We start from the raw sequence: 55,956 nt of genomic DNA, 5'->3' as shown, positions 1-55,956 counted from the left end.
TGACGGGGTTCGAGGGGGACCGGGTGCTGCTGGCGGACGGCACCGCGATCACGCCTCAGGTGGTGATCGTCGCGACCGGCTACCGGCGCGGGCTGGAGCCGCTGGTGGGGCACCTGGGGCTGCTGGACGGTGCCGGCCGGCCGCTGGTGCACGGCAGGCACACCCATCCCGCGGCGCCGGGGCTGTACTTCACCGGCTTCACCAATCCCATCAGCGGGATGATCCGCGAACTGGCCAGGGACGCGCCGCGGATCGCTGCCGCGATAGCGCGTGGCCGGCGTTCCTGAGGCTGAGCGGGCCGGGTCTGACAAGCGGGCGGGGCCGTTCCGGCCACCGCGTGCCTGCCGGACCTGGCCGGATTCGTACGGCGGTGGTGCCCGGTGGCTCAGAGGCCGGCCGGGCAGTCCAGTTCGCACCACACTCGCTTGCCGGTCGGCTCGTGGTGCCAGCCCCACCGGTCGGCCAGCAGTTCGACCAGCTCCAGGCCGCGCCCGCAGGTGTCCTCCTGTTCGGCGCTGCGCGGCCGGGGCGCCAGGGCGCTGCGGTCGGCCACTTCCAGGCGTACCGGATGACAGCAGGACTGCCCTTCCGGCCCTTCCGGCCCTTCCGGCCCGTCGCGCCCGTCGCGCCCGTCGCGCCTGTCGCGCAGGGCCAGCCGCAGCACGGCGGGGCGCCCGGTGTGCACCACGGCGTTGGTCACCAGCTCGGAGACCAGCAGCGTGAGCGTGTCGATCTGATCCCCGGCCACGCCGGAGCCGGCCAGCCGCTCACGCAGCCAGTGCCGTGCGCGCCGTACCTCCGACGGCTCGGGGCCGACCTCCAGCTGGGTCCGTAGCACCTGATCCTGTACCTGCACCGTTCACACCATTCCGAACCGCCGGACAAACTCGGTGCAGCACAGCATGGTTGAGGGCGAGTCGGGCAACAAGCACTTCCCGCTTATTCCGACGCAAAGGAGTACGGGGTGCTTCTTCTGTACGAGATCCCCGCGTTTTTATCGCACACAGGGCCGCACACAGCCGCGCAGAACGCACCGGCAGCACACCGGCAACGCGCTCAGGCGGGCAGCGGCTCGGCCGTCGCGGACGCCAGATCGGGGTAGCAGTCGAAGAGCCGGCGCACCCCGAGGGCGGCCAGCACCCGGTTGACATGGGAGCCGTCCTCCGCGCCCCGGTCCGGCAGGATCAGCCGCAGCCGCCCGGCGCAGGACCGCATCAGCCGGCGCGCGGCGATCAGCACCCCGACCCCGGAGGAGTCGCAGAAGAGCACCTGCGACAGATCGAGCACCACGCTGCGGCGCCCGTCGGCGACCGCGTCATGGACGTGCTGGCGCACCACGGGCGAGGTGACCAGGTCGAGCTCGCCCGCGACCCGCAGCACCGCCCACTCGCCCCACAGCTCCGCATCCACCCTCAACGTCACGCCCGCGGCCTCTTCCCTCGGTCCTTCGGTCTTCGGTCGTCTCTTCTGCGCCCTTGCCCATTTTCCGGCGTCTCACGCGTCACACCCCTGCGCCCGCCGTCCACCCCAGGTCATCCAGCCATCCGACCCGGACCGGATCCGGCGCGAACACCCCCGTCCTGGAAAGAGCGGGCGCATACTGCCGTTCAGGGGCGCGCGGAAACAGTCCCTCGCACTACATTTGACGTACGCACGGGGTCGGAGGTTGTGCCGAGTGTGAGAACGCTTGGGGGCAGGGATGGCACATGAGACACCGCCGGAGTGGGATCGCGACATGCGCCGGCGGCTGGAGCGGGGCGAGGCCGCTGCCCTGTCCGAACTCTATGACCGCTTCGCCTCATTGGCGTACGGCATCGCGCAGCGGGTGCTGACCGACGAGGAGGACACCGGGCGGGTGACCCGTGAGGTGTTCGCCCGGATCTGGGCGGCGCCGGAGAGCTTCGACCCGGAGCAGGGGCCGATGCGGTCCTGGATCGCCGCCGAGGCGCACCGGCTGGCGGTGGCGCGGCTGCGCCGCCTGGAGGGTGCGGGGGCCGGGTCCGCCGAGCGGATTCGGATCGCGTCGACGGCCGCGCGGGCCGACTACATCGTGACGGCCATGCCGGCGCCGCTGCGCGAGGCGCTGGAGCTGGCCAGGGGCGGGCACGCCGACTACCGCGAGGTGGCGCGGCAGCTGGGGATCGCGGAGGCTGAGGCGCGGCGCAGGCTGCGGCTGGGGTTGCAGTTGCTGTCCTCCGCCGCTACCTATGCGGAGGGCGACGCGGGCGACGCGGGCAACGCGGGCGGGACGGGCCAGGCCGCCCCCGCGGGCGAGGCCGGCGGCGTGCGACGGGAGCTTCGCGGATGACGGCGGCGTGGCCCGGCGGCCGGCAGCCGGGGGAGCAGGAACCGGACGGCAGTGGTGGGAGTGGTGGGACGGGTGCCGGGTCCGCCGGTCCGGCCGGGGTGCCCCGGGTGCCCGCGCCGCGCGGCGGACAGCAGGGCAGCCATGGCAGCCCCGGAACCCCCGGCACCCCCGTACGCCGGGACTCCGCGCCACGGCGGCACGCCGGCCCGCCGCCGCGTACCCCTGTGACAGCACAAGCAGCACCGGGTCCGGAGGGAGAGGGGCGGCTGACGCATCAGGAACTCACCTCGCTGCTGGGCGTATGGGCGCTGGACGCCTGTTCCCCGCAGGAGACGGCATGGGTGGAGGCGCATCTGAGCGACTGCGCCGGCTGCGCCGGGGAGGCGCTGCGGCTGCGGGACGCGGTGACGCTGCTGGAGCCGCCGCGCGGTCTCGATCTCGATCCGCAGCTGCGGGCCCGGGTGCTGGAGAGCGCGCTCGCCCGGCGTCCGGCGGTGCGGCCGGTGCCCGCCTGGGCCGGCCCGTACGACGCCGAGGCGGCCCGGCTCGACACGCTGCTGCACGACATCAGCGCGGATGAGTGGGACATCCCGGTACGGGTGCACTGGTTCGCGGGGGATGAGCCGGCGGTGCGGTCGTTGACGATCGCGCGGGTGCTGGATCATCTGGTGGCCATGGACGGGCTGCTGGCCCGGGCGGTGGGGCTGCCCGATCCGCTGGGCGTGGACGCGGCGGCCGATCCGCTGGAGCGGACCGAGGCCCGCTGGCGGCAGGTGACGGCGGCCGGGGGTACGGCGGGGCCGGCCCGGGTGGTGGCGGCGCGGGCCTGGGCGCGGTGGCGGGAGCAGAGCCGGGAGCTGGTGCGGACGGCGGCGCGCCGTGGCGGCCGTACCGGGGAGGAGACGCTGCCGGTGCCGGACTGCGATCCGGGGCTTTTCCCGGGGCTCGGCGCGGCGGTGGAGCCACGGGTCGCGCTGTCGGACGCGTATTTGAACCGGGCGTTCGCGTGCTGGACGCATGCCGAGGACATCGCGCGGGCGGTGGAGTATCCGTACGAGTCGCCGCTGGGTTCGCATCTGCGGCTGCTGGTGGATCTCACGGCTCGCCGGCTGCCCGGTTCGATCGCGGGACGGCGGCGGGCCGGGCTGGCCACCACGCGGGCGCGGCTGACGACGGCGGGGATGCCGGGCCGTACCGTCCATCTGGAGATCGAGGGGGCGGGCGGCGGGGACTACTACATTCCGCTGGATTCGCCGACGGCCGCGGTGACGCGGGTGGCGGCGCGGGACGCGGTGGCGGAGATCGCGCTGGACGACGTGGAGTTCTGCCAGCTGGCGGCGGGGCGGCTGTCGCCGGCCGAGGCGGCGGCGGGCGGGGAGGGCGACCAGGCGGCGATCAGGGATGTGCTGAGCGCGCTGACCGCCCTCTCGCGGCTGTAGCTGCGGTGGTCCGGTGGTGCGGTGGTGCGGCGGCGTGGTGGCCGTCAGTCGAAGATCACCGTGCGGCTGCCGTTGAGGAGGACGCGGCGTTCGCTGTGCCACTGGACGGCGCGGGCCAGGGCCTGGCACTCGACGTCGCGGCCGATGGCCACCAACTGCTGCGGGGTGACGCCGTGGCCGACGCGGGCGACCTCCTGCTCGATGATGGGGCCCTCGTCCAGCTCGGCGGTGACGTAGTGGGCGGTGGCGCCGATGAGTTTCACGCCCCGGGCGTGCGCCTGGTGGTAGGGCTTGGCGCCCTTGAAGCTCGGCAGGAAGGAGTGATGGATGTTGATGATCCGCCCGGACAGCCGCTTGCACAGATCGTCCGAGATGACCTGCATGTAGCGGGCGAGGACCACCAGCTCGACGCCCTCCTCCTCGACGATCCGCAGCACCGCCGCCTCGGCCTCCGCCTTGGTGTCGGGGGTGACCGGGATGTGGTGGAACGGGACGCCGTAGGAGGCGGACAGCTCGGCGAAGTCGGTGTGGTTGGAGATCACGGCGGCGATCTCCACCGGGAGGGCGCCGATGCGGGCGCGGAAGAGCAGATCGTTCAGGCAGTGGCCGAACTTGCTGACCATCAGCACGATGCGCAGCTTCTGGTCGGCGCGGTGCAGCTGCCAGTCCATCTGGAACGAGTCGCCGATGGCGGCGAAGGAGGCGCGCAGCTTCTGCGGGGTGGAGGCGTTGCCCTCGGCGGTGAAGTGCACCCGCATGAAGAAGAGGCCGGTGTCGCGGTCGCCGAACTGCTGGCTGTCCTCGATGTTGCAGCCCGTCATGAAGAGGTAGCTGGAGACGGCGTGCACGATGCCCGGTTTGTCCGGGCAGGAGAGGGTCAGCACGTACTCATCGGGGGCAGCGGCGTTGGCGGCAGCGGGGGCGGCGGCGTTCATGCTGCCCAAGCGTGGCACATTCCGGAGGCTGGGCCGGACGGTGCTCAGACCGTGGTCACCGTCGCGGCCAGCTCGTCCAGGGAGGTCGGCGGGACGTCCGGGTTGTCGCCGTCGGCCGTGGCCAGCCGTACGTGCGCCTCGCGGGCCGCCCGTACCGCCTCCGGCCAGCCGTGGTGCTGGAGGTAGGCGGCCACCGGGGCGTCCGCGCCGACCTGGTGCATGATGCGCAGCACGCGCAGCACCGCCACATCGACGAGCGCGGCCTCCTGGGTGTCCCGGAAGACCGTGCCGATGTACTTCTCCGCCGACCAGTTGTCCAGCCAGGTGTCCTCGACCAGCCGGTAGACGGCGTCGGTGACGTCGCCGTAGCCGGGCAGGCCGGGGAGCCAGCGCTCCTGGTGGAACACCGGGTCCGAGAGCATATGCAGCGCCGAGCGCACATTGGCGCGCCAACGCCACCAGGGCATGTCGTTGAGCGGCATGCCGCCCATGGTGAAGGAACGACGGGTGCGGCGGGAAGGGGTTTCCATATCTGACACAGGAGTGATCGTATGTTTATGTGCGGGGGTGGGGCGTCGCGTCAGGCGGTGTCAGGCCGCATCAGGCCGCGTCCGGTCACGCGGCCACCGTCGGCTGGGGAATCCCGCGCCGCGTCATCCGGCGCCGGATGATGTCGCCGATCCCCGGCCGGTGCCCGGGCACCTCCGCGAACAGCAGAAGCAGCGACGGCGCCAGCTCACCGATCACCGGCGAGTCCTTCACCAGGCACCACTCGTGGTACGCCCGGTCCAGGCAGGCACGTATCTCGGCCGGATCCTCCCGCTGACCGCCGGCCAGCCGGTGCTGCGCGGCGGTCAGCCACAGCCGGCAGGCCCGCGCGTGCTCCCCGGCCAGCCGGGCCAGCACGGCCTGCACCTCCATCCAGTGCGTGGCCTGCGGCGACCCGACACCGTGCACCCGCAGGGCACTGGTCTCCAGGGCGCGGGCGATCCCGGCGGCCTCCCCGTGCAGGCCCGCGTGCGCGGTCCGCCAGATCAGCCCGTGCACCTCGTCGACCGCCGTCTCGTCCAAGGTGATGACCGGCCGGCTGATGAGCGCGGCGCTCGCGCTGTCCTGGGGCGACCGCAGGCCCTCCAGCTGCTTGGCCCGCCGCGCGTCGTCGACCACGACCACCGAGACCCCGGCCATGATCAGCGCCAGCCCGAGCCAGGCCAGCCCGGCCGGCACCTGCCCCAGCGCCAGCCACCCCAGGAACGCCGCGACCGGCGCCTCCAGCAGCAGCACCACACTCACCGTCGTCGCCGGCACCCGGCCCAGCGCGAAGTTCATCGACAGCAGGCCGAGCAACTGGGGAAAGACCAGCAACCCCAGCAGCGCCAGCACACTCACCGTGTCGAACCCGGTCGCCGACACCCCCGTCACCAGGCAGAGCAGCACCAGCTGCACCGAACAGACCAAAGAGCACAGCGTGGAGTGCACGGCGGTGCTCGCATGCTTGCGGGCCTTCTCGCTGAACGCCGTGTAGCCGGCCTGCGCCACGGCGGCGACCAGCGCCAGCAGATCGCCCAGCAGCGCCTTGCCGCTCCCGGAGGCGTCCCCACCGGTGGCCACGGCCGCGCCCGCGATGGCGATCGCCAGCCCCAGCCACACCACCCGGGTGAGCCGCGCCCCCTGAGCGGTGGAGATCAGCGCCTGCCAGACCGGCTGCGTGGACACCAGAGCGGTGGCCAGCGCCACCGAGGTGAGGGTGGCCGCGGACATGAACGCCGCGAAGTGCAGCGACAGGCAGGTACCGGCGGCCAGCCCGTACAGCAGCGTCTTGCGGCCCTGCCGGGACAGCAGCCGCTTGACCTCCGCGCGGCGCCGGTGCGCGACGACGGGGCCCAGGGTGGCGAAACCGAGGATGTTCCGGCCGGCGGCCATCGCCAGCGCGGGGGCCGTGGCGATGGCGGTGAGGGGCGCCGTGGCGGCAACGGCCACGACCATGACGGCCAGGGCGGCGACGGATACGGCATTCAGACGTGGGGGCACGAGTCTCGGGGACTTTCTGTGATCCGTGGTGGAACCTGTGCCCAAGTGATGCGCCGGGTAAGGGTTTTCGTTACAGGTCCCGGTGCCCTTTCCGGCCCGCGCCCCCGGCGGCCGACGCCGCCCCCGCTCGCCCGCCAGCCAGCCCGATGGCCCGTCGCCCGCCCGGTCGCCCGCCTGCCCGCTCGCCCGCCCGCTACAGCTGGCTGGCCTCCCGGGCGGGAAGCCCGTACTGGCCCGCCACCGGGTTCCACAGGCCCGCCGCGCGCTCCTTCGCGGAGGTGGCCTTGCCGCTGGACTGCTCCGCCTGGGAGGCGTTGTCGGTGTGCCGGGGGTTGCCGCCCCGGCACATGCGGCGGTTGTCCTTGAGTTCCTCGGCCCAGGCCGCGTAGGAGTAGTCGGCGTCGGCCGACGCCTGCCACGCCTCGCGCAGCGCGTCGGAGAGCGACTGGTGGTCGGGCAGCTGGTCCAGGGTCAGCCGGTCGAGCTGGCTGACCAGGCCGTTGCGCTGCTCGCCCGCCGCGCGCAGATCCTCGGCGGCCTCGCCGAGCTTGTCGCAGGACTTGATGTGGTCGACGGCGGCGATGACCGACTCGCGGCTGTCGCTGCTGGTGGCCAGGAGCGCCGACAGTTCCTCGGCCTGGCCCTTGGCGGGGTCCCCCGCGCCCCAGGGGGCGATGCTGCCGTCGCCGCCCTCCTCACCCTCCGCGTTCTCCTCGGCCCCGTCCTGCTGCTGCTCCGGTTCCTGCTGCTGCCGCTGCTGCTCCGTGCCGCCGCCGGGTGCGTCGTCGTCGGATCCGCCGTCGCCTCCGAGCAGCGCGCCGGCGGCCAGCCCGACGATCGCGCAGCCGATGACGACGATCGCGATGAGCAGGGCGGGAGAGTTACGCGCGGCAGGCCCGGGTCCGGCAGCCCGGCGCGCGGCGGCCCGTCCCGGGTGGCCGGGCCCGGCCGGGGTGGCCGGGCCCGCACGGTGACCGTGCGGTGCGGCCGGGGGCCGGGCGGCGGGGCCGGGCGGGTCGGTGATCGGCGGCATCATCTGGGTGGCCCCGAGGCCGGAGGCGGCCGGAGGGGCGGCGGCGTGCGCGCCGGGGGGCCGGCCGTGCCGCCCGCCCCCGGCGGGCTTGGCCACCGTGCGGAGCTGGGTGGTGGACTCCACGTCCTTGACCGGCGGTATGAGCTGGGTGGCGCCCTCCGGGTCCGCCGCGCCCGGCGGCAGCTGCCGCAGCCTGGCCGTGGACGGGTCCTCCCGCGCCGGCTGTACGGGCTGCACCGGCGGGATCAGCTGGGTGGCGGCGGCGTGCGCGTCATCGGCCACCGGTGGGATGAGCTGGGTGGCCGCCTCATGGTGCTGCGCGGGTGGCGGGGTGCCGTGGGTGATCTGCGGCACGAGCTGCGTCGCCGGGTGGTAGTCGTCGGTGATCGGCGGGATCAGCGCGGTGGCCGCCTCGTCGGGGCGGCTCGGCGGGGTGCTGGGCATCGGCGGGGTGGGCTGCTGCGGCAAGGCGGCGGCGTGCCGTCCGCCCCCGGGCGGGGGGCTGGTGGGCTGCGCGGGCTGGAACGACTGGGTGGGCTGGGTGGGCTGGGCGGTCACGGGGTTGCGCTGCTCGGGGCCCCACGGCTGTCCCCAGGGCTGCCCCACGGTCGGCGCCGTCACGGTCTCCGCACCCGGGTCGTCCCACGGCCCGCGGTGCGAGGGCAGCACCACGCCCTCGCGGGCTTCATCGTCCCGACCGTTGCGGCTGGTCACCTAGGAACTCCTGTTCGCTGAACGCCGATCGCCCGGTCACGCTACCGGTTCCGCGAGGCCGCCCACCACGATCCCGCCCCCGCAGCGGTCTGTTTGAGAAACCCGGGGGGTGACGTACCCCACGGAACCGCGCGGCGGGCGGCGGAGAGGTCGCGTACGGCGTCGTGTTCTGCTCATGAAGTGAAATCCGTGCGCGGCTGAAAAGCGTTGTTTATTCGGCAACGGCGACGGAGCGCTTACGCCGACGGGGAAGGTAATACGGCTATCGAGGCCATCGTGGCGCGCGATCTCCTACGGAACGTAGTGGCCAAAATTGCCATTGTTCCGGTCAGAAAATTCAAAATATTGTCACACCCGGAGATCGACCAGTCTCCAGGTTCCGTTTCCGGCAGAACCTTCACGTAGTGATGGGGAGTTGACCATGTCCCAGGAAATCGTGCTCGAACACCACAACGACACCTTCGAACTGAGCGCCCTCGACCTCGACGTCCAGATCTCCGACGCGGGCTCCGTCGCCCAGGGCGCGGCCTTCGGCTCCACCAAGAAGTCCGCCGCCCCGACCTCCCCCGACACCTGGGGTGTGCAGTCCCGCTGCTGGAAGTGCTGCCTCTGATCCCGGCCCACCCGGGCGCACGACCCGCTTGAACGCGGTTGAACCCGGCTGAACCCGGGGGGCGTGGCGGCCGGCCGCCACGCCCCCCGGCCCCGATGAACCACATCCGGAGCGAGGGCACGGAGCAACGGTGCGGAACGGCACAGACAGCGAGAACCACCTCTTCGATCCGGCCACCCCCCTGCTGGTGCGGATGGCCGCCGTCCCCCGCGGCACCCGGCCGCGCCCGGAGCCCGGCGTGGCGCCCGACTCGGCGGACGGCATCCGGCAGGCCGCCGCCGACCCCCGGCTGCGCGAGGCGATCCGGATCGCCGGCGACAGCCTCGCCGACCGCCTCGACCAACTCGACGCCGGCACCGAGCCGAACGCCAAGCGCCTCGCCCGCGCCGCGCGCTCCGTCACCCGGTACGCGCTGCGCTGGGGCGACCGGCCCACCCCCTTCGGACTGTTCGCCGGCGTCACCACCGCCGAACTCGCGCCCACCAGCACGGTCGCCGTGCGCGGACCGGGTGCCAAGGCGCTCCGGCTCGACGGCGAGTGGCTGAGCGAGCGGGTCCTCGACTGGCTGGAATCGCCCGACGTCCGGCGCCGCGTCCAGGTCGTCGCCAACGACCTCGGCCGGGTACGCGACGGACGGCTGGTCCTCCCCCGGGCCGGCCGCGAACTCTCGGTCCGCGCCACCGCGCCCGTCCACTGGGCCCACACCACCCTCGCCCGGCCCACCCCCTACCACTGGCTGCTCGCCGAGGCCACCCAGCGGTTCCCCGCCGCCCCCGCCGAACGGATCGACGCCCTGTTCGGCCAGCTCATCCGGCACGGCTTCCTGCTCACCTCGATCACCCCCCAGCTCATCGACGAGGACCTCCTCGACCGGATCGCCACCGCCATCACCCCACTGCCCGACGCCGCCGCCGGCCTCCGCGAGCTGCGCGCCGGGCTCGCCGCGTACCGTACGGCGGCACCCGGCGAAGGCGCCGCCGCCTGGCGCCGGCTGCGCCAACTCACCGACCCCGAGGGCGCACTGGGCCGGCCGGCCGTCCAGGTCGACCTCGCCGTCGACGCCGACCTCACCCTGCCGCACGGCGTGGCCGAGGAGGCCCGGCGCTACGCCGAGGCCATGTGGACCATCTCCCGCGAGTGGGACACCCACGCCCATATGCGCGACTACCACCTCCGGTTCGTCGAGCGCTACGGCACCGACGCCGCCGTCCCGCTGGCCGAACTCATCGACCCGCACCGGGGCATCGGCCTGCCCGACTTCCCCGGCACTTCCACCCCGGCCGGCCCGCCCGACCCGGCGGCCCGCCGCGACCGGCGGATCCTGACCGCCGAACTGGTCCAGGCCGCGCTGCTCACCGAAGCCCGCGAACTCGCCCTCACCGACGCGGACATCACCGCACTCGCCACCCCCGGGGAGGCCGAGCCACCGCGCTCCCTCGAACTGTGCTTCCAGCTCGTCGCCGACAGCGGCGCCGCCCTCGACCACGGCGACTTCCGGCTCATCGGCACCCCCAACTCCGGCTCGTGGACGGCCGGCGCCATCGCCGGACGCTTCACCCACCTCACCGGCACCGCCGACCGCCTCGCCCGACTGGCCGCCGCCGGCGGGCCACCCGACGCCATCCCCGCCCAGGTCGAGTTCCGGCCGCACACCAGCCGGGCGCTCCACCTGATCCAGGTGCCCCCGCTGCTGCCGCACCGGATTCCGGTGGGGGTCTTCGCCGACCAGGGCGACCCCGGCACCCTCGACTGGCGCCGGCTGCTGGTCACCGCCACCCCGGACGGCCTGCGCCTGCTGCGCCCCGACGACGGGCGGCAGGTGATCCCGGTGGTGCCGCACATGCTCGCCCTGGACCGGGAGGCGCCACCCGTGGTGCGGCTGATGGCCGACATCGTCCACGGCCACTCCCGTACCTGGACCGGCTGGGACTGGGAAGGGCTTGAGGCCCTTCCCGTGCTGCCCCGGGTGACATACGGCCGGGTCACCGTCTCGCCCATGCGCTGGACCCCGGACCGCCGCATGCGCGACGCCGCCCGGCGGCCCGCCGAGTGGGACGCGGCGGTACGGGCCTGGCGGGACCGCTACCGGGTGCCGGACCGGGTCCAGGTGGTGCGCTGGGACCGCTCGTACGGCATCGACCTGGCCGACCCCTGGCACCGCTCGCTGCTGCGCGACGAACTCGCCGCCTCAGACGGCAGGCTGATCCTCACCGAGGACCCGACGGCCGACGGGCGGGGGCTGGGCTGGGCCGAGGGCCACAGCACCGAGATCGTCATCCCCCTGACCCGCCACACACCGGTGACGGCACCGGAGGCAACAGCGGCAACGGCACGACAGACGCCACCGGCGCCCCTCTCCCGGCCGGTGCGCCATCTGCCGGGCGAACACTGGCTGTTCGCCAAGCTCTACGCCGAACCCGCCACCCACGACGCCCTGCTGCGCACCGCCCTGCCCGCGCTGCTGTGGGACCTCACCGGCGACCTCGACCACTGGCACTTCCTGCGCTACGCCGACCCGGAGCCCCATCTGCGGCTGCGGCTGCACGGCGCCCCCGACACGCTGCGCGGCACGGTACTGCCGGAACTCACCCGGCACATAAGCCGGATGCTGGACGACGGCACCATCCGCACCATGGTCCTCGACATCTACCAGCCCGAGGTGGACCGCTACGGCGGCCCCGAACTGCTGCCGTACGCCGAGCGGATGTTCCACCTCGACAGCCGGTCGGCGCTCGCCCAACTCGACGGCCGCGGCCTGCCCGACGAGGTGCGGGCCGCCCACAACCACGCCGTCCTGCTGGAGTCGCTGGGCGAGTGGGACTGGTGCGGCTGGGTGGACCGGGTCTTCCCCAAGGGGCCCGACCACACCACCTTCCAGCAGCACAGGGCCGTCGCCCTTGACCTCATCCGGCCCGGCGGCACGACCGAAACCCTGGAGCGGCACACCCCGGCCGCCGCCCAACTGTGGGCCGGCGCCACCGACCCGCGTGCCCTGGGGGAACTGGTGCTGCCCAGGGCGGACCGGGACCGGATCCTGCTCTCGCTGCTGCACATGCAGCACAACCGGCTGCTGGGCATCGACCGGGACCGGGAGAACCGCGGTTACGCCATCCTGCGGGGCACCGCCCGCGCCCACCTCGGCCGGCTCCGTACCCGGAACGAGGTGCCCGCATGACCGGCAGGACCGCCCCACTCCACCGCGACCGCGCGCTCGCCGTCGCCGCCGAACTCCGCGACCGGCTCGCCGACCCGGACACCACGGCCGCCGACACCGGCATCCCGGGGGCCACGGCGGCGCCCGGTGGCGACCAACTCCCGCTGTGGGTCGATCTGTCGCTCTCCAGCGGCTATCCCGGCCTCGCCCTGCTCTTCAGCGGCTCCGAGGCCGGCGGCCGGTCCAACGCGGCCCGCGCCCACGGCTACCTCGCCCGGGGCATGGCCGCCGCGGCCGGTGCCGAACACGAGGCCACCGGCGTCTACCACGGGCCCGGCGCCCTCGCCTTCGCCACCCTGATCGCCCACCGCGCCACCGGCGGCTACCGCTCCGCGCTCACGCGGCTCGACGCCTACCAGCGCGACCTCGTCCGCACCCGGTACCCGGCCCTGGCGCACACCACCGACGCGCCGGTGCACACCAACGGCGAGTTCGAGACCGTACGCGGCATGACCGGCGTCGGCCGCCATCTGCTGGCCGCCCGCAGCCGGGACGACGATCCCGAACTCGCCGCCGTACTGCGCTATCTGGTGGCGATGAGCCACGGCACCGTCGACCACCGGGGCCATGCCGTACCGCGCTGGTGGACGGTGGCCGCGCCACTGCTGGGACAGGAGGCCGAACTCCCCGACGGGCACCTCAACCTGGGCCTCTCGCACGGCATCGCGGGCCCGCTCGCGCTGCTCGCCCTCGCCTGGCGGGCGGGCGTCACCGTGCCGGGGCAGCGGGCGGCGATCGAGCACATCATGGCCCTGCTCACGGACTGGGCCGTCCCGGACGGCGAGGACGGCGCCGGCCTGCACTGGCCGGGCTTCCTCACCCTGGACCAGTGGGCCCAAGGCCCGGGCGCCCGAACCCCGTTGCCCGGCCGGCCGTCCTGGTGCTACGGCTCCCCCGGCATCAGCCGCGCCGTCCAGCTCGCCGCGCTCGCCCTGGACCGGGCCGACTGGCACCGGCTCGCGCACCGCTCACTGCTGCCGCTGCTCGCCACGCCGCCCGCGACCTGGGGCAACGACGACGCGAGCGTGTGCCACGGCTGGGCGGGGCTGCTGCACATCGTCGGCCTGCTCAAGGCGGACCTCGACGACGACCGGCTGACCCGCCTCCACGACGAGCTGGCTGCCCTCACCCTCGCGCACTTCCGCCCCGAGACCCGCTTCGGCTACCGCTTCACCCTCACCGACGCCCCCCACGGGGCCGACCGCCCCGCCTTCCTGGAAGGCACCGCCGGCGTGGCCCTGTCCCTGGACACCTACGCGACGGGCGGCGGCCCCGCCGCCCTGGGCTGGGACATGTCCCTCCTGGTGACGTAGGTCCACCCGAACGAGGCCAGGCCAAGCGGGGCGCGGGCCGCGGGCCGCGCGAAGCGGGCGCGGGTAGCCGGACGCGGGTCGCGCGGAACCGCGCGGAACCGGGCACGGCCAGGCACAGGCACGCGAAGCCAGGCGCGGGTCGCACGAAGCCAAGCGCCCCACCGCCCTGGCTGAGACATGTCCCCCCGGCGACGCAGATCCACCCGCGAAACCGGGCCAAGTCAGGTGCGGGGCACGCGAAGCCAGGCACCCCGCAGCCCTGGGCCGGGGCATGTCCCACCCGGCGACATAGGTCCACCCGAACAAGGCCACGCGAAGCCGGACGCGCGGAACCGGACGCGGCCGGGCGAAGCCAGGCACGGACACGCGAAGGCAGGCGAGTCGGTGCGCGGCCAGGCGCGGGTCGCACGAAGCCGAGCGCCCCACCGCCCTGGCTGAGACATGTCGCTCCCGGCGACGTAGATCCCCCCGAACAAGGCCACGCGAAGCCGGACGCGGCGCGCGGAGCGGGGGCCGGCGCGGGGGCCGGGTGCTTCGTCCCGTGCCGTGACGTGCCGCCAGCCGCGAGGCCCGCCTGCCGCCAAAGCCCGCCCGAATCCCCCGGGTGGGCGGGCGGTTAGCCGGCCAGGTCCCAGCGGAGGGTGAAGTCCCGTACCTTCGGGTCGTGTTGGTACGGGTCCAGCCGCGTGCGGAAGTCTTCGAAGTAGGTGGCTCCCCGGCCCGAGCGCAGGGTCGACAGGGTGCTCACCGCCTGGTCCGCCGTCGCGCAGGCCGCCTCAAGCTCGCCCTCCTGCAAGTGGCCGGTGGCCAGCAGCACCAGCCCGATCGCCCGCCTGCGGGCCCTGCTCTCCGGGTGCGCGGCAAGCGCCGCCGTGGCCCGCTCCCGCAGCCTGGCGCCCTGCCCCAGGTCGCGATGGCAGTGGGCCAGTTCGTCCGCCAGATAGGCCGCGTCGAAGTGCCGGATCCACTGCGGTTCGGTCTCCGGTTCGGCGTCATCCGCGCGCTCCAGCGCGGCCTGCGCCGCGCTCGCCGCCCGCTCGCTGCCGATCGCGTCGCCCAACTGCGCGTACCCGCGCGCCTCCGCCGCCAGGAACATGGCCTCGGCGCGCGCCCCGCACCGCCCCCGGGTGCCCTCCTGCGCCGCCCGTGCCAGCTGGATCACCTCGCGCGGATTGCCCAGTTCGGCCGCCAGATGGCTCATCCCGGCCGCCAGCACGTACCCCCCGAAGCCCCGGTCCCCGGCCGCCTGGGACAGCCGCAGCGCCTGGATGTAGTACCGCTGGGCCAGCCCCGGCAGCCCGCTGTCCACCGCCATGTAGCCGGCCAGCTCCGTCAACCGGGCGGCGGCGGCGAAGAGTTCGCGGCCCACCGACTCCCGGTACGAGCCGGCCAGCAGCCCGGACACCACGCTGTTCAGATAGTGCACCACCACCGGGCGCACATGCCCGGCGCCCCACCGCCGGTCCAGCTCCACCAGGGCGGCCGTGGTGGCGGCCACCGCCGCCACGTCCGAACTGCCCACCCGTGGCCCGTTCGCCCGTGCCACCTCCGGGTCGGCCGGGGTGATCAGCCAGTCCCGGCTGGGCTCCACCAGCGCGGAGGGCGCGACATGCGCGCCCCCCGCCCCGTACGCGCCCCCCGGTCCCCCCGGGCCGCCGGAGCCGCCCGCGCCGACGCTCTCCCGGCGCGCCACGTCCGAGCGCCACAGCTCGGCCGCCTGCTCCACGCCCTCCGCCAGCCCGGTGGCGAAGTGCAGCCCGACCGCCGAGGCGAGTTGCCGGGCCGTCCCCATGCCGATCTCATCGACCGTCACCGTCCGCCCCAGCTTGCGCCCGATCGCCTCCGCGATGATGTCGGGTGCCCGGCCGCGCGGCTGCTGGCCCCTGATCCAGCGCGCCACCGACGTTTTGTCGTAGCGGAAATCGAGGCCGCGCTCGGCGGCGCACACGTTCACCCGGCGTGCCAACCCCGCGTTGGAGCACCCCGCTTCGCGGATCAGCGACAGCAGACGCTCATTCGGCTGCCGTGAATGGGGCAACCCTGGGGTCAGTCCGGGGGACACTGTTCTGGCAGTCATGACGTGGCTCCCTCACTGGCCTGCACCCTGCACCAGGGAAGATCAATGCCCGGCCCCCGCCGGGTCCATCCCGTACGCCCCCACTGATGCTCCGATGCGCCCCACATGCGGACGGCATCGACCACCCAGGGTTGCTGCCCGGTCACGGGGAGCCCGTTACCCCCCGTGGAGAAGGTAAGTTGTGATCAACGTGGAAGAAAAGATCAGCGTTACTTCAGCAGTTGGCGTTCCGCAGCAGCGTGGCGGCTCGATGCTCGATCACGCCGTCCAGTACGCGGACGAGCGGCACTGGGACGTCCTGCCGGGCACCTGGCTCGACTACACCGACGGGGTCACGCGCTGCTCGTGCGCCGTCCCCGCCTGTGATGCGCCGGGGGCGCACGCCACGCGCCCCAACTGGGTGGGCCATGCCACCGGCAGCGCCACCTCCGCCCGCCGCATGTGGGCGAAGGAGCCGCGCGCGTCCGTCCTGCTGCCCACCGGCCGCACCTTCGACATCGTCGAGGTGTCCGAGACGGCCGGCTGCCTGGCGCTGGCCCGCATGGAGCGGATGGGCACCGGCCTCGGGCCGGTGGCGAGCACCCCGCTGGGCCGGATGTACTTCTTCGTGCTGGCCGGCAACACCGCCAAGGTGCCCACCCTGGTGCGGCAGCACGGCTGGTCCCCGGAGGCGATCGACCTGATCCCGCACGGGGAGGGCAGCTACGTACCGGCGCCGCCGACCCGGATCGGCGCGCGCGGCTCGGTGCAGTGGGTACGCCGGCCCACCGAGGCCAACCGCTGGCTGCCGGACGTGGATGAACTGATGCCGCAGCTCGCCTACGCCTGCGGACAGGAGAGCAGGTCACGCCGGTAACGCCGGGGAGGGGCGGGTTCGTCCCGCCCCTTAGGGTGGGGTTCATGACAGACACGGGGAATGGGGAGGCCGCGGTCCGGGTCCGGGGGCTGTGGAAAAGCTTCGGGGAGCAGGTCGCGGTCTCCGGGATAGACCTGGACCTGCCCGCGGGGCGGTTCATCGGCCTGGTCGGCCCGAACGGGGCGGGCAAGACCACCACACTGTCCATGATCACCGGCCTGCTGCGGCCGGACGCGGGCACCGTGGAGATCGTGGGCCGCGATGTGTGGCGGGACCCGGTGGACGTGAAGTCCAGGATCGGAGTCCTGCCCGAGGGGCTGCGGCTGTTCGAGCGGCTGACGGGGCGCGAGCTGCTCGGCTATCTGGGCCGGCTGCGGGGCATCCCGGCCACCGAGGTGGAGCGGCGCGCCGACCAGCTCCTGAACGTCCTGGACCTGGCCGGCGCGCAGCACAAGCTGATCGTCGACTACTCCACGGGCATGCGGAAGAAGATCGGCCTTGCGGCGGCGCTGCTGCACAACCCGGAAGTGCTGTTCCTGGACGAGCCGTTCGAGGGCGTGGACCCGGTCTCGGCGCAGATCATCCGGGGCGTGCTGGAGCGGTACACCGCCTCGGGCGCCACGGTGATCTTCTCCAGCCATGTGATGGAGCTGGTGGAGTCGCTGTGCGACTGGGTCGCGGTGCTGGCCACCGGCCGGATCCGGGCGCACGGCCCGCTGACGGAGGTACGGGGCGAGGCCGAGTCGTTGCAGAGCGCGTTCCTCGAACTGGTGGGGGTACGGGCCGGGGACGGCGCGGACGACCGGCTCGACTGGCTGGGCGGGGACCGTAACCGATGAGTACGGCAACCGAGCGGCCGGCCGCTTCCGCCTCCGGTGCCGCCGGGACGGAGCCGCGCGGCACGTACGGCAACACCGCCGTGATCACCGCGACCTTCGTCCGGCTCAAGCTGTCCCTCATCCGCAACGGGCTGCGGCAGACCACGGGGCGCAAGGCGGGGTTCATCTCCTCCGCGATCACCGCCGCGGTCTTCGGCGGGTTCGGGCTGGCCGGGCTGCTGGCGCTGAGCGGCACCACCCATATCGCGGCGCTGAGCACCGTCCTGGTCGCGATCATCGCGCTGGCCTGGGCCTTTGTGCCGATGTTCCTGGGCGCGAGCGACGAGACCCTTGACCCGGGCCGGCTGGTGATGCTGCCGCTGCGACCGCGCTCGCTGCTGACGGCGCAGGTGGTGGCCTCGGTGGTGGGGGTCGGCCCGATCTTCACCGTCATGCTGGTGGCGGGCGCCGCGCTGGCCACGGCGCGCGGCGCGGTCGGTTACGCGGTGGCGGTGGCCGCGATCGTACTGATCCTGCTGACCTGCACCGTCGCGTCGCGGGCGGTCGCCACCGCCAACGCCCGGCTGCTGACCAGCCGCAGGGGCCGCGATCTGGCGATCCTGTCCGGTGTGGTGATCGCCCTGGGCATCCAGGGCGTCAATCTGCTGGTCCAGAAGCTGGCCGGGGACGGCGGCAGCGGGCCGCTGCACACCATGGCCGATGTGCTGCGCCTGCTGCCGCCGGCCAGCGCGATCGAGGCGGTACGGGCGGCCTCGGCCGGCTCGTACGGCGTGGCGGTGGCGGGGCTGGCCGGCACCGTGGCGGCCCTTGGGCTGCTGCTGTGGTGGTGGCTGCGGACGCTGACCGCCCTGATGACCTCGCCGGACGGCTCCACGATCATGGAAGCCGGTGAGGGTGGCGAGGAGCGGAAGGGCGGTGGCGCGGCGATGGCCGGGCTGGCCCGGCTGCTGCCGGCCGACCGCAGCGGGGCGGTGGCGCAGCGGTCGCTGCGCTACGCCTGGCGGGATCCGAAGGCCAAGATGAGCTGGGCGGTGGCGCTCGGCATGGGGGTGACGTTCCCGTTCATCTGGGCGGCCCAGGGCGGTGCCACGGTCTATCACGCGTGCTGGGGCGCGGCGCTGCTCGGGATGCAGATGTACAACCAGTTCGGGATGGACTACAGCGGTTTCTGGCTGGTGGCGCAGACCATCCACTCCAAGCGGGACGCCTATCTGGAGCTGCGCGGGCGGCTGCTGGCGATCGCGCTGATCGGGGTGCCGTTCACGCTGGTGGTGGTGCTGGTGTCGGCGGCGGTGCTGGACGACTGGGCCCGGATGCCGGACGCGCTGGGGCTTTCGCTGGCGCTGCTCGGCACGTTGCTTGGCGGTGGCGCGGTGTCCTCGGTGCGCTTCCCGTACTCGATCCCGGTGGACAACGCGATGCGCAATGTGGCCGCCGGGCAGTTGTCGATGGTCTGGTACGGGGTGATCGGCGGGGTGCTGGCGAGCGCGGTGCTGTGCGGGCCGCTGATCGGGCTGACGATCTGGCTGAACGTCTCGTCCGCGATGGCCGGGTGGACGTGGGTCGTGCTGCCGCTGGGCGCGGGGCACGGGGTGCTGATGGCCTGGGCCGGCCTGCGCTGGGCGGCACCGCGGGCGGCGGACCGGCTGCCGGAGATCCTGACGGCGGTCAGCAAGGCGTGAGGCGGGAGGGCGGCGGGCGCGGCGGCATCCGTCGTGCGTCGGGGGCCGCCGCCGGCCGGCTCAGAATGGCTCAGAAGGTGCCGCCCCCGGTGCGGTTGCGCATGCTGTCGGGATCGAGGATGCGGCGGGCCGACGGCTCCTTGATCTCGACGGGGGTGTTGAAGTCGCTCATCGAGAACCCCGTGGACTTGCCGTTCTCCGTTTCGCCCGCGTACATCAGGTAGGGCTCGCCCACGGTGGCGATCAGCATGGTGGCCTTCGTGGTCCGGCCGGGAGTGGGCGCTTCTTCCAGGGTGATCACGGGAACCCCCAGGTGGGTGGTCCGCTCACCCTTGACGACCTCGTCAGGTTTGATGTTCTCCGCTCCCGTGGCGTCGCTGATCATGTCCGCGAATTCACAGATCTCGGACATCTTGCCGAATTCCGGATCGTCGACGGTGCCGTGAAGGTACATGCCCTCGACCTGGGCCGCCTGTGCGCCGGTGGCGCCGGCGTACTGCCAGAAATCCGCGTCCGGCCCGTACCACACCTCCTCGCCACGCCTGAGGAGTTCGAGAGACCCTTGACCCTCCAAGGCAACGGTGCCCGCGCAGTTCCCCGCGATGTCCATCAGTAGGTCGATCTCCATCAGACCACGAGCCTCGTCGATGGTGCCGGACAGTCGCATCGATTCCACTCCTTCCATCGCGTACGCCGTGCGGACGAAGATCTCATCGGCCGGCAGGTCGGCAACGCCGTTGCCGAGGACCGAGGGCCAGTCCTGGTCGGAGCCGGAGCCACACCCCGTGAGCACCAGCGCCCCAGCCATCGCCGCCGCAACCGGCAGGACCGCCTTGCGCTTACCGCTTCTCATCCGCCAACCCCCAATTGTGTTCACATAATTTGCTTGTGTACACGGATGGGACGCAGCGGTCAGACGTACAGTTCCCCGAAGAGGTCGAAGAGTACGTCCTCCGGCCCGTACACGAGATGCTCCGGCGGTGCCTGGACGTCCACCGGGACATTGAAATCGCTGTACGACGCCTCGACGAGGCCCTCACTGTCCGAGTCGAAGAGCACATGGCGCAGATAGGGCTCGCCCTCGGTCGCCACCAGGGCGGTCATCGACGCGTCGGCGCCCTGGGCCTCGATGGTAATGACCTCGACCCCCTCATGGGTGGTCAGTTCTCCCCTCTCCAGCCGCGCGCCGCCCAGGTCCCCGAGGTCCGCCATGTCCTCGATGGTGAAGAGGTCGTTTTCCTGACAGACCGTCAGAATTTCCTCGGCGCCGGGTTCATCCGCCGTCACATGCCAGTACTTGCCCTCGATCTGCCGGATCAGCAGCCGGCTGTCCGGGTCGTCGCCGATCGCGCTCTCCAGGTACGCGGTGTCGAAGGTGATCCAGCCCTCCCCCTCGGCGATGATCATCTCCGTGCTGCCGTAGCCCGGCTCGTCTATCCCGATCACACAACGCCCGGCACGGTCGACGTGGACATCCATTTCGAGCAGGCCGTCCTCGTCGTCCAGGACCATGGATATCCGTACGGTCTCCAGCTCGGCGAGCGTCTCCACCCCGAGGCGGTAGATCTCCTCGGCCGGCCGGTCCACCAGCGGGAGGTCGTCCCGCTCCGGCTCGTCCTCGGCCGCCTCCTGGTCCGCCTCCGACCGCATCACCGTGTCGTCCGCCGGGCGGTCCTCGCGGGCCTGCGCCTTGAAAAGCGGGGTCTGCGCGCACCCCGTCAGCAGCACCCCCGCCACCGACGCCGCGAGTGCGGCGTGCCAACTGCCCTGCTTCATGTGCCCCCCACATGTCCCACATCATCGAAAAGAGATTCGGAAAGTCTAGTGTTCGACTTCAGGATCCATCGTTCGAGTGACGCACGAGCGGGCTTGGCCGGTCAGCGCACCGGGGAGACACAGAGCGTAAGAAACGACCCTGAGAGCTCGGGGCTCCGGGTCGTCACGGGGGGGGTGTGGGTGATGGGCCGCCCGCCGGGGCGGGCGGCCCATCCGCCTCGCACCTCCCGCTCCGGATCAGGCGCGGCCGGCCGGGGCCACGAACACATGCATGGCCACCTCCGCCGACAGTTCGGCGGCCTCGCCGCCGCTGCCGACCTGCACCCCACCGCCCGCGCCCGGGGTCACACTGACCGACGCGCCCGGCTGCACCCCGGCCCGGCGCAGCGTGTGCATCACACCGGTGTCCGTCTGGATCGGCTCCCCGATCCGCCGGACGATCACCGTCTTGCCGCCGTTCGTCTCCATGTCGGTGAGCGCCACCAGCCCGCTGCCGAGGAACGCGTCCGGCTCGCTCACCTTCTCCCCCAGCTCGGCCAGCGCCGGGATCGGATTGCCGTACGGCGACTCCGTCGGGTGGTTCAGCAGCTCCAGCACACGGCGCTCGACCGCGTCACTCATCACGTGCTCCCAGCGGCACGCCTCCGCGTGCACCTGCTCCCACTCCAGGCCGATCACATCGACCAGCAGACACTCGGCGATGCGGTGCTTGCGCATGACCCGCTCGGCGAGCAGCCGCCCCTCCCCGGTCAGCTCCAGATGGCGGTCGCTGGCCACGGACAGCAGGCCGTCCCGCTCCATCCGGGCGACGGTCTGGCTGACGGTCGGGCCGCTCTGCTCCAGTCGCTCGGCGATACGGGCACGCATCGGGACCACGTTCTCTTCCTCCAGCTCCAAAATGGTGCGGAGGTACATCTCGGTGGTGTCGATGAGTCCGGACATAAGTGCCCCTCGATAGCTCGTGCGGTGGCCCTGCAACCAATTCTGACGTATGGCGCCGACAATCGAGCCCGCTGCGCGTTACCGCAGCCCTACAAGACCGCTGCCGCCGTATTGACACGGGCGTGCACATGACCTCACCGTGACGCGTGACCGGCACCCACCCGTAAATGTACATCGTACGCATACGCGGTACCGGCCTCTTCCGGCCACGGAAAATCGCACCCACGAGGGGACAGCGCAGATGAGCCAGCAGCAGGCAGGGCGGCAGGACGCACAGGATGCCGAGATAGCCGGAAGCGGCGGGAACGGCGGGAACGGCGGGAACGGCAGCGGCAACAGCGGCCCCACACTCGGTGACCAGTACTTCGAAGCCGCCGTCCGGCTGCTGCGCCGCGTCCAGGACGAGGAACGCGCCGCCATCGGGCGGGCCGGCGAGCTGATCGCCGACACCATCACGGCCGGCGGGAAACTCTTCGCGTACGGCGCCGGGCACTCCGCGCTGCCCGCCCAGGACATCGTCTACCGCGCGGGCGGCCTGGCCCTGGTCAATCTGCTCGCCGTCCCCGGTACGACCGGAGTCAACGTGAACCCGGCGCTGCTCGGCAGCGCCCTGGAGCGGGTCAGCGGCCTCGCCCAGGCCACCCTGGACGCGAGCCCGGCGCACGCCGGCGATCTGCTGATCGTCGTCTCGCTCTCCGGCCGCAACAGCCTGCCGGTGGAGATGGCCGCCCACGCCAGAACCCGCGGACTGCGGGTCATCGGCGTCACCTCGCTCGCGTACACCGAGCACACCGAGCCCCGGCACCCGTCCGGCACCTTCCTCAAGGACCACTGCGACCTGGTCCTGGACAGCAAGATCCCGGTCGGCGACGCCGAGCTGACCAGCCACCGCATCGGCGCCCCCTTCGCGCCGGCGTCGACCGTCGTGGTGTCCGCGCTGCTCCAGGCCGTGATGGCGGACACCGCCGGGAAGCTCACCGAGCAGGGCATCGAGCCGCCGCTGCTGCGCTCGGCCAATGTGGACGGCGGGCAGGAGTGGAACGAGTCGGTGTTCGCCACGCACGCCGACCGCATCCTGTGGCGCCGCTGAGCGGGCACCCATCGGCAGCCGGGGCGCCGATAAAAAACATTTGCCGCCGCCGGGAGCCGGTATTACCTTCGCAGGTACACAGAAGGGAGGTGGTTCGGCAGATGTATCAGATCCGGACGCGTGAGGTGACTGCGGCCTAGGGCCGTTGTCCCACGGAAACGTGGCGCCGGCACCATGTCGGCCAATCCCAAGCAGTCACCCGACCCGCGAGCCGCCGGTAACCGTCCGGCCGGCTCCCCGAGACGCCCCGAGCGGCGCCGAGGGGACCCAGGCTCGCGGGTCGTTCCGCGTCTCCGGACGATTGCGTACGGTTACGGGCAGAGCCGTTCGATACTCCAGCCGGCCCCCGCGCGTACGTAGCGCAGCCGGTCGTGCAGCCGGTTCTCCCGTCCTTGCCAGAACTCCACGGTCTCCGGCACCACCCGGTACCCGCCCCACTGCGGCGGCGCCGGCACATCCGCACCCTCCGGATAGCGCTCGGCCAGCCCCGCGTACAGCTGATCCAGCTCGGCCCGCGAGGCCACCTTCGAGGACTGCTCACTCGCCCACGCCCCCAGCTGCGAGCCGTGCGGGCGGGTCCGGAAGTACGCGACGGTCTCGTCCCGCGCGGTGCGCTCGGCCAGGCCGTTGATGATGACCTGCCGGGCGATGCCGTGCCAGGGGAAGAGCAGCGAGACCCGCGGGTTCGCCTCGATCTCGCGGCCCTTGCGGGAGCCGTAGTTGGTGAAGAAGACAAAGCCGCGTTCGTCGAACTTCTTCAGCAGGACGGTACGGGAGCTGGGCCACCCCGCCGGGTCGGCGGTGGACAGGATCATGGCGTTCGGCTCGTGCAACCCGCTCTCGGCGGCCTGCCCGAACCACGCGAGGAACTGCGCGAACGGGTCGGCGGCGCTGTCCTTCTCCTCAAGCCCGGCCGCCCGGTACCGGGCCCGCATGGCGGCGGGGTCGAGCGGGGTGACGTCATCAGCATGGGACACCCGCCATATATTGCAGCATCCCACCGACACCCGTGTCCTGCTCCGGCGTATCGCGCCGGGGGCGCGCTCCGGGAGCATCGCCGCTGACAGCGGCAGCGGACGGACCCCTGTAGCGTACAAACGCATGAGCGAACAGCAATCGGAGAACGTATCCGGCCTCGTACGGGCCTGGGTCGCCGGGTACGGGCTCTCCCGGGGGGTGCCGCCGGCGGTGGAGGAGCCGTGGGGGCTGCGGCTGGATGTCGGGCTGCCGCATCAGCTGGCGCGGCATGTGCTGCCGGACGCCGACGAGGTCACGGTCCGCAAGGCGGCCGGGCACATCGAGGACGCCGGACAGCCGTGCGTCTGGCTGAAGACCTGCCTGCCGGACGACACGGTGGCAGGCTGGCTGGGCGCGGGGTGGACCAGCAACAGCCCGGGGATTCTGATGAGCGTGAGTCTGGGGGCGGATGAGGCGGGCGGCACCCGCACGCCCCTCGTACCGGCCGGGTACGCGCTGGTCAGCGGGACGCAGCGCGGGGTGACCGAGGTGCGGATCGTCACCCAGGACGGCACGGTCGCGGCACACGGCCAGGTCGCGCTGGGGCGGGGCGACACGATCGCCGTGGTGGACAAGATCGAGACCGACCCGGACCACCGGCGCCGCGGCCTGGGCTCGGTGGTGGTCCGCACCCTGACCGCCACGGCCGCGGCGGCCGGGGCCACCGGGGCCGTGCTGAGCGCGAGTGCCGAGGGCCGGGCGCTGTACGAGGCGCTGGGCTGGCGCGCCCGGGCACCGTTCACCAGCTTCATCCACCGCGCGCTGTAGCCGCCCCCGGGCGGGGTTCACGGCGGTGCTTGTCACGTCACGTCATGTCATGTCATGTCACGGGGCGAGCACCTCCGTGTTCTGGCAGGCGACCAGGCGCCATCGCCCGTCCTCCTTGGCCATCACGTAGAGCGGGCTCCCCGGGTTCCCCATCGGCTCCCGGGCCGGCGTCCAGTACTGGGCGCGCGCCTTGACCGCAGCGACGTCGGGGCGGATGAACAGCACGTCCGTCACCTCGTACGTGACGGTGGAGTCCTTCATCGCGCCGGGCAGCACCTGGTGGGTGAAGGCCGAGATCTCGTCGCGGCCGGCCAGGTACTTGCCGTGGCCCGTGGTCCAGATCGCGTCGGCCCGGAACAGGCCGACGAACTCCTCGGGCAACTCGTTCCGCTGGGAGTGTTCAAGCGTGGCGATCACCCGCTTGATCGCTTCGATGTCTGTCGCTTCGATGTCTGTCGCTTCCCTGCCCGTCTTTGCCATGTCGATCATCATGGAACTTCAACCAAACGTGAGGTCAAGGCCCGGCCTGTCGGCCGTGGACGAGACGAAAGTGACCCGGGACCGTACCTTCGGCCACTGCCGCCGGCGGTCGGCCGGTGCCTAGCCTGACCGGCGTGAACGAGACGACGACGACGGAGCTGGGGTTTCCGCGCGCGGAACTGCTGCTGATGCTGCTGGGGTTCCCGGCGCTGGGTCTGGTGCTGGCCTGGGTGCTGCCCGGTGTCGCGCACTGGGCGACCACGACGCTGTCCTGGCTGCCGTTCGAGGGCCCGCTGACCTTCGTCGCCGGCCTCGACCAGCTGTGGCAGCGCGGGCTCTTCCTCGCGGTCGGGCTGGCGGCGGGGCTGTTCGTGGCGTTCATGGCGGTCGCCGAGTCGATGAGGCTGACCCTGACCGACGACGAGCTGACCGTCGAACTGAACGACACCACCCGCCGGTTCGCCCGCTCCGGCATCTCGGCGGTCTTCCCGGACGGGAAGGAGCTGGTGGTCCTTGACCGCACCAGCCGGGTGCTCGTCCGGGGCGAGTACCAGGCACCCCGTACGGCGGTGGCCGCCGCGTTCCAGCGGCACGGTTACCCCTGGTCGAAGACCGATCCGCACGCCGCCGCGTTCCGCAGCTGGGTGCCGCACGCGCCCGAACTGCCCGCCGAGGTCCATGTCGTCCTCGCCGCCCGCAAGGACGCCCGGCGCCGTGGCGCGGACGAGGAGATCCGCGATCTGACGGAGACGCTGTCGCAGTTGGGGTACGTCGTACGGGACGGGGACGGGGACGGCGACGGCAACCGCGCCAAGCAGCGGCAGCACTGGCGGCCCGTCACCGGGTGACCGGCCGGGCCGGGCCGTGCCGTGCCGTGCCGTGCCAGACTCCGCCCCATGCCCTTCGACCACAACGACCACTACCACCGGCTGCTGCTGCGGAAGATACCCGGGCAGGCCGGCGGCGGCGCCGCCCTGGACGTCGGCTGCGGTACGGGCGGCTTCGCCCGGAAGCTGGCGGCGGCCGGGTTCACGGTGGACGGCGTCGACCCCTCGGCGGAGGTCATCACGGTCGCCCGCGCCGCGACGGACGGCGCCAACCCGCGCTTCCGGCAGGCGGACATCACCACGGCCGACCTCCCCCAGGGCCACTACGCCGTGATCACCGCTCTCGCCGCCATCCACCACGTACCGTTCGACACGGTCGCGAAGCTGCGCGACGCCCTCGCCCCCGGAGGCACCCTGCTGATCCTGGGCTGCGCCCCGGAGACCACGGCGCTGGACTACGCGTACGCCCTCGCCTCCGTCCCCCTCAACGCCGCCGCCCGGCTCGCCGTCCGGGCCCGTGAACGCGCGACCGGCCACCGCCCGCCCCCGAAGCCCCCGGTCAAGGCCCCGACCCTGCCGCTCCCCGACATCCGGCGCCAGGCGGCCGAACTCCTCCCCGGCGCGACGATCCACCGCAAACTCTTCTGGCGCTACCTCCTCATCTACCGGCACCCGCCCACCCTCACCGAGCCCGTCGCATAGGCGACGACGACGGCCCGAGCCCGGTCACGCGGGCGGAGCTGGGAGAGGCCCGGGCCACGTACGTCGTGACCGGGACCCGGGCGCTTTCCTCCACACCCAGGGGGCGCGGCCGTCCAGCTCGACGATTCAGCTGCCGGCTCTCCTTCAGCACCCGCAATCCCGGCGTCAACCGTGGCGACAACCCCCCGCACCACTCCGGCGTCGCGAGCACCCACACATGCCGGCAGGACAGACAGCGAACTACCCGCTCATGCGCGGGATCACCGGCCCCGACACCGCCGCACCATGGGCACTCACGCACGGATCCTCCTGGGCCGACAGGTCGGACTCCCCCGGCTTGGCACCGCACGGGAAGTCGGTCACTCCGCAGCTGAGCACTCCATGGTCTGCCCGTCCGTGAATGGCGGACCGCAACCCTTTCAGGGACATGGGTCGCCACGTCGACGCAGCGGGGGTCATTGTTGTCGTAGGTGCACGCACGCGCGTTCCGGCCCATCCGGCGGCGGGGCGTGCAGCGGCCGGCACGCGAGCGATGGGGCGCGGGCCGGTCGGTGTGGGCCGGTCGGTGTGGGCCGGTCGGTGTGGGCGGATGACACGGAGGGCCGGTCCCTCGCCACCGGTACCGCCACCCCCGTCATGCTGCTGACCCGCACCGCCTTCACCGGCTCCGGCGCGGTGATCGAGATCAATGAGATGGTCCTCGACTCGGCGTCGTACATCCTGGAGTACGACTTCGACGCCCGACGACCACCTCACACCTGGAGCCCGCATGCCTCGTGAACTGGCCGACCTTCCGTACGCCGGCTATCTCCAGCCCTTCGACGGGGCGCTGGAGCGGGAGGCCAACATCGACACCGTTCATCTCGACGGGGTGACCTTCGAGGACACGGACGCGGGCGGCAGCCGGTTCACCGAATCGGCGCTCAGCTCGGTGACCTTCACCGAAGGGCGGCTGCGGCGGGCGCGGTTCGCGGATGTGTGGATGGACACGGTGCGCTGGATGGGCACCGATCTGGCCGAGAGCAATTGGCTGGACGTGGAGGTGAACGCCGGTTCGCTGGCCGGTCTTCAGGTGTTCGGCGCGCAACTGCGCCGGGTGGAGTTCCACCACTGCAAGCTGGACTCGGTGAACCTGCGGGCAGCGGCGCTGCACGAGGTGTCGTTCGTCGACTGTGTGCTGCGTGATGTCGACTTCGGCGGCGCCACGCTGCACGGCGTCACCTTCCCCGGGACCGTCCTGGACGGCGTCCGGTTCGGGAAGGCGCAGCTGAAGAAGGTGGATCTGCGGCAGGCGAAGCGGCTGGACATCACCGAGGGCTTCGACTCCCTCGGCGGCGCCACTGTCTCCTCCCTCCAGCTGATGGAACTGGCCCCGGCGCTGGCCCAGTCGCTCGGCATCACTGTCAAGGACCGCTGACCCGGGCCGGGACGGTGTACGGCACGCAGGCGGTGGTGATCCCCGCGTCGCAGGCCAGGAACAGTACGGGCCGCCCGCCGTCGATCCGGCCGTCCGCCGTGCCCTGGTCGTAGGCGAGGGTCAGGGCGGAGGACAGCGGGTCGAGCCCGAACCCGGCCGGGGTGAGGATCTGGTCCGGGCGCAGCCCGGTGCGGTCGGCGAGCCGGTCCGGGAAGTCGGGCGCGGGGCGGGTGGTGACGATCAGCGTCTCGGCCGGGTCCAGTCGCTGTTCGCGCAGGCAGTCCAGGGCCAGCCGGGCGGACTGCTCCACGGTGCGCCCGATCAGATCGTCCGCCTGTACGACGGTGATGCTGTGCCGCCCCGAGACGCCCGCGCGGTGGAGATCGACGTAACTCCGTACCCCCGGCTCCGCATCCCGGTCGTGGGCGAACCGGACCGCGCCGAAACCCGTACCCGCCGGCCCGCGTTCGAGGAGCATCGCCGCCCCCGACGCGGCGTACGGGAAGTCCGGGCGTGGAACGCGCGACGGATGGCCGTCCGAGGACACCACCAGCATGCGCTGCCCGGGCGTGAGGAGCGACTGCGCCAGCAGTACGGCGGTGAGCAGGCCGCACGCGCCGTTGAGGAGGTCGAAGGAGAGCGTGGTACGCGCGCTGCGTTCGGCCATGTAGTCCAGGTGCAGCCCGATCCGCTGCTGGACGACGGCGGCCTGGGCGGGCTCGGCGCAGTTCTCGTCGCGGTAGACGCCGGTGTTCACCAGGTACTCCACATGACCGGAGTCCCCGGCCCGCTCCAGGCAGGCGCGCGCCGCGGCGGCGGCCGAGTCGACCGTACCGGCCATGGCCGGGGCCGCCGCCACGGCGGCAATGGAGATCGCCACTTCGGTCACACCTTCACCGTGGTCAGGGACGCCGACAGAAACCCGGTGACGATCCCGGAGGCGCCCGCCATCAGCAGCACCTTCCCGCCCGGCGCGTGCCGGCCGGAGCGCAACTCGTCGTGGAGCACCAGGAAGTGGGAGGTGGTGGCGGTGTTGCCGAGATGCTCCAGCACGGTGGGCGAGCGCGGCATCGGCACCCCCAGCACGCTCTCCCCGAGCCGGTCGAGCGCCGCGACCGTGTCGGCGGAGATCTGGTGCTGCACGATCGTGTCGTACCCCTCCGTCTGGAACGACCGGCCCGAGCGGGTCAGCACATCGCCGAGGTACGTCGGCAGCATCTCCAGCCGGTCCCGGTGCTGCTGCCGGGGGTTGGTGTACATGGCCATGCCGTGCCCCTTGTCGCTGGGCTTGCCGATGCACAGCCCGGCGTACGCGGCGGAGGTCTGGAGGTGCACCTCGTGGATGCGGTCCGCCTCGCTCTCGGAGACGTCGAGGAGGATGGCGAGGCCGGAGTCCCCGACCGTGAGGGAGGCGAACTGCGGATCGCGGACCCCACCGACCTCCCGGGTGGCGGTACGGCTGATCTCGGTGGCGTTCTCCCCGCTGACGATCAGTGCGCGCCGTACCGTACCCGAACGGATCAGGCCGTCCGCGACGAGAATGCCGGTCATCGTGCCGGCGCAGGCGTTGCCCACGTCGAAGGTGAGGGCCCGGTGCGCGCCGATCTCGCGGGCGACCTGCTCGGCGAAGGTGGGGACGTACGTGTAGCGGCCGTCGCGGCTCTTGACGATCGATGTGACGATCAGCAGATCGAGATCGGCGGCGGAGTACCGGGACCGGCTCAGACACTCGGTGGTCGCCCGCACCGCCAGCCAGAACGAGTCCTCACCGGCCCCCGGGTCACACACCCGGCGGCTGTCGACCCCGGTCACCCGGTGCACGATGTTCTCGGGCAGCCCGGCGCAGTTGGCGGTCAGTTCGCGCGAACTCACCTCCGCCGAGGGCAGATGCACCCCGAGGGACTCGATCCTGCTGTGGATCACGGGGGGCTCCCTGTACGGACGTGGGCGAGGGGACGCTCGGGCGATGCGGCTTCACCGGAGGAACGAGCCGGTGCCGGGTCCGGTTACGGAAGCCGGCCCGTGGGGGCGGGTGCGGTGGTGGGGCTCGGGTGCCGCTGCGGTGGCAGGCCGAGGGTGAGGTGCGGGGCGAGCGCGCGCAGGAAGTCCGGCGCGTCGAAGATCTCGCCGGCCGAGGCGACGCCGAGGGTCCTGGTGCGGCCGGTCAGCACGCGTACGAGGGCCTCGGCGACGAGGGGGGCGGTGACGGCGTAGATGTCCTGGCCGGCGGCCGTGGCCCGGCGCTCGGTTCCGCCCGCGCGCACGACGGCGTCGACGAGGAACGTCTGTCCCGAGCGCCCGCTCTCGTCGGTGGCGGCAGGGGCGGGGGTGTGCGGGGCGGCGATGTCACGTACCGCCTCGGTGGTCATATAGGTGGTGACATCCGGGATGGACAGATGCTGGGGGACGGTGACGACGTCCGCCATCGTGAACTCCCCGATCACCTGCCGTGGCCCGATCGGATCCGGAAAGGTCCACTCCAGGGCGGGCGCGGCGTCGGTGCGGCGCTCCCACCGCCCGGCCCGGTAGCGCAGCCGGACATCACCACGGCGCTCGCGGGAGACCGCGCCCGACCGGCGGGTGCCGGCGGTGGGGTGCCAGCTGCTGAGCGCGTACGCGATGTGGGCCTCGTCGGCCTCGGTCCACTCGCCCATGGCGGCGGTGACCAGCAGGTCACCGAGACCGCCGAAGAACGCCATGGCCGGGACGATCACCGCCCCCGCTTCCCGGGCCCGCTCGCGGTAGTGGGCGAAGGTGTCGAGGTTCGCCTCCAGCTCGGCGGCCACGTCCAGGTACGGGATCTTCGCGCGGAGCGCGGCCTCGATCACCGGGCCGGTGGTCGAGGCGAAGGGGCCGGCGCAGTTGATGACCGCCACCGTGCCCGCCAGGGCCCGGTCCAGGGAGGCCGGGTCCTCGGCCGACGCCACCCGGGCCGCGAGCCCGTGCCCCAGCCGGTGCTCGGCGGCCAGCTCCTCCAGGGCCCGCGCGTCACGTCCGGACGGCACCGGTACGAAGCCACGCGCGGCCAGCTCCGCGACCACGAACCGCCCCGTGTGACCGTACGCGCCGAAGACCGCCACCAGCTGACCTGATCCCATGAGACCGCTCCCCTCGAAAGACCAACGCCCGCCGCGACGCCGATCCGCCGCGGCCCAGCACCTCCATCCTGTCGGCGTGGCAGCACCCGCCGCGAGCGTCGGAAACGACATGGCACGTACAGTTTCGGACATGCCCACCGTCGCGCTGGCCGTCACCGACGGCATGCTCCACTACGAACTGTCCGTGGCCATCGAGATCTTCGGCACCGACCTGACCCACCTCGTCGACCCCTGGTACGACTTCATCCTCTGCGCGAACGGCCCGGTGCGCGTCAACCGCTTCCTGCGTCTGGAACCCGACCACGGACTCGACCACCTCGCGTCCGCGGACACCGTGATCGTCCCCGGCTGGGACGACCCGGATCGTGAACCGCCCGCCGCACTGACCGAGGCGGTGCGCGCCGCGCACCGGGCCGGTGCCCGCGTGGCCTCCCTGTGCACGGGCGCCTTCGTCCTGGGCGCGGCAGGACTGCTCGACGGCAGACGCGCCACCACCCACTGGGCCCACACGGGAGAACTCGCCCGGCGCCACCCGGCGGCCACCATCGACCCGGACGTGCTCTACGTCGACAACGGCGACATCCTCACCTCCGCCGGCAAGGCCGCCGCCATGGACCTGTGCCTGCACCTGGTCCGCCTCGACCACGGCTCGGCCAACGCCAACAAGATCGCCCGCCGCCTGGTCATCCCACCGCACCGCGACGGCGGCCAGGCCCAATTCATCGCCACCCCGGTGCCCGCCCCGGGCAACCACCCCCTCGGGGAACTCTTTCCCTGGGCGCTGGAGCGGCTGGACCAACCGCTCACCGTGGAGGACCTGGCCCGTCAGGCCCGCATGAGCTCACGCCACCTCGGCCGGCACTTCAGGCACCTCACCGGCACCACACCGCTCCAGTGGCTCCACGCACAGCGCATCCGGCACGCCCAGGAACTCCTGGAGACCACCAACGCCACGGTGGACGCCATCGCCGCGGCCACCGGCATGGGCACCGCCACCACCCTGCGCCGCCACTTCCACCGCAGCGTCGGCGTCCCGCCCGACACCTATCGCCGCACCTTCCGCCCGTGAGCGACGGCCGCCACGGGGATTGTCAGTCCCCTCCGGTAGCTTCGCGGCCATGAACGATGTGGTGCGGCTGGTGCCCTGGGGCACCGGGGATTTCTGGCTGCTGGAGCGATGCAACACGCCCGCGATGACCACTGCTCTCGGTGGCCCCGAGAGCGCGGAGAAGCTGGCCGACCGGCATAGGCGGTACGTCGGCATGTCGGAGCCGGAGTCGGGCCCCGGGCAGGTGTACCGGGTGGAACTGGCCGCGACCGGGGAGACCGTCGGGTCGATCGGGTACTGGGAGCACGGACAGGACGACGGCGAGACCGTGTGGGAGACGGGGTGGGCCGTACTGCCCGAGTTCCAGGGGCGCGGGCTGGCAGCGGCGGCGGCCCGGGCCGTCGTCGAGGTCCTCCGGGCCCTCGACGGCCCGCACCGTACGCTGCACGCCTACCCCAGGCCGGCCAACGCCGCCTCGAACGGGGTGTGCCGCAAGGCCGGGTTCCAGCTCGCCGGGACGGTGAGCATGGAGTACCCCAAGGGCCACTGGGCGACCTCCAACGACTGGCGGGTGAGCCTCCGCCCGGGGGCCGGCACGGCATGAACGGTCGCGGCGCCGGTCGCGGTCGCGGCCGGGGCCGGGGCCGCTCGTGATGGCTGGGTGCGGTGGGTTGAGCCGCGGGGTGGGCCGGCCATCGTTGGCTGGCCGTTGTCGGGCGTGCGGGGGGGCGCGGGGGCGCTCCGGACGTCAGTCGGGTCAGGAGCGCGGGGTGGTCCGCCAGGTGGAGGGCAAGGTCGATCCCGGCCGACACACCGGCGGCGGTGAGCACGGCACCGTCGCGGACCCAGCGTTCGGCGACGGGCGTCGCGCCGAACCTGGGCAGCGGGTGGCGGAATCCCCCGTGGGTGGCGGCCCGGCGGCCCTCCAGCGGGCCGGCGGGCCACCACGCACGGGTGGGACGCGGATGGGCTGGCCTCGGCAGCGGCTTCAAGATGGCGGAAGCACTCCGCCGGGCGTTCGTGGGCCGCTACGGGACACCGCCCTCGCGCTACCGGTTGAGGTCGGCCGGTCAGCCGGTCAGCCGGCGCAGTACGGCCAGCAGGTAGTCCTTTCTGTTCAGCGGGTTGTGGTCGGTGCGGTCGCGGGTCGGGGGTGGGCCGGCCACCGGCCGGTGGTGGTCGAAGGTGGCCTCCAGGGTGGCTTCGCCCCGGGTGAGGCCGGGGAGCTGCTGTTCCAGCCGGTGGACGGCCGCCGCCGGGATGATCCCGTCCAGGACGCACACCGCGCCGTGCGTCGCCGGCGTGCCGGGGATGGCGCGCAGCCGGGTCAGGGCGTTCACGACCGGGCCGAAGGTGTCGGCGGGCAGTTCGAGGGTGAAGCGGTGCATGGGTTCGTGCACCTGGGTGCCGGCCCGCCGCAGGGCCGCCATCAGCACGAGCGGGGTGAGCCCCCGGAAGTCCGCGCCCGTACTCGACATGCTCTTGTCGAACGTGGCGTGCGCGTGGCTCTGGCGCGGGGAGTAGCCGGAGTGGGTCATGGTGACCACGCAGTCGGGGATCTCCCAGCCGTGCGGGCCCTCCCGCAGGGTGGCGCGTACGGTGTCCTCCACGGCGGCCATGAACGCGTAGGGCATGGAGCCGAGTTCGACGCCGAGGCGATAGGTGACCCCGCTGCCGGCCGGGGCCGGTTCGACGCGCAGGCCGACGGTGGCGAGGAAGGGGTTGCCGTCCTTCTTGTTGTACTCCACGGCCTCCCCGGTGCCCGTCACCCGCTCCACGCAGATCGTCGTCGTCTCGCGGAAGGTGGCCGCCACCCCGTACTCGTCCGCCAGGGTGGCCTGGATGACCTCCTTCTGCACCTCTCCGTAGAGCGAGACGGCGATCTCGCGGCGCAGGTCGTCCTGGCGGAGGTTGATGAGGGGGTCCTGTTCGGCGAGCTGGGTGAGCGCGGCGTGCAGGGTGCCCTTGTCGTTCGGGTGGTACGGCTCGACGACGGTCTCCAGGCTGGGGGGCGGGAAGTGGCGTTCGCGCGCCCCCGGGGGCGGGGTGCCGATCGGGTCGCCGACCCGTACCGTGCTCAGGCCCCACAGTTTCGCGATCTCGCCCGCGACCGCCCTCTCGCGGCTTACCGCCGTGCCGCGTTCCCGGTCGAAGACGGCGATCGCCGTCACCTTCTCCTCCGAGCCGGGCAGCCGATCGCGCACCGCGAGGGTGCCGGCGAACAGCCGGGCGTACGCGATCCGCTCCCCGGCCGGTCCGCGTTCGACCTTGAAGACGCTGCCGGAGAGGGGGGCGCCCCGGTCGCCCGCGCGGGCCGGGAGGTACGCGCGGATGCCGTCGAGCAGCGCGTCCGTACCGGCTCCGGTGATGGCCGAGCCGGTGTACACCGGGTGGGTACGGGCGCGGCGGGTCTGGGCGGCGAGTTCGGCGCGCAGCTGGGCGGGCGGGAGCGGGCCGGCCGCGTCGAGGTAGGCGGCGAGGAGGCGGTCGTCCTGTTCGGCGAGCAGTTCGGTGAGCTGGTCCGGCGGCGCGCCGGGCGGGGTCATGGCCGGGGTGAGGCGCGTCCGCAGCTCGTCGAGGACGGCGGCCGGGCGGGCGCCGGCGCGGTCGGTCTTGTTGATGAAGACGAGGGTGGGGATGCGCAGCCGGCGCAGGGTGCGCATCAGGACCCGGGTCTGGGCCTGGACGCCTTCCACGGCGGAGACGACGAGCACGGCGCCGTCGAGCACGCTGAGGACCCGTTCCACCTCGGCGATGAAGTCCGGGTGTCCGGGGGTGTCGATGAGATTGACCGTGGTGCCGGCGTCGAGGGCGAAGGAGACGACGGCGGACTTGATGGTGATGCCGCGCTGCCGTTCGAGCGACAGGGAGTCGGTCTGGGTGTTGCCGTCATCGACGCTGCCGATCGCGTCGATGACTCCGGCGGCGTACAGCAGCCGCTCGGTCAGGCTGGTCTTTCCGGCGTCAACATGGGCGAGAATCCCCAGGTTCAACGTACGCACTGAGCGTCATGTCCTCCGAATAGGCGGTGATTACCTGCTGGGGCATGCGCGTTGTCCTCATGGTGGTCTCCCTCGTGGCGTGGGCCGATGTGTGTCGGTGCAGTGCAGCAGACGCCCGTCGGCCGGGCAACCGGTTTACGGGCGGCGGCGGAGCAGCTTGCCGCCGGTCCAGAGCAGGTCGGCGACGAGGAGGTACGTCCAGATCCTGCCCGCTCCGTAGAACCAGGCGGCGGTGTCGTCGAGGGGGCGGTCGCCGCCGCTGAGGGTGGTGAGCGGATCCTCGGTGAACAGGTCCCGGATCCAGGACAGGTCCAGGACGAGGAGGGCGAGCTGGGCTGCGGCGAACACCACGACGCGGGCCGCCAGGGCCCGGGCGGGGCGTGTCGGGCCGGGGGCCGGGCCGGGGGCCGGGGCCGGGGCCGCGGCCGGCAACGGCTTCGACGCGGGTACGGGCCCGGTCTCAGATACCGGCGCGGCGGGCACCGGTGGCGGGATGTCCCGCACGCCCATCCGGCGCACCGCGGCGGGGGCGATCACCGCCCCGGACAGCAGGATGCCCGCCGCGACCAGACAGCAGGCCGCCCAGCTGGCCCGGTCGTACAGCACACCGGCCGCGAGCGCGCCGAGCAGGGCGCCGGACAGGCCCGCCGACTCGTACACCCCCATGCCGCGCCCGATCCGCGCGCCGGACACCTCGGCGATCACCGCCTGCTGGATCGGCATGACGGCGGCCCAGGACAGACCGCTGAGGATCCACAGGCCGGCGATGACGTAGGGGTTCGGGGCCCAGGCGAGGCCGATGGCAAAGGCGGTGCCGCACAAGGAGGCCGCCGAGAGGACGCGGGCGCGGCCGAACCGGACCACATAGGTGTGCATGCGCTCGGCGGCCAGGCTCATGGCGATGGCGCCGGGGAGGAAGACGAGGGCGATACCGGTGATGTCCAGCCCGTACTCGCGCTGGAGCAGAAGCAGCAGAAGCAGCGACAGGGCGGCCTCGGCGGTCATGGTGAGCGCGACGGCGAGCAGCATGGGGCGCAGCCGGCGACCGATCGCCGTGATCCCGGCGGTGTCCGCCGGGTCGCCGGCGGGCGCGGGTGGCGGGCCGTCCGGGGCACGCAGCAGGAGGACGGCGGCCGTGGCGCAGGCCGCCGCGCACAGCAGGAAGACGCCGGTGTAGTCGATCCTGACGAGCAGGACGAATCCGGTGATGAAGGCGATCCAGGCACCGGTCTCCTGGGCGGCGAGCAGGCGGGGGAAGACGGCGGAGTCGGCGGCGAGGCGTTCGCCGATGATGGCGCGTACCGCGACCCACAGCAGGGCGCCGCCGATGCCGCCGAGCGCGGCGGCGAGGTAGGCGGGGGCGGGGCCGGTGGCGAGGGCGTAGCCGGTGGCGGAGGCGGCGTACAGCAGGGCGCCGGTGGCGGCGACGCGGCGGCGGTCGTGGGCGTCGGCGAGGATGCCGGCCAGCGGACGGGCGGCGAGTGAGCACAGCATTTCGACGGCGAGCAGGATGCCGGTCTCGGTGGCGCTGAGGCCGAGGGCGGAGCCGGCCCACAGGGGGAGGAGGAAGTCGAGGAGTTCGGTGGGGCCGTTGGTGAGGGTGGCCGCGAGGAGGGTGCGGCGTTCGCGGCGGTGTCCCCGCGTGGGTGAGCCGTCCGCCGCGTGCGGTGAGGTGTCCGTGGTCATGGCCGCTGTCCCTGCCCTCCGGGGTACGCCGGGATACTCCGAACAATGTTCGCCGATATTACGCCGAACGGTAGCCTGAACGTCGAGATGAGTGCGAAGGACAACCAGCGGCGCATCCTGGGGCTGCTCTGGAACGACCCCGCCACCCAGCCGCGCGGAGCCCGGGGGCCCGAGCGGGGGCTGACACCGGACCAGATCGTGGCCGCCGCGATCGAGCTGGTGACGGCGGAGGGCCTTCCGGCCCTGTCCATGCGCCGGGTCGCGGCCGAACTCGGCGTGGGAACGGCCTCGCTGTACACCTATCTGCGCGGCAAGGCGGAGCTTGAGGCGCTCATGCTGGACGCGGTCGCGGTCGGCGGAACCCTGCCGCACGAGTGGCCGGGCGACTGGCGGGCGAAGCTTGAGGCATGGGCCATGGACGACTGGGAGGCGATCCGCCGCCACCCGTGGGCGCTGCGGCTGCACGGCGCCGACCGGGTGCCCGGGCCGAACCAGCTGCGCTGGCTCGACTCCATGCTGCGGGTCTTCGAGGGCACGGGCCTGACGGAGCCGGAGAAGCTGGCCGCGATCGAGTCGCTGGACGCCTACAGCCGGGGCCTTGGCCTGCTGCGCGCGCAGATCGAGGACCCGGCCGACGCCTATGACGCGGCGGACCGCAACGCGGCGCTGCGCGAACTGGTGGACTTCACCCAGTACCCCGCCCTCCTGGCCGCCCTCCGCGCCGGCGCCGCCCCGTACGCCACCGACCAGTACACGTTCGGCCTCCACCGCCTCCTGGACGGCATCGAATCCCTCATCGCCTCCCGCCACCACACGAAGGACTAGGGTCGCGCCCACGGTGTGGCTCCCCCGGCCGGCCTTCGGCGCCAACGCCGGTGCCGACCCCGACGCCGACGCCGACGCCTATGGAAACGAGGCTCCGCACATGCCCGCTGACTCGGCTGAACAGACCACGCGGCTGGTGCTCGCGGACGCCAATCGTGCCCACCACACCGGCTTCGAGCTGGTCCGCCCACTGACCGGCGGCATGCAGTCCGCCACCTGGCTGCTGCGCGGGCCGGATCGCGGCGGGCGGGCGGTGCTCAAGTGGTCAAGGCGGCCGGTCCGGGCCGCCGGAGCGGTGGTACGGGCCCGGGCCGCCGGTGGACGGGTGGGCGGGGCCGGGGTTCTCGGGCACTGCTTCGGGTGGGCGGTGCTGGATCTGATGGCGTTCGTGCTGTGGCGGAATCCGGGGCGGCTGCCGGTGATCATCGGGTCGCTGGTGGAGCGGGCCGAGGCGGTCGAGGGATGGGTGGGCCGAATCGGGCGGTGAGTGATCACGGATGCCTCTGGCCTGTTCTGTGGCAATCATTTGCTGTCGGTTTGCACGGGTTTGGTGCATCTCGTGAGGTGACGGGACGTTCTTCCGGTGTGCCGGCCCGACGGAGGACGGTGGTTCAGCCGAAGGAAAGTGGAGAAGCGCACGCGCAAGAGCTGTCAGCGGGCCCTGGTTCTCGTCGTCACGGGATTCGCCCTGGTGGGGGCCACGGGGGCGCCGGCCGTCGCCACCACCCAGGCCACGCAGGCCACGCAGGCCACGCAGGGTGCCCAGGTCGCCGAGGCGGCCACCATGGCGACCGGCAACATCACCACCTGGATTCAGGGCGATGTCCGCAAGGGCGCGTCCACCAGCTACGACGTCGCGTATCCGGTCGCGGCGAACCAGCAGCTGATGGGGATGTGCCGGCTCACCGGCGGAACGGTGGACGCCAAGGGGATCAGCCACAACAAGTGGGTGAAGCTGTCGGACGGCAACTACATCTGGGGCGGGCCGCTGAAGGGTGACAAGACGGGTGGGATCACCAAGAAGTGCTGAGTCTGAGCCCGGCCCCGCAGGGGCGTGAGGGGTGGGCGGTGCGCTTGCTCTTTCGGGTGATGTTCTTGGGGCTTCGGGCGGGGCGGGTGGCGGTGCGGGTCTTATGGGGTGTGACGTCTCGTCGCTTCGCAGAGGAGAGCTTCATGCGCATGCGCACCGCTATCACTGCCACCGTTCTGGCCGGGGCCGCCGTTTTCGGGGGCGCCGGGGTCGCCGTCGCCGGTTCGGGGGCGCAGGGGGTGGCCGCGGGATCGCCGGGTGTGCTGTCCGGCAATGTCATCCAGGTGCCCATCTCCATCAACATCAACATCTGTGGGAACACCGTCAACTTCGGCGGCGCGCTCAACCCCGCCATCGGCAACGTCTGCATCAGCGGCTGACGACCCCGGCCCCCGCGACCGCGTCCGCCCGTTCCCCTGCGCCGGGGAGCGGGCGGGCGCGCCCTCGATCAGGTGAATGCGCGGGAAATGCTCATGGCGGACGGTCTGATCGGTGCTGACGTTCTGCGTCGTTCGTTCCATCCGTTTCCTTACTGGAGAGAACATGCGTATTCGCACCGCCATCGCCGCCACCGCCCTGGCCGGCGTCAGTGTCCTGGGTGCCGCCGGGGTCGCCTCCGCCGACGCCAGCGCCAAGGGCTTCGCCGTTGGCTCGCCGGGTGTGCTGTCCGGCAACGTCATCCAGGTGCCGGTCGAGGTCGGCCTGAACCTGTGTGGCAACTCCATCAACGTCGTCGGGATCCTCAACCCGGCGTTCGGCAACGTCTGCGTCATTCACTGACGTTCCGCGCCACGCACAAGCCGCCCGCACCCTCCGGGGTGCGGGCGGCTTCGCGTTCCGGTTACGGCCTACGCCACCAGGGCCGCCTTCCGCTTCCGCGCGTTGCGGATCCGGTTCATCGTGGTCAGCACGATCGCGCCCGCCAGCAGCGTGTACAGCGTCACCGCGATCCCGCTGTCGAACAGGATCGCCACATCGCCCTCGCTCACCGCCAGCGCCCGCCGCAGCTCGGTCTCGGCCAGCGGGCCCAGGATGACCGCGATCAGCACCGGCGCCAGCGGCAGCTCGTACCGCCGCATCATGAAGCCCAGCAGGCCGATCCCCAGCAGCAGCATCAGGTCGAACGCCGACGCCGAGGTGGCGTAGATGCCCAGGCCGCAGAAGACCGTGATGCCCGCGTACAGGTAGTGGCGCGGCACCAGCAGCAGCTTGGCCCACATCGGGGCGAACGGCAGGTTGATGATCAGCAGCACGATCATGCCGATGAACAGCGACGCCAGCAGCGTCCACACCAGCTCGGTGTTCCGCTCGAACAGCAGCGGCCCCGGCTGCATCCCGTACTGCTGGAACGCCGCCAGCATGATCGCCGCCGTCGCCGACGTGGGCAGGCCAAGCGCCAGCAGCGCGCCCATCGCCGAGCCGGCCGTGGCGTTGCCCGCCGCCTCCGGTCCGGCCACGCCCTGGATGGCGCCCTTGCCGAACATCTGCTTCTTGCGCCGCTTGTCCAGCTTCTTCTCCGTCGCGTAGGACAGGAAGGTGGGCACCTCGGAGCCGCCGACCGGGATTACGCCGAACGGTACGCCGAAGCCCGCCCCGCGCAGCCACGCCGGCCAGGCCAGCTTCACGTCGCCCCGGCTCAGCCACGGCCGCCCGGTGAAGGCGACGCGCGGCGCGGGCGGGTCGCGGTGGATGCGGGAGGCCACGAACAGCACCTCGCCCAGCGCCAGCAGGCCGACCGTGATGACGACGATCGACACCCCGTCGAAGAGCGGCGGCAGATCCATCGTGAAGCGCGAGGCCCCCGACGAGCTGTCGATGCCGATCAGCGCCAGCGACAGGCCGATGATCAGCGAGATCGACCCCTTGATGACGGAGTCGGCGACCACCGTCGCGGTCGCCGCGAAGGCGAACACGGCGAGCGCGAAGTATTCGGCGGGGCCGAAGAGTCCGGCCAGGTCGGCCAGGCGCGGGGCGAAGAACACCACCAGGGTGGTGGCGATCATGCCGCCGATGAACGCGCCGATGGCGGAGGTGGCCAGCGCCTGCGGGGCGCGGCCGGCCTTGGCCATCTTGTGGCCTTCGAAGGTGGTGGCGATCGCCGAGCTGTTGCCGGGGGTGTTGAGCAGGATGCCGGTGGTCGAGTCGCCGAACAGACCGCCGTAGTAGACGCCGGCGAACATGATGAACGCGCCGGTCGGGTCCAGGCTGAAGGTGACCGGCAGCAGCAGCGCCACCGCCATGGCCGAGCCCAGGCCGGGCAGTACGCCGACCGCCGTGCCGAGCATGGCGCCGACGACGACCCACAGCAGGTTCATCGGGGTGAAGGCCCCGGCGAAGCCGTCGAGGAGATGGGAGATCGGATCCATGGTCAGATCACCCCGCCCAGGATGCCGGCCGGCAGGTTGAGGCCGAGGCCGGCGGAGAACGCGAGCTGCACGATCGCGGAGACGCCGAGCGACAGGCTGGCGTCGAAGACGGGCCGCTTGCCGTCCAGGGCGTAGGCCACGCCGAAGAACAGCAGCGCGGCGGAGAGCAGCCAGCCGACCGGCTCAAGCGCGATCGTGAAGAGGAGGAAGGTGCCGATGATGATGCCGACGCTGCGCCAGTCGGTGTGGGTACGGTACGGCTGCGGCTGGGGCTGGGGCTGGGGCTGGGGCGCCGACTGCGATGCGTCGGTCGGCTCCGCCGCCTCCACGCCCGGGGGCAGCGGCGGGGTGCTCGGGTGGCGGATGATCTGCCACGTCAGCACGGCGGCGAGTACGTACGCCAGCACCGTGATGATCCACGGGAAGAACTGCGGCCCGGGTGAGCCGGCGGTCGGCGGCACCGTCATCGTGAGGGTGCCGTGGGTGAGGAAGACGGCGAGCGCCAGCAGCACGGCGACGACGATGAATTCGCTGCGGCCCTTCCAGAAGGAGGGCTTGTGCTCCTCCTGCTCCGGCCCGGCGGTTGGTTTCTCGGTCGTGGTGGTCACAGTCCCAGCTCCTCCACGATCTGGTCGATGCGGGCGGTCTCGGTGGCGAGGAACTCCTCGAACTCCGCGCCCACCATGAAGGTGTTCTTCCAGCGGTTGCGGCTGACGGCGTCGGTCCACTGCTCGGTCTCCACCATCTCGGTGACGATGTCGCGCAGTTCCTGGACCTCCTCCTCCGTCAGTCCGGGCGGGGCGACCACGCCGCGCCAGTTGGGCAGCGCCACGCCGACGCCCTGCTCGATGAAGGTGGGCACGTCGATGCCGTTGACCGGCTCCTCCGCCGACAGCCCCAGGGCGCGGAACCGCCCGGTGGTGATCTGGTCGGAGAAGTCGTTGTAGCCGCTGATCCCGGCGTTGACGGTGTGCGAGAGCAGCGCGGTGGTGACCTCGCCGCCGCCGGAGTAGGCGATGTAGTTGAGCTGCCCGGGGTCGATGCCGGACTCGCGGGCGAGCAGGCCGGCCAGCAGGTGGTCGGAGCCGCCGAGCGAGCCGCCGCCGATCGCCGTACCGCTGGGGTTCTGCCGCCATGCCTCCAGCAGGTCCTCCATCGTCTGGAACGGGGAGTCCGAGGGCACGACCACCACGAGGTAGTCGTCGGCGAGGCGGGCGATGGGGGTGACGTCGGCCATGGTGTGGTCGGAGCCGGTGACGTTGATGGCGCCGAGCATGACGGTGCCGGTGACCATCAGCAGCGACTCGTCGCCCTTGCGGCCCACGGTCTGGCTCAGGCCGATGGTGCCGCCGGCGCCGGGGACGTTCACGACCTGGACGTTGTTGACGACGCCGGAGGAGCGCATCGCCTGCTGGGATTCGCGGGCCGCGAGGTCCCAGCCGCCGCCGGGGGCGGCCGGGGCCATGAGGGTGAGGTTGGTACGGGCGCTGCCGCCGCCGGCGTGGGAGGAGGCGTCGACGACGGCCAGGGCCACCAGGGCGAGGACGACGACCCCGTACAGGCCGGCGAACACCGGCCGCTTGGGGCGGCGGATGCCCAGCCGGTCTGCCCGGCCCTGCCACACCTCCCTCGCGGCGCTGCGCGGGTGGTGTTCCGGATTGCTCATGTGCACCTCAGACAGAAGTTCTACGCATCGCCGTCCCGCGGTCCCGTTGGCGGGTGCGGCGTAAGCGGTCATGGTGGCCCGGGGTGCGGGCCGCTGTCTGCGGTCTTGCGGGTTAGGTCAGTTAGTGAGGGTTTTGGTCTTTGTGTTAGGCGGCTCGTCCGGGTCCGGGCCCGGGCCTGGGTCCGGGCCTGGGTCCGGGTCCGGGCCTGGGTCCGGGTCCGGGCCTGGGTCCGGGTCCGGGTCGGCGGTCAGGGAGTCGAGCAGTTCGTCGCGATCCGCGCTGCGTTCGGGGCGCAGCCAGCCGACGACGACGTACAGGATGAGAGAAGTCGCCAACGGGAGGCCGACGATCGCGGACTGGGTGGCGTCCTCCAGCACGTACTTCACGACGTACCACACGCCGAGGCCGCCCGCCCACGAGGTGATCGCGGCGGTGGGGCCGACCCGGCGGAACCAGGGCAGCAGGCCGAGCATGAGGGGGATGGAGATCGGCCCCATGGTGGCGGCGACCAGTTGCACGACGGTGTTCAGGACGAAGCCCTCGCCGCCGGTGGTGATGGCGATGGTCATGCTGAGCGAGACGAACAGCACGGTGGTGACGCGGGCCATCACCAGCTGCGCGGCCTCGCCCAACCGCCGCACCTTGGGGACGAGTACGGGGGCGATGTCGCGGGTGATGACGGCGGTGATGACGTTGCAGTCGGAGCCGACCATCGCCATGGTGTGGGAGAAGAACCCGGCGAGCATCAGGCCGATCAGCCCGGCCGGGAGGAGTTCGACGGCGAGCGCGACGTACGACTCCTCGCCGTTGGTCAGGCCCGGCACGATGAGCGGGGCGGCGAACATCGGCAGGAAGAGGATGAACGGCCACACCAGCCACAGCGCGCTGGAGAGCAGGGCGGAGCGGCGGGCGGCGGAGCCGGAGGGGGAGGCCATGTAGCGCTGGGCCAGGTTCCACATGCCGCCGTTGTACTCGAACGTCTTGACCAGCAGGAACGCCAGCACGAGGGTGGTGGTGACGGGCCCGGCGATGGGGTCGCCGTGGCCGTCGGGGAGGTCGCCCCACATGGCCCAGGGGTAGTCGAAGCCGAGCCGGGCGCCGACCGCGACGAGCATGACGAGGCCGGCGACGGCCTGGATGACGAACTGCCCCATGTCGGTGAGGACATCGGCCCAGATGCCGCCGACCGTGACGTACGCCATGGTGCCGAGCCCGGCGATGATGATGCCCCAGGCGAGCGGGATGTCGGCGAAGCCCTGCAACAGGACGGAGATCGCGACCCACTTGGCGGCGATGTCGACGACCTTGAGGGCGGCGCCGCTGTAGGCGAGGACCTGCTGGGTGGGGAGGTTGTAGCGGCGGGCGAGGTATTCGAGGGGGGAATTGACGCCGTGCTTGGCGCGCAGCCGGTTCCAGCGGGGGGCGAAGAGGAACGCGCCGATGCCGATGCCGAGTCCGATGGTGAGCGCCCACCAGACGTAGACCGTGAAGCCGTAGTCGTAGGCGACGGCGGCGAAGGCGACGAACATGACGGCGCTGTAGCCGGACATGTGGTGCGAGATGCCGGACAGCCACCAGGGGATGCGGCCCCGCGCGGTGAAGAAGTCGGCCACGTCGTGGACGCGGCGTTTGGACCACCAGCCGATGGCGACGATGACGAGGAAGTACGCGGCCACCACGGCCCAGTCGAGAACGGACATCGCTCGGGTCTCCCTTCTCTGATCTCTGACTACCAGTGGGCGACGCGGGGGCGGTGCTCCGGGTCGAAGCGCCGGAGGTACGCGGTGTCGTCGCGCCGTCGGATGCCGCACTTCTCGTAGTTCTCGCGCATCACGGCCAGGGCGTCCCGGTCGAGTTCGATGCCGAGTCCCGGTCCGTCCGGGAGGGCCACGGCGCCGCCGCTGATGCGCAGCGCGCCGGGGGCGATGACGTCCTGGCCGTCCTGCCAGGGGGTGTGGGTGTCGCAGGAGTGGCCGAGGTTGGGGGTGGCGGCGGCCAGGTGGGTCATGGCGGCGAGGGAGATGCCGAGGTGGCTGTTGGAGTGCATGGACAGGGCGATGCCGAAGGTGTCGCAGAGGGCGGCGACTTGGGTGGAGCGGCGCAGGCCGCCCCAGTAGTGGTGGTCGAGGAGGAGTACGCCGATGGCGCGGGCGGCGATCGCGGGCGGCAGGTGGTCGTGGGTGACGACGCACATGTTGGTGGCGAGCGGCATGGGGACGCGGGCGGCGACCTCGGCCATGCCGTCGATGCCGGGGGTGGGGTCCTCCAGGTATGCGAGGACGCCGGCGAGTTCGGTGCCGACCCGGATGGAGGTGGCCGGGGTCCAGGCGGCGTTGGGGTCGATACGGAGGGGGTGGTGGGGGAAGGCGGCGCGCAGGGCGTGGACGGTGTCGGTCTCGCGGTCCGGGGGCAGGACGCCGCCCTTGAGTTTGAGGGAGGTGAAGCCGTAGCGGTCGATCATCCAGTGGGCCTGGGCGACGATGGCGTCCGGGGTGAGCGCTTCGCCGAAGGGGTCGGCGGGGGCGCCGGGGTGGGCGGCCCACTTGTAGAAGAGGTAGGCGCTGTACGGGACGGTGGTACGGACCGGGCCGCCGAGCAGGTCGGCGACGCGCAGGCCGGTGGCTTTGCCGAGGATGTCGAGGCAGGCGACTTCGAAGGGGGAGTGGACGGCGTCGGCGGTTTTCTGGCCGGGGCCGGCGCCGGTGAGGGTGTGCTGGTCGGCGGTCGCCTTGGTGCCGAGGCTCGCGGTGACGGCGGTGTAGTGGGCGTGGTGGTCGTGGACGGGCAGGCCGATGAGGTGCTGGGCGGCGGCGTGTAATCGGTCGAGGTGGGTCTGGTCGCCGTAGGTCTCGCCGAGTCCGGTGAGGCCGTCGTCGGTGACGATCTCGACGATGGTGCGCAGCGCCCAGGGTTCGTGGATGCCGGTGGCGTTGAGGAGGGGTGGGTCGCGGAAGGCGACGGGGGTGAGGTGGATCTCGCGGATGTGCATGTGACGGACTCCGGCCCCTTCACACATTCACGGATATAAACACGGGACATTCCGCTGAACGGAACGGATCGCGCAAACCGTAGTGCGTGACGGGGCCGGTGAGAACCCCTCGCGCGCGGCCGTCTGTTACCGGCCGTCCGAGCCGTCCGAGCCGTCCAGGCCGTCCAGGCCGTCCAGGCCGTCCGCGAGGAGTTCGGCGAGATGGCGGGCGGTGCGGCCGGTCAGCTGGTCGAGCTGGGTACGGCAGGAGTAGCCGTCCGCCAGCAGTTCGGCGCCGGCCGGGGCGTTGCGCACGGCCGGCAGCAGCTGATCCTCGGCGCAGGCCACCGACACCTCGTAATGGCCTTTCTCGAAGCCGAAGTTCCCGGCGAGCCCGCAGCAGCCCGCCGTCAACTCGCCACTCAGACCGGCGCGTTCACGCAGTCGCCGGTCGGCGCCGTCCCCCAGGACCGCACTCTGGTGGCAGTGCGTCTGCCCGGCCACCGGACGGTCCAGGCGCGGCGGCTGCCAGTGCGGGGCCCGCTCCTCCAACGTCTCGGCGAAGGTCCTTACCGCGCCGGCCAGTTGCGCCGCGCGCGGGTCGTCGGGCAGCAGCTCGGGGATGTCGGTGCGCATCGCGGCGGCGCACGGCGGCTCCAGGACGGTCACCGGCAGCCCGGCGTCCAGCGCCGGCGCCAGCTGATCCAGGGTGCGCCGCATCACCTTGCGGGCGGTGTCCAGCTGGCCGGTGGTGACGTACGTCAGCCCGCAGCACACCCGCCTCGGCGGCACCGTCACGTCCAGTCCGGCCGCGTCGAAGACCCGTACCGCCGCCCGGCCGGCCTCCGGCGCCAGGTAGTTGGTGAAGCTGTCGGGGAACAGCACGATCCGCTCCCGGCCGCTCCTGTCGGGCCGCCGGCCCTGTCCCCGCCACCAGCGGGTGAACGGTTCGGCGGCGATCGGCGGGATCGGCCGCTCGGGCGCGATGCCGCCCAGCCGCTTGGCGAGCGCCGCCAGCGGCGGGACCTTCGCCCCGGCGTTGGCCAGCGGCGCCACCCGCAGCGCCGCCGCCAGCCGCAGCCACTGCGGCAGCCGCCCCATCGCGTAGTGCGCGGCCGGCCGGCGCCGCCCCCGGTAACGCTGGTGCAGAAACTCCGCCTTGTAGGTGGCCATGTCCACCTCCACCGGGCAGTCGCCCCGGCAGCCCTTGCAGGACAGACACAGATCCAGCGCCTCGGCCACCTCCTCCGACTGCCAGCCGTCCGTGATCACCTCCCCCACCAGCATCTCGTGCAGCAGCCGCGCCCGGCCCCGGGTGGAATGCCGCTCCTCGCCGGTGGCACGGAACGACGGGCACATCACCTGGCTGCCGCTCGCCCTGCTCTCCCGGCACTTGGCGACGCCGACGCAGCGCCGTACCGCCGCCGTGAAGTCCCCGCCGTCGTGCGGGTATCCGAACGCCACCGGCACCGGGGACTTCGGCAGCCCGGCGAACCGCAGATGATCGTCCAGCCGGTCCGGGCGGGCCAGTACGCCGGGGTTGAGGCCGCCGTCCGGGTCCAGCAGATCCTTGAACCGGTGGAACACACCGACCAGTTCGGGCCCGTACATGGTGGGCAGCAGCTCGGCGCGGGCCAGCCCGTCGCCGTGCTCCCCGGACAGCGAACCGCCGTGCGCGGTCACCAGCCGGGCCAACTCCCCGCTGAACTCCCGGAACCGGGCGATCCCCGGCGCGGTCAGCAGATCGAAGTCGATCCGCACATGGATACAGCCGTCACCGAAGTGCCCGTACGGCAGCCCGCGCAGCCCGTAGTCGCGCAACAGGGAGCGGAACTCCCGCAGATAGCCGGCCAGTCGGGCGGGCGGTACGGCGCAGTCCTCCCAGCCCGGCCACGCCTCGCCGCCGTCGGGCAGCCGGGTGGCGGTGCCGGAGGCGTCCTCGCGGATCCGCCACAGCGCGCGCTGCCCGGCCGCATCGGTGAGCAGGGCGTGGCCGGTGGCGCCGTCCGCGATCGCCGCCGCGATCAGTCGGCGGGCGGCGGCCTCCGCCTCGGCGCGGGTCGCGCCGCCCAGCTCCACGAACAGCCAGGCCCCGCCGCGCGGCAGCGCGGCCCTGGCGGCCGGGTCGGCGACCAGGTCGCCCGCCATGCCCTCCACGGTGAGCGGCTGGTGCGGCAGCAGGCCGGGGGCCGCCTCGGCCGCGCGGGACTCGTCGGGGTAGCCGAGCACGGCCAGTACGCGGGCGGCGGGGGCCGCCACCAGCCGAACGGTCGCCTCGGTGAGCACGGCCAGGGTGCCCTCGCTGCCGGTGAGGGCGCGCGCCCAGTCCCGGCCGCGTTCGGGCAGCAGCTCGTCCAGGGCGTAGCCGGAGATTCGGCGCGGCAGCTCGGGGAAGCCGGTGCGCAGCAGGGCCAGTTCGCGGTTGACGAGATCTTCGGCGGCGGCGCGCAGGGCGGGCGGCAGGTCGCGCCCGCCGCGGGTGAGTGGCAGCCGGTCGCCCCGGTAGGTGAGGGCGTCCAGGGCGTGGACGTTGTCGGCGGTGGTGCCCCAGGCGACGGAGTGGGAGCCGCAGGAGTTGTTGCCGATCATGCCGCCGATGGTGCAGCGGGAGTGGGTGGAGGGGTCGGGCCCGAAGGTCAGCCCGTGCGGAGCGGCGGCGTCGCGCAGCGCGTCGCAGATGACGCCGGGCTGGACGACGGCGGTACGGGCCTTGGGGTCCAGCGACACGATGCGGTTCATGTGCCGGGTGAAGTCCATGACGACGCCGACGCCGGTCGCCTGCCCGGCGATGGAGGTGCCGCCGCCGCGCGCGACGACGGGCACGCCGTGTTCGCGGCACACGGCGAGCGCGGCGGCCACGTCGTCCGCGTCGTACGGGGCGACCACCCCGACCGGGACGCGCCGGTAGTTGGAGGCGTCCATGGTGGCCAGCGCCCGGGAGGCGGCATCGAACTCCACCTCACCCCGCATCACCGCCCTTAGCCCCGCCGCGAGTTCCGTACTCCCCGTGCTCCCCGTACCGCGCTGCTGTCCCATACCCCCAGCCTGCACGGTCCGGCCGCCGGCCGGGAACCGCCGCACCGGCCTGGGCGGACGAAACGGGCGGGGCGCCCGCCGTGCGAGGGATCGCGCGACGGGCGGCCCGGGGTGAGGACGGGCTCAGCACTTCTTGGACGGGTTGCGGAGCTTCTTCCAGGTGTTGGGGCCGACGACGCCGTCATCGGCCAGACCGTTCTTCTGCTGGAAGCGCACGATGGCCCCACGAGTGTTGGGGCCGTAGATTCCGTCGGCCGCACCAGGGTTGCATCCCCAGCCGGCCAGCATGCACTGCGCCTCCGCGACCGTCTTGCCGGAGCTTCCGGAGCCGACGATCGCGGTCATGGTGTTGCTGTACCGGGCGGTCCACCCCACGACTCCGCCGGCCAGCTGCTCGTACACGTAGAAATCGCAGGAGTACGCCGTCACCGCCGGCGCCTGGGACGTGCGGTCCGTACTGGCGACCGCCGCCGGTGCCGTCATGAGCCCGGCCCCCAGCACCATGGCCGTCGCGAGGGTGGTCAGTGTCTTCCGTGAACGCATCGGGTTCCCTCCCCTTGTGGTGCGACACCCTGGTCGGCGGGTGCGCCTCGGGGACAGAGCTTTCCCGGGCGGGGCGGATTTGTGGATGGCGATGCGCGCCAGGTGATGGGCAATGCGCGCCAGGTCGGTTCGGGTTCTATCGGTTGCCGGAGGCTCCGGGCAGGAGCAGGGTCTTGCCCAGGGTGGTGCGGTTCTCCATCGCCGCGTGGGCCTCGGCCGCCCGCTCCAGGGGGTAGGTCCGGCCGATGACCGGGCACAGCTCGCCGGCTGCCGCCTTGGTCATCATGGTTTCCGCCCAGCGGTGCAGGTGCGGGCCGAAGGCCGCGAGTTGGTCGATGGGGATGACCTCCACGCCGCGCCGGCGGGCCTCCGTCGCGTCGATGGCCGTGACCTCGCCGGCCGCCGCGCCGTGGACGGAGAACCGGCCGCCGCGTGCCGTCACCTCGAACGCCTCCCGCCCGATCCGGCCGCCGACCCCGTCGAAGACGAGGTCGGGGCCGGTGCCGCCGGTCGCTTCGCGGGCCCAGTGCGTCCAGTCGGGCTCGGTGTAGTCGACCACCGCGTCCGCGCCCAGCCGCCGGGCCAGCGCCAGTTTGCGTTCGCCCCGGGCGGCGCCGATGACGTGCGCGCCCGCCGCGCGGGCGAGTTGCACCAGCAGGCTGCCGACCCCACCGGCCGCCGCCTCGACGAGCACCCACTCACCGGGGCGGATCCCGGCGCGTTCGGCCAGGCCCTGGGCCGTGGCGCCGTCGCTGTACAGGGCGGTGGCCCCCGGCAGCCCCAGGCCGTCCGGCACCGGGAAGAGGTCCGCCTCCGCCGCCACCGCGCGCTCGGCGAAGCCGCCGGTCTCCCCCGTGCCGGCCAGCACCCGGCGACCCAGCCATCCCGCGTCCGCCCCGTCGCCCACCGCGCCGACCCGGCCGGCCACCAGGCCGCCGGGTACGTAGGGCAGCACCGGCCTGGGGTGCCACGGGTCGGTGCCGCGCCGGATCTGGGTCTCGACGTACGTCATGCCCGCCACCGCCACCTCGACCATCACCTGGCCGGGCCCGGGCACCGGGTCCGGGGCCTCGCCCGGAACCAGCACCTCGGGGCCGCCGTACCTGGCCACCCGCACCACACGCATCGCGCTCGCTCCCTCTCCACAGGTCAACACCGGGAGCATGTGACTTCAAGTGCGGTTGAGGTCAACCCGGCGCATCGAGCCGGGTTGGCATATACCTGTGCCCGGTGATCAAGATCGATTGATTTCCGGGCAGAGGGCAGCCCCAAAAGGATGCGGAACTCTCCTATAGTGTTCCGCAATTGATCGCAGTGGCCTTCACCCCACGGCCACCCCGCACCGCACAACACCACCCCGCACCGCACCGCACCACCCCGATGCCCGACTCGCCCGCTCCGCATCTGTCCGAGGTCTTCGATTGATGACTGCGACTGCGCATTCCCCCACCGCGCGCCCCGGGACGGAGCGTTCCCCGCTGCGGCAGGCGCTGCTGGTCCTGCTGATCGGCAGCATCGTGCTCGGTGCGCTCTTCACCACCGGCTGGCTGCTGTTCGCCGACTTCTTCGGCAAACCCCGCACCTGGATCGAGATAGCCATCGCGGCCGGGCTGATCATCGCCGCGACCCTCGCCACCCACGCCCGCGCCACCACCACCCTGCTCCGCGCCGACCTCGCCGAACGTGACCGGCGCGCCCGGCACTTCGCCCGCGAGACCGTCCCCGCGCTGACCGCCCGGCTGCGTACCGGCACCTCCGCCGCCACCGCGCTGGCCACCGCCGAGACCCCCGCCGACGAGCCGCACCAGCGCGTACTCAAGCTGCTCGCCGAGGAGATCAGCCGCAGCGAGACCAGCAAGGCCGCCGCCATGGCCGCCTGCGCCAACGCCGCCGGCCGCATGCAGGCGCTGTCCACCTCCATGCTCGCCGACCTGCGCGAGATGGAGCACCGGCACACCGACGAGACCATGCTCGGCGACCTGCTCCACCTGGACCACCGCACCGCCCAGGCCGGGCGGCTCGCCGACTCCATCGCCGTGCTCACCGGCGCCCGCTCCGGCCGCCGCTGGGCCAAGCCCATCGTCATGGAGTCGATCCTGCGCGGCGCCATGGGCCGGATCGGCGGCTATCAGCGGGTACGGCTGCACTCCACCAGCCAGCTGTCCGTCGCCGGGCACGCCGCCGAGGGCGTCATGCACGCGCTCGCCGAACTCCTCGACAACGCCGCGAACTTCTCCCCGCCCACCGCCGAAGTCCACGTGTACGTCGAAGAGGTGCCGGCCGGGGTCATCATCACCGTCGAGGACTCCGGCCTGGTGATGAGCGAGGTCGCGCTGCGCCGCGCCGAACGAGCAGTTTCCGCCGCCCCGTTGGACCTGACCGCACTGTCCGGTACGCGCCTTGGGCTGGCCGTGGTCGGCGCGCTCGCCCGCAAGCACGGCATGTCGGTGTCCTTCCGGCCGTCCGCGCGCGGCGGCACCGGGGCGCTCATGATGGTCCCGCAGGAGCTGATCTCCCGCCCCAAGCCGGAGGCCACCCCGGCCGCCGCACCGCCCGAGCCGGCCGGCGCCACCGCGCTGCGTACCGAACGGTCCGAACGGTCCGGACGGTCCGGACGGTCCGAACGCCCCGCGCTGCGCGAGGTCACCGCCCCGGCCCCCACCCCCGCCCCGGCTCCGGCTCCGGCCGCGACCGCCGAGCACGCCCCGGCCGAACCCGACGACGCCCCCCGGACCCCCGACGCGACCGACGACTCCACCGAGTACGGCGAGAGCGGCCTGCCCAAGCGGCGCCGCGGCCGTACCCTCGCCGCCGCGCACGCCGACCACGACCCGCCCACCCGCAAACTGCGGCCCCGGGCCAACCACTCCCCCGCCGAATCGGCGGCCCGCTTCGGCACCTTCCGCCGCGCCGTGCGCGGCGAGAAGGACGCCGGCAAGGACGCCGGCCGGGGCCGGGACGCCCCGGTCACCGACACCCCGGCCGACCGGCCGGCGGACGAGAACTCATGACCGCACCCGCCACGGAGGAACGAGCACCGATGCCCGGCAGTAGTACCGCAGTCGCATCAGGAGACGACGAGCTGAACTGGCTGCTGGTCAGCCTCCAGGAGCGCACCCCCGGCGCCCGGCACGCCCTCGTACTCTCCCGCGACGGCCTCAAGCTGTTCCACACCCCGGAACTCACCGAGGACCAGGCCGACCAGCTCGCCGCCATCGCCTCCGGCATCCAGAGCCTGTCGCACGGCGCGTCCATCGAGTTCGGCGACGGCAACGGCGGCGTGCGGCAGTCGATGACCGAGTTCCACGGCGGCATCCTGTTCATCGTCGAGGCCGGTGACGGCGCCCATCTCGCCGTCGTCGCCACCGAGCACGCCGATGTCGGCCTGATCGGGCACAACATGAACGAACTGGTCGAGCAACTCGGCGACCACCTCAGCACACCACCACGCGAACAGTCCGGCGCCGGCGGCGGGCAGGCATGAGCCGCCCGGGCCGGGACGAGGACCCCGACCGGCTCTACACCCTCACCGGAGGGCGCAGCCGGGCGGGCTCCGCCGCCGCGTTCGACCTGGTCACGCTGGTGGTGAGCGAGAGCGAGCCGACCGCGGGGATGCAGTCGGAACACGCCACCATCCTGCGGCTGTGCGCGTTCCCGACGGCCGTGGTGGAGATCGCCGCCGAACTGCGGCTGCCCATCAGCATCGTGAAGATCCTGCTGTGCGACCTCCTCGACCAGGGCCACATCACCGCCCGCCACCCGCGTACCGTGTCGGCCGCGCCCCCCGGCCGGGGCGCGGGCCCCGGCCCGGCCCGTACCGCCGCCGCCACAGCCACCGCCACCGCGCACGCCGCCGCCCCCCTACCCGACCCTCATCTCCTTGAGCAGGTGCTCGTTGGACTCCGCAACCTCTGACCCGTCGCCGCTGCCCGAGCTTCCGGAGCGGCGCGAGCGGCGCATCCCGCTGGGCGGCAGCGCCGACAACGGGCTGAAGATCGTGATCGTGGGCGGCTTCGGGGTGGGCAAGACCACCATGGTCCGCTCGGTCAGCGACATCCGGCCGCTGAACACCGAGGAGGTCATGACCCAGGCCGGCGCCGGGGTCGACGACCTGTCCGCCGTGCGCGGCAAGACCTCCACCACCGTCGCCTTCGACTTCGGCCGGATCTCCCTCACCGAGCAGACGATCCTGTACCTGTTCGGTGCCCCCGGCCAGGAGCGGTTCTGGTTCCTGTGGGACCGGCTGTTCGCCGGCACCCTCGGCGCGGTCGTCCTCGTCGACACCCGGCGGCTCGCCGACTCCTGGTACGCGATCGACCGCCTGGAGCAGCACGGCACCCCCTTCATCGTGGCCCGCAACGACTTCGGCGGCCCGCCGCACACCCAGCAGCAGATCAGGGACGCCCTGGACCTGCCCGCGCACATCCCGCTCGTCGACTGCGACGCCCGCTCCCGGGCGTCCAGCAAGCAGGTCCTGATCACGCTCGTCGAACATCTGCACGCCCTGTCCACCACCGGCCGGCCGGTTCAGGAGACGACCCAACCGTGACCTCACCCCACCACCCGCCCACCGCCCCGGGCCCCGGCGGCGGCACCCCGCCGCCCGGCTGCCCCGCACACGCCGGGGCCGTACCGCTGTCCGGGCCCCGGTTCCAGACCGAACCCGCCCAGCTGTACGGGGAGATGCGGCGCGACCACGGCGCGGTCGCGCCCGTGACCCTGCCCGGTGACGTACCCGCCTGGCTGGCGCTCGGCTACCGCGAACTGCACCAGATCTACAGCGACCCGGTGCTGTTCAGCCGCGACTCACGGCACTGGCGGCAATGGCCCGCCATCCCCGCCGACTGGCCGCTGCGCCCGATGGTCGACTACAACTTCACCTCCGTGCTGTGGACGGTCGGCGAGGAGCACGCGCGCCGCATCGCGATGACCGAGGACGCCCTCGACGCGGTGGACAGCTTCGAACTGCGCAAGGCCGCCGAGGAGATCGCCGACCGGCTGATCGACGCCTTCTGCGGCCAGGGCGAGGCCGAACTCATCAAGCACTACGCCACCTTGCTGCCGGCCCTCACCCTGGTGCGGGTGTGCGGCTACCCGGAGGACGAGGGCCCCGGGCTCGCGCACGCCATCAACACCTTCCTGGACGGCGGGGAGGACGCGCTGGCCGCCATGGGCCACTTCCACGCCGCCTCGCAGCGGCTGGTGGACGCCCGGGTCCGGACGCCCGGGCCCGACGTGGTCTCCCGGATGCTCACCCACGCCGGCGCCTTCACCCCGGCGGACGTGATGCAGGACCTGGTGGTCGTCATCGTCTCCGGGCAGCAGCCCACCGCCGACTGGATCGGCAACTCGCTGCGGCTCATGCTCACCGACGACCGGTTCGCCGCCTCGCTCACCGGTGGCCGGCACTCGGTCAACGAGGCCATGAACGAAGTGCTCTGGGAAGACGCGCCGTTGCAGAACTCGGTGGCCCGGTTCGCCACCCGTGACGTGCAGTTGGGCGGGCAGCACATCCGGGCCGGCGACATGGTGGTCCTCGGCCTGGCCTCCGCCCACCACGACCCGCAGATCCGCACCGCCGGCGGCTCGTTCACCGGCGGCAACAACGCCAACTTCGCGTTCGGGCACGGCGAACACCGCTGCCCGTACCCCGCGCAGGAGATCGGCGAGACCATCGCCCGTACCGGCATCGAGGTGCTGCTCGACCGGCTGCCCGATGTCGAACTGTCCGTCCCCGAGGCCGCCCTGGTGTGGCGGCCCTCGGTGTGGATGCGCGGCCTCACCGCGCTGCCGGTGCGCTTCACCCCGGCACCCGCACAGCGCTCGTACAGATGAGAGGTACCCCCGTGAGACCTGACTCAGTGAGAGGCTCCAGATAGATGACCTGCCCCGTGCCGCACAACGGCTCCGCCGCCGCCCCCTTCGTACTCGACCCCTACGTCAAGGACCGGCTCGGGGAGGGCGAGCGGCTGCGTGCCGCAGGGCCCCTCGTACGAGTTGAGCTGCCCGGCGGCGTCACCGCCTGGGCCGTCACCCACCTTGCCGAGGCCCGCAAGCTGCTGACCGACGCCCGGCTGGTGAAGGACGTCAGCCAGTGGGGGCCGTGGCAGCGCGGCGAGATCGGCGCCAACTGGCCGCTGCGCGCCCTGGTCGACCCGGGCCCCAGCATGCTGGTGGTGGACGACGAGGAGCACCGGCGGCTGCGTACCCCCGTCTCGCAGGCGTTCACGCCGCGCCGGGTGGAGGAGATGCGGCCGAAGGTGGCCCGCATCACCGAGCAGCTGATCGAGGAGCTGGCGGCCAAGGACAACGGGGAGCCGGTCGATCTCAAGCCGGCGTTCGCGTACGAGCTGCCGATGCGGGTCATCAGCGAGCTGATGGGCCTCCAGGCGGCCGGCGACAACCGGCTGCGTGAGCTGTTCGACTCGCTCTTCTCCAGCTTCACCCCGCCCGAGGGGCTGCCGGCCGTGCTGGAGGAGCTGTCCACCCGCTTCACGGCGATGGTCGCCGAGAAGAAGCTGAACCCGGCCGACGACCTGTCCAGCGCGCTGCTGAACGCCGCCGAGGAGGGCGTGGCGCCGCTCACCGACGCGGAGGTCGTCGCCACCATCCAG

General features: G+C 72.6%; 53 protein-coding genes (2 of these 53 running past the window's edge). 28 read left to right on the top strand and 25 right to left on the bottom strand.

Annotated features, from left to right (window positions below; translation table 11 throughout):
* Positions 1-287 carry the 3' portion of a flavin-containing monooxygenase gene (locus AC5WRL_RS08875; protein ID WP_496087809.1) on the top strand. The gene continues 874 nt to the left of window position 1, outside the view, so the window shows 287 of its 1,161 coding nt (coding positions 875-1,161); the start codon falls outside the window, past its left edge; the stop codon is at positions 285-287.
* A 98-nt stretch (positions 288-385) separates the two neighbouring features.
* Here the strand turns inward: AC5WRL_RS08875 and AC5WRL_RS08870 are convergent, their stop codons facing one another.
* The gene (locus AC5WRL_RS08870) at positions 386-856 is read right to left on the bottom strand and encodes an ATP-binding protein (protein WP_496087808.1); all 471 of its coding nucleotides are present in this window, start codon (positions 854-856) and stop codon (positions 386-388) included.
* 200 nt (positions 857-1,056) lie between these two features.
* Positions 1,057-1,422, bottom strand: coding sequence for an STAS domain-containing protein (locus AC5WRL_RS08865; protein ID WP_496087807.1), 366 nt, complete (start codon positions 1,420-1,422; stop codon positions 1,057-1,059).
* Positions 1,423-1,699: 277 nt separating this feature from the next.
* Here AC5WRL_RS08865 and AC5WRL_RS08860 point away from each other — a divergent pair, with 277 nt between their 5' ends.
* Positions 1,700-2,308 (top strand): sigma factor, encoded by a 609-nt coding sequence (locus AC5WRL_RS08860; protein WP_496087806.1) that lies wholly within the window; start codon positions 1,700-1,702, stop codon positions 2,306-2,308.
* Positions 2,305-3,747 carry a zf-HC2 domain-containing protein gene (locus AC5WRL_RS08855; RefSeq protein WP_496087805.1) on the top strand — a complete coding sequence of 481 codons (1,443 nt, stop codon included), beginning with the start codon at positions 2,305-2,307 and terminating at the stop codon, positions 3,745-3,747. Before AC5WRL_RS08860 ends, AC5WRL_RS08855 begins: the two co-directional genes overlap by 4 nt.
* Before the next feature lie 44 nt (positions 3,748-3,791).
* Here AC5WRL_RS08855 and purU read toward each other — a convergent pair whose 3' ends face one another.
* The 4 genes from purU to AC5WRL_RS08835 all read right to left on the bottom strand — a co-directional run bounded on the left by purU (position 3,792) and on the right by AC5WRL_RS08835 (position 8,460).
* Positions 3,792-4,682, bottom strand: a complete 891-nt coding sequence (purU, locus tag AC5WRL_RS08850; RefSeq protein WP_496087804.1) for a formyltetrahydrofolate deformylase — start codon at positions 4,680-4,682, stop codon at positions 3,792-3,794.
* Positions 4,683-4,726: 44 nt separating this feature from the next.
* Positions 4,727-5,173, bottom strand: a complete 447-nt coding sequence (locus AC5WRL_RS08845) for an SCO4402 family protein (RefSeq protein ID WP_496088002.1) — start codon at positions 5,171-5,173, stop codon at positions 4,727-4,729.
* Between the two features lie 124 nt (positions 5,174-5,297).
* Entirely contained in the window at positions 5,298-6,713 is a 1,416-nt protein-coding gene (locus AC5WRL_RS08840; protein WP_496087803.1) for a DMT family transporter, read from the bottom strand.
* Positions 6,714-6,906: 193 nt separating this feature from the next.
* The gene (locus AC5WRL_RS08835) at positions 6,907-8,460 is read right to left on the bottom strand and encodes a hypothetical protein (RefSeq protein ID WP_496087802.1); all 1,554 of its coding nucleotides are present in this window, start codon (positions 8,458-8,460) and stop codon (positions 6,907-6,909) included.
* 421 nt (positions 8,461-8,881) lie between these two features.
* Between AC5WRL_RS08835 and AC5WRL_RS08830 the strand changes: the two genes are divergently transcribed.
* The 3 genes from AC5WRL_RS08830 (at position 8,882) to AC5WRL_RS08820 (ending at position 13,600) form a co-directional block, all read left to right on the top strand.
* Complete coding sequence (locus AC5WRL_RS08830; protein ID WP_496087801.1) at positions 8,882-9,073, top strand: hypothetical protein; 192 nt, start codon at positions 8,882-8,884, stop codon at positions 9,071-9,073.
* Between the two features lie 130 nt (positions 9,074-9,203).
* Positions 9,204-12,248: a lantibiotic dehydratase gene (locus AC5WRL_RS08825; RefSeq protein ID WP_496087800.1), complete on the top strand. Its 3,045-nt coding sequence runs from the start codon at positions 9,204-9,206 to the stop codon at positions 12,246-12,248.
* Positions 12,245-13,600 (top strand): lanthionine synthetase C family protein, encoded by a 1,356-nt coding sequence (locus AC5WRL_RS08820; RefSeq protein ID WP_496087799.1) that lies wholly within the window; start codon positions 12,245-12,247, stop codon positions 13,598-13,600. Before AC5WRL_RS08825 ends, AC5WRL_RS08820 begins: the two co-directional genes overlap by 4 nt.
* A gap of 616 nt (positions 13,601-14,216) precedes the next feature.
* Here the strand turns inward: AC5WRL_RS08820 and AC5WRL_RS08815 are convergent.
* A complete protein-coding gene (locus tag AC5WRL_RS08815) occupies positions 14,217-15,677 on the bottom strand; it encodes an NsdA family TPR-like regulatory protein (protein ID WP_496087798.1) in 1,461 nt (486 codons plus the stop codon).
* A 181-nt stretch (positions 15,678-15,858) separates the two neighbouring features.
* Between AC5WRL_RS08815 and AC5WRL_RS08810 the strand changes: the two genes are divergently transcribed.
* The 3 genes from AC5WRL_RS08810 to AC5WRL_RS08800 are packed head-to-tail and all read left to right on the top strand — an operon-like array spanning position 15,859 to position 19,054.
* Positions 15,859-16,533: a bifunctional DNA primase/polymerase gene (locus AC5WRL_RS08810; protein ID WP_496087797.1), complete on the top strand. Its 675-nt coding sequence runs from the start codon at positions 15,859-15,861 to the stop codon at positions 16,531-16,533.
* 44 nt (positions 16,534-16,577) lie between these two features.
* Positions 16,578-17,372, top strand: a complete 795-nt coding sequence (locus AC5WRL_RS08805; RefSeq protein WP_496087796.1) for an ABC transporter ATP-binding protein — start codon at positions 16,578-16,580, stop codon at positions 17,370-17,372.
* Positions 17,369-19,054: a transporter gene (locus AC5WRL_RS08800; protein WP_496087795.1), complete on the top strand. Its 1,686-nt coding sequence runs from the start codon at positions 17,369-17,371 to the stop codon at positions 19,052-19,054. Before AC5WRL_RS08805 ends, AC5WRL_RS08800 begins: the two co-directional genes overlap by 4 nt.
* Positions 19,055-19,124: 70 nt before the next feature.
* Here AC5WRL_RS08800 and AC5WRL_RS08795 read toward each other — a convergent pair whose 3' ends face one another.
* The 3 genes from AC5WRL_RS08795 to AC5WRL_RS08785 all read right to left on the bottom strand — a co-directional run bounded on the left by AC5WRL_RS08795 (position 19,125) and on the right by AC5WRL_RS08785 (position 21,772).
* Entirely contained in the window at positions 19,125-19,907 is a 783-nt protein-coding gene (locus tag AC5WRL_RS08795) for a hypothetical protein (protein WP_496087794.1), read from the bottom strand.
* A 59-nt stretch (positions 19,908-19,966) separates the two neighbouring features.
* Complete coding sequence (locus AC5WRL_RS08790; protein WP_496087793.1) at positions 19,967-20,830, bottom strand: hypothetical protein; 864 nt, start codon at positions 20,828-20,830, stop codon at positions 19,967-19,969.
* A 237-nt stretch (positions 20,831-21,067) separates the two neighbouring features.
* Positions 21,068-21,772: an iron-dependent transcriptional repressor DtxR gene (locus AC5WRL_RS08785; RefSeq protein ID WP_496087792.1), complete on the bottom strand. Its 705-nt coding sequence runs from the start codon at positions 21,770-21,772 to the stop codon at positions 21,068-21,070.
* 241 nt (positions 21,773-22,013) lie between these two features.
* Between AC5WRL_RS08785 and AC5WRL_RS08780 the strand changes: the two genes are divergently transcribed.
* Positions 22,014-22,862: an SIS domain-containing protein gene (locus tag AC5WRL_RS08780; protein ID WP_496087791.1), complete on the top strand. Its 849-nt coding sequence runs from the start codon at positions 22,014-22,016 to the stop codon at positions 22,860-22,862.
* Positions 22,863-23,173: 311 nt separating this feature from the next.
* Here AC5WRL_RS08780 and pdxH read toward each other — a convergent pair whose 3' ends face one another.
* Positions 23,174-23,797 carry a pyridoxamine 5'-phosphate oxidase gene (gene pdxH, locus AC5WRL_RS08775; RefSeq protein ID WP_496088001.1) on the bottom strand — a complete coding sequence of 208 codons (624 nt, stop codon included), beginning with the start codon at positions 23,795-23,797 and terminating at the stop codon, positions 23,174-23,176.
* Positions 23,798-23,963: 166 nt separating this feature from the next.
* Here pdxH and AC5WRL_RS08770 point away from each other — a divergent pair, with 166 nt between their 5' ends.
* Complete coding sequence (locus AC5WRL_RS08770) at positions 23,964-24,647, top strand: GNAT family N-acetyltransferase (protein WP_496087790.1); 684 nt, start codon at positions 23,964-23,966, stop codon at positions 24,645-24,647.
* Positions 24,648-24,704: 57 nt separating this feature from the next.
* On the opposite strand, the gene AC5WRL_RS08765 is transcribed toward AC5WRL_RS08770, so the two are convergent.
* Positions 24,705-25,139: an SgcJ/EcaC family oxidoreductase gene (locus AC5WRL_RS08765; protein WP_496087789.1), complete on the bottom strand. Its 435-nt coding sequence runs from the start codon at positions 25,137-25,139 to the stop codon at positions 24,705-24,707.
* Positions 25,140-25,261: 122 nt separating this feature from the next.
* On the opposite strand from AC5WRL_RS08765, the gene AC5WRL_RS08760 reads away from it, so the two are divergent.
* The 4 genes from AC5WRL_RS08760 to AC5WRL_RS08745 all read left to right on the top strand — a co-directional run bounded on the left by AC5WRL_RS08760 (position 25,262) and on the right by AC5WRL_RS08745 (position 28,073).
* Positions 25,262-25,975 (top strand): YqeB family protein, encoded by a 714-nt coding sequence (locus tag AC5WRL_RS08760; RefSeq protein WP_496087788.1) that lies wholly within the window; start codon positions 25,262-25,264, stop codon positions 25,973-25,975.
* A gap of 48 nt (positions 25,976-26,023) precedes the next feature.
* Positions 26,024-26,656, top strand: a complete 633-nt coding sequence (locus AC5WRL_RS08755) for a class I SAM-dependent methyltransferase (protein ID WP_496087787.1) — start codon at positions 26,024-26,026, stop codon at positions 26,654-26,656.
* A gap of 579 nt (positions 26,657-27,235) precedes the next feature.
* Positions 27,236-27,436, top strand: a complete 201-nt coding sequence (locus AC5WRL_RS08750) for a UTRA domain-containing protein (RefSeq protein WP_496088015.1) — start codon at positions 27,236-27,238, stop codon at positions 27,434-27,436.
* Positions 27,426-28,073 carry a pentapeptide repeat-containing protein gene (locus AC5WRL_RS08745; protein WP_496087786.1) on the top strand — a complete coding sequence of 216 codons (648 nt, stop codon included), beginning with the start codon at positions 27,426-27,428 and terminating at the stop codon, positions 28,071-28,073. Before AC5WRL_RS08750 ends, AC5WRL_RS08745 begins: the two co-directional genes overlap by 11 nt.
* Here AC5WRL_RS08745 and AC5WRL_RS08740 read toward each other — a convergent pair.
* From AC5WRL_RS08740 to AC5WRL_RS08730, 3 genes are all read right to left on the bottom strand, one after another.
* Positions 28,060-28,953 (bottom strand): hypothetical protein, encoded by an 894-nt coding sequence (locus tag AC5WRL_RS08740; protein WP_496087785.1) that lies wholly within the window; start codon positions 28,951-28,953, stop codon positions 28,060-28,062. The two genes, AC5WRL_RS08745 and AC5WRL_RS08740, sit on opposite strands and share 14 nt — an antisense overlap.
* A 5-nt stretch (positions 28,954-28,958) precedes the next feature.
* Positions 28,959-29,996 carry a 3-oxoacyl-ACP synthase III family protein gene (locus AC5WRL_RS08735; protein WP_496087784.1) on the bottom strand — a complete coding sequence of 346 codons (1,038 nt, stop codon included), beginning with the start codon at positions 29,994-29,996 and terminating at the stop codon, positions 28,959-28,961.
* An 83-nt stretch (positions 29,997-30,079) separates the two neighbouring features.
* The gene (locus AC5WRL_RS08730; protein ID WP_496087783.1) at positions 30,080-31,171 is read right to left on the bottom strand and encodes a saccharopine dehydrogenase family protein; all 1,092 of its coding nucleotides are present in this window, start codon (positions 31,169-31,171) and stop codon (positions 30,080-30,082) included.
* A 130-nt stretch (positions 31,172-31,301) separates the two neighbouring features.
* On the opposite strand from AC5WRL_RS08730, the gene AC5WRL_RS08725 reads away from it, so the two are divergent.
* Together AC5WRL_RS08725 and AC5WRL_RS08720 are read left to right on the top strand one after the other, a co-directional pair.
* Positions 31,302-32,240, top strand: a complete 939-nt coding sequence (locus AC5WRL_RS08725) for a helix-turn-helix domain-containing protein (protein ID WP_496087782.1) — start codon at positions 31,302-31,304, stop codon at positions 32,238-32,240.
* A gap of 49 nt (positions 32,241-32,289) precedes the next feature.
* Positions 32,290-32,823 carry a GNAT family N-acetyltransferase gene (locus AC5WRL_RS08720; protein ID WP_496087781.1) on the top strand — a complete coding sequence of 178 codons (534 nt, stop codon included), beginning with the start codon at positions 32,290-32,292 and terminating at the stop codon, positions 32,821-32,823.
* Positions 32,824-33,289: 466 nt separating this feature from the next.
* Here AC5WRL_RS08720 and AC5WRL_RS08715 read toward each other — a convergent pair whose 3' ends face one another.
* Complete coding sequence (locus AC5WRL_RS08715) at positions 33,290-35,221, bottom strand: GTP-binding protein (protein ID WP_496087780.1); 1,932 nt, start codon at positions 35,219-35,221, stop codon at positions 33,290-33,292.
* Positions 35,222-35,356: 135 nt separating this feature from the next.
* The gene (locus tag AC5WRL_RS08710) at positions 35,357-36,907 is read right to left on the bottom strand and encodes an MFS transporter (RefSeq protein WP_496087779.1); all 1,551 of its coding nucleotides are present in this window, start codon (positions 36,905-36,907) and stop codon (positions 35,357-35,359) included.
* 87 nt (positions 36,908-36,994) lie between these two features.
* On the opposite strand from AC5WRL_RS08710, the gene AC5WRL_RS08705 reads away from it, so the two are divergent.
* The 5 genes from AC5WRL_RS08705 to AC5WRL_RS08685 all read left to right on the top strand — a co-directional run bounded on the left by AC5WRL_RS08705 (position 36,995) and on the right by AC5WRL_RS08685 (position 39,542).
* On the top strand, positions 36,995-37,732 hold the full coding sequence (locus AC5WRL_RS08705) for a TetR/AcrR family transcriptional regulator (RefSeq protein WP_496087778.1): 738 nt from the start codon (positions 36,995-36,997) through the stop codon (positions 37,730-37,732).
* Between the two features lie 13 nt (positions 37,733-37,745).
* On the top strand, positions 37,746-38,219 hold the full coding sequence (locus AC5WRL_RS08700) for a hypothetical protein (protein WP_496087777.1): 474 nt from the start codon (positions 37,746-37,748) through the stop codon (positions 38,217-38,219).
* Between the two features lie 138 nt (positions 38,220-38,357).
* Positions 38,358-38,762 (top strand): hypothetical protein, encoded by a 405-nt coding sequence (locus tag AC5WRL_RS08695; RefSeq protein ID WP_496087776.1) that lies wholly within the window; start codon positions 38,358-38,360, stop codon positions 38,760-38,762.
* 143 nt (positions 38,763-38,905) lie between these two features.
* Positions 38,906-39,142, top strand: coding sequence for a chaplin (locus tag AC5WRL_RS08690; protein WP_496087775.1), 237 nt, complete (start codon positions 38,906-38,908; stop codon positions 39,140-39,142).
* 163 nt (positions 39,143-39,305) lie between these two features.
* The gene (locus AC5WRL_RS08685; protein ID WP_496087774.1) at positions 39,306-39,542 is read left to right on the top strand and encodes a chaplin; all 237 of its coding nucleotides are present in this window, start codon (positions 39,306-39,308) and stop codon (positions 39,540-39,542) included.
* Positions 39,543-39,610: 68 nt separating this feature from the next.
* On the opposite strand, the gene AC5WRL_RS08680 is transcribed toward AC5WRL_RS08685, so the two are convergent.
* The 8 genes from AC5WRL_RS08680 to AC5WRL_RS08645 all read right to left on the bottom strand — a co-directional run bounded on the left by AC5WRL_RS08680 (position 39,611) and on the right by AC5WRL_RS08645 (position 50,468).
* Positions 39,611-41,128 (bottom strand): tripartite tricarboxylate transporter permease, encoded by a 1,518-nt coding sequence (locus AC5WRL_RS08680; RefSeq protein WP_496087773.1) that lies wholly within the window; start codon positions 41,126-41,128, stop codon positions 39,611-39,613.
* A 2-nt stretch (positions 41,129-41,130) separates the two neighbouring features.
* Complete coding sequence (locus AC5WRL_RS08675) at positions 41,131-41,736, bottom strand: tripartite tricarboxylate transporter TctB family protein (RefSeq protein ID WP_496087772.1); 606 nt, start codon at positions 41,734-41,736, stop codon at positions 41,131-41,133.
* Positions 41,733-42,794 carry a Bug family tripartite tricarboxylate transporter substrate binding protein gene (locus tag AC5WRL_RS08670; RefSeq protein ID WP_496087771.1) on the bottom strand — a complete coding sequence of 354 codons (1,062 nt, stop codon included), beginning with the start codon at positions 42,792-42,794 and terminating at the stop codon, positions 41,733-41,735. The genes AC5WRL_RS08675 and AC5WRL_RS08670 overlap by 4 nt, the downstream gene beginning before the upstream one ends.
* Before the next feature lie 117 nt (positions 42,795-42,911).
* Entirely contained in the window at positions 42,912-44,495 is a 1,584-nt protein-coding gene (locus AC5WRL_RS08665) for a sodium:solute symporter family protein (protein ID WP_496087770.1), read from the bottom strand.
* 29 nt (positions 44,496-44,524) lie between these two features.
* Complete coding sequence (locus AC5WRL_RS08660) at positions 44,525-45,784, bottom strand: enolase C-terminal domain-like protein (RefSeq protein WP_496087769.1); 1,260 nt, start codon at positions 45,782-45,784, stop codon at positions 44,525-44,527.
* Between the two features lie 126 nt (positions 45,785-45,910).
* A complete protein-coding gene (locus AC5WRL_RS08655) occupies positions 45,911-48,799 on the bottom strand; it encodes an FAD-binding and (Fe-S)-binding domain-containing protein (RefSeq protein WP_496087768.1) in 2,889 nt (962 codons plus the stop codon).
* A 123-nt stretch (positions 48,800-48,922) separates the two neighbouring features.
* The gene (locus AC5WRL_RS08650) at positions 48,923-49,342 is read right to left on the bottom strand and encodes a peptidoglycan-binding domain-containing protein (protein WP_496087767.1); all 420 of its coding nucleotides are present in this window, start codon (positions 49,340-49,342) and stop codon (positions 48,923-48,925) included.
* Between the two features lie 136 nt (positions 49,343-49,478).
* Complete coding sequence (locus tag AC5WRL_RS08645; RefSeq protein ID WP_496087766.1) at positions 49,479-50,468, bottom strand: zinc-binding dehydrogenase; 990 nt, start codon at positions 50,466-50,468, stop codon at positions 49,479-49,481.
* Positions 50,469-50,766: 298 nt separating this feature from the next.
* On the opposite strand from AC5WRL_RS08645, the gene AC5WRL_RS08640 reads away from it, so the two are divergent.
* The 6 genes in view from AC5WRL_RS08640 to AC5WRL_RS08615 are tightly spaced (at most 44 nt apart) and all read left to right on the top strand, a layout consistent with a single transcriptional unit that may run on beyond the window.
* On the top strand, positions 50,767-52,353 hold the full coding sequence (locus AC5WRL_RS08640; protein WP_496087765.1) for an ATP-binding protein: 1,587 nt from the start codon (positions 50,767-50,769) through the stop codon (positions 52,351-52,353).
* Positions 52,354-52,382: 29 nt separating this feature from the next.
* The gene (locus AC5WRL_RS08635; protein ID WP_496087764.1) at positions 52,383-52,826 is read left to right on the top strand and encodes a roadblock/LC7 domain-containing protein; all 444 of its coding nucleotides are present in this window, start codon (positions 52,383-52,385) and stop codon (positions 52,824-52,826) included.
* Positions 52,823-53,257 carry a DUF742 domain-containing protein gene (locus tag AC5WRL_RS08630; RefSeq protein WP_496087763.1) on the top strand — a complete coding sequence of 145 codons (435 nt, stop codon included), beginning with the start codon at positions 52,823-52,825 and terminating at the stop codon, positions 53,255-53,257. The genes AC5WRL_RS08635 and AC5WRL_RS08630 overlap by 4 nt, the downstream gene beginning before the upstream one ends.
* Positions 53,238-53,891, top strand: coding sequence for a GTP-binding protein (locus tag AC5WRL_RS08625; RefSeq protein ID WP_496087762.1), 654 nt, complete (start codon positions 53,238-53,240; stop codon positions 53,889-53,891). Before AC5WRL_RS08630 ends, AC5WRL_RS08625 begins: the two co-directional genes overlap by 20 nt.
* Positions 53,888-55,177 (top strand): cytochrome P450, encoded by a 1,290-nt coding sequence (locus AC5WRL_RS08620; protein WP_496087761.1) that lies wholly within the window; start codon positions 53,888-53,890, stop codon positions 55,175-55,177. The genes AC5WRL_RS08625 and AC5WRL_RS08620 overlap by 4 nt, the downstream gene beginning before the upstream one ends.
* Positions 55,178-55,221: 44 nt before the next feature.
* Positions 55,222-55,956, top strand: partial view of a cytochrome P450 family protein gene (locus AC5WRL_RS08615; protein WP_496087760.1) — the 5' portion only. It continues 525 nt past the right edge of the window; only the first 735 of its 1,260 coding nucleotides appear in the window; its start codon is at positions 55,222-55,224; the stop codon falls past the right edge of the window.

The organism is Streptomyces sp. NTD107 (assembly GCF_059510435.1).
Note: the sequence above shows the minus strand (reverse complement) of the source record. Positions and strands in the feature narration are given on the sequence as shown.

Excerpts from the sequence above, each read along its gene's own strand:
- AC5WRL_RS08860 (WP_496087806.1), top strand. The coding sequence starts at position 1,700 with ATGGCACATGAGACACCGCCGGAGTGGGATCGCGACATGCGCCGGCGG.
- AC5WRL_RS08855 (WP_496087805.1), top strand. The coding sequence starts at position 2,305 with ATGACGGCGGCGTGGCCCGGCGGCCGGCAGCCGGGGGAGCAGGAACCG.
- purU (WP_496087804.1), bottom strand. The coding sequence starts at position 4,682 with ATGAACGCCGCCGCCCCCGCTGCCGCCAACGCCGCTGCCCCCGATGAG.
- AC5WRL_RS08845 (WP_496088002.1), bottom strand. The coding sequence starts at position 5,173 with ATGGGCGGCATGCCGCTCAACGACATGCCCTGGTGGCGTTGGCGCGCC.
- AC5WRL_RS08830 (WP_496087801.1), top strand. The coding sequence starts at position 8,882 with ATGTCCCAGGAAATCGTGCTCGAACACCACAACGACACCTTCGAACTG.
- AC5WRL_RS08820 (WP_496087799.1), top strand. The coding sequence starts at position 12,245 with ATGACCGGCAGGACCGCCCCACTCCACCGCGACCGCGCGCTCGCCGTC.
- AC5WRL_RS08815 (WP_496087798.1), bottom strand. The coding sequence starts at position 15,677 with ATGACTGCCAGAACAGTGTCCCCCGGACTGACCCCAGGGTTGCCCCAT.
- AC5WRL_RS08805 (WP_496087796.1), top strand. The coding sequence starts at position 16,578 with ATGACAGACACGGGGAATGGGGAGGCCGCGGTCCGGGTCCGGGGGCTG.
- AC5WRL_RS08800 (WP_496087795.1), top strand. The coding sequence starts at position 17,369 with ATGAGTACGGCAACCGAGCGGCCGGCCGCTTCCGCCTCCGGTGCCGCC.
- AC5WRL_RS08795 (WP_496087794.1), bottom strand. The coding sequence starts at position 19,907 with ATGAGAAGCGGTAAGCGCAAGGCGGTCCTGCCGGTTGCGGCGGCGATG.
- AC5WRL_RS08790 (WP_496087793.1), bottom strand. The coding sequence starts at position 20,830 with ATGAAGCAGGGCAGTTGGCACGCCGCACTCGCGGCGTCGGTGGCGGGG.
- AC5WRL_RS08785 (WP_496087792.1), bottom strand. The coding sequence starts at position 21,772 with ATGTCCGGACTCATCGACACCACCGAGATGTACCTCCGCACCATTTTG.
- AC5WRL_RS08780 (WP_496087791.1), top strand. The coding sequence starts at position 22,014 with ATGAGCCAGCAGCAGGCAGGGCGGCAGGACGCACAGGATGCCGAGATA.
- pdxH (WP_496088001.1), bottom strand. The coding sequence starts at position 23,797 with ATGCGGGCCCGGTACCGGGCGGCCGGGCTTGAGGAGAAGGACAGCGCC.
- AC5WRL_RS08770 (WP_496087790.1), top strand. The coding sequence starts at position 23,964 with ATGAGCGAACAGCAATCGGAGAACGTATCCGGCCTCGTACGGGCCTGG.
- AC5WRL_RS08765 (WP_496087789.1), bottom strand. The coding sequence starts at position 25,139 with ATGATGATCGACATGGCAAAGACGGGCAGGGAAGCGACAGACATCGAA.
- AC5WRL_RS08755 (WP_496087787.1), top strand. The coding sequence starts at position 26,024 with ATGCCCTTCGACCACAACGACCACTACCACCGGCTGCTGCTGCGGAAG.
- AC5WRL_RS08745 (WP_496087786.1), top strand. The coding sequence starts at position 27,426 with ATGCCTCGTGAACTGGCCGACCTTCCGTACGCCGGCTATCTCCAGCCC.
- AC5WRL_RS08730 (WP_496087783.1), bottom strand. The coding sequence starts at position 31,171 with ATGGGATCAGGTCAGCTGGTGGCGGTCTTCGGCGCGTACGGTCACACG.
- AC5WRL_RS08725 (WP_496087782.1), top strand. The coding sequence starts at position 31,302 with ATGCCCACCGTCGCGCTGGCCGTCACCGACGGCATGCTCCACTACGAA.
- AC5WRL_RS08720 (WP_496087781.1), top strand. The coding sequence starts at position 32,290 with ATGAACGATGTGGTGCGGCTGGTGCCCTGGGGCACCGGGGATTTCTGG.
- AC5WRL_RS08710 (WP_496087779.1), bottom strand. The coding sequence starts at position 36,907 with ATGACCACGGACACCTCACCGCACGCGGCGGACGGCTCACCCACGCGG.
- AC5WRL_RS08705 (WP_496087778.1), top strand. The coding sequence starts at position 36,995 with ATGAGTGCGAAGGACAACCAGCGGCGCATCCTGGGGCTGCTCTGGAAC.
- AC5WRL_RS08690 (WP_496087775.1), top strand. The coding sequence starts at position 38,906 with ATGCGCATGCGCACCGCTATCACTGCCACCGTTCTGGCCGGGGCCGCC.
- AC5WRL_RS08685 (WP_496087774.1), top strand. The coding sequence starts at position 39,306 with ATGCGTATTCGCACCGCCATCGCCGCCACCGCCCTGGCCGGCGTCAGT.
- AC5WRL_RS08680 (WP_496087773.1), bottom strand. The coding sequence starts at position 41,128 with ATGGATCCGATCTCCCATCTCCTCGACGGCTTCGCCGGGGCCTTCACC.
- AC5WRL_RS08670 (WP_496087771.1), bottom strand. The coding sequence starts at position 42,794 with ATGAGCAATCCGGAACACCACCCGCGCAGCGCCGCGAGGGAGGTGTGG.
- AC5WRL_RS08665 (WP_496087770.1), bottom strand. The coding sequence starts at position 44,495 with ATGTCCGTTCTCGACTGGGCCGTGGTGGCCGCGTACTTCCTCGTCATC.
- AC5WRL_RS08660 (WP_496087769.1), bottom strand. The coding sequence starts at position 45,784 with ATGCACATCCGCGAGATCCACCTCACCCCCGTCGCCTTCCGCGACCCA.
- AC5WRL_RS08655 (WP_496087768.1), bottom strand. The coding sequence starts at position 48,799 with ATGGGACAGCAGCGCGGTACGGGGAGCACGGGGAGTACGGAACTCGCG.
- AC5WRL_RS08650 (WP_496087767.1), bottom strand. The coding sequence starts at position 49,342 with ATGCGTTCACGGAAGACACTGACCACCCTCGCGACGGCCATGGTGCTG.
- AC5WRL_RS08645 (WP_496087766.1), bottom strand. The coding sequence starts at position 50,468 with ATGCGTGTGGTGCGGGTGGCCAGGTACGGCGGCCCCGAGGTGCTGGTT.
- AC5WRL_RS08640 (WP_496087765.1), top strand. The coding sequence starts at position 50,767 with ATGACTGCGACTGCGCATTCCCCCACCGCGCGCCCCGGGACGGAGCGT.
- AC5WRL_RS08635 (WP_496087764.1), top strand. The coding sequence starts at position 52,383 with ATGCCCGGCAGTAGTACCGCAGTCGCATCAGGAGACGACGAGCTGAAC.
- AC5WRL_RS08630 (WP_496087763.1), top strand. The coding sequence starts at position 52,823 with ATGAGCCGCCCGGGCCGGGACGAGGACCCCGACCGGCTCTACACCCTC.